Origin of the sequence: Pantoea eucrina, from assembly GCF_001691555.1 — a bacterium.
GTDB classification, from domain to species: Bacteria; Pseudomonadota; Gammaproteobacteria; order Enterobacterales; family Enterobacteriaceae; genus Pantoea; species Pantoea borealis.
In genome coordinates this window covers 1-56,886 of the sequence record NZ_MAYN01000004.1, presented here as the reverse complement: position 1 = coordinate 56,886, position 56,886 = coordinate 1, and the positions used below count along the sequence as shown (strand labels likewise).

General features: G+C 57.3%; 52 protein-coding genes and 4 tRNA genes (1 of these 56 only partly in view). 42 read left to right on the top strand and 14 right to left on the bottom strand.

Features of this window, described 5'->3' with window-relative positions:
- From rfbA to BBA90_RS02685, 11 genes are all read left to right on the top strand, one after another.
- Nucleotides 1–407, top strand: the 3' portion of a protein-coding gene (gene rfbA / locus BBA90_RS02735) for a glucose-1-phosphate thymidylyltransferase RfbA (RefSeq protein WP_065647815.1). It extends 475 nt beyond the left edge of the window; only the last 407 of its 882 coding nucleotides appear in the window; its start codon lies off the left edge, out of view; the stop codon is at nt 405–407.
- Nucleotides 385–1,083: a dTDP-4-amino-4,6-dideoxy-D-galactose acyltransferase gene (gene rffC, locus BBA90_RS02730; RefSeq protein WP_065647814.1), complete on the top strand. Its 699-nt coding sequence runs from the start codon at nt 385–387 to the stop codon at nt 1,081–1,083. Before rfbA ends, rffC begins: the two co-directional genes overlap by 23 nt.
- The gene (gene rffA / locus BBA90_RS02725; RefSeq protein WP_065647813.1) at nt 1,080–2,210 is read left to right on the top strand and encodes a dTDP-4-amino-4,6-dideoxygalactose transaminase; all 1,131 of its coding nucleotides are present in this window, start codon (nt 1,080–1,082) and stop codon (nt 2,208–2,210) included. Before rffC ends, rffA begins: the two co-directional genes overlap by 4 nt.
- Entirely contained in the window at nt 2,210–3,463 is a 1,254-nt protein-coding gene (gene wzxE / locus BBA90_RS02720) for a lipid III flippase WzxE (protein ID WP_065647812.1), read from the top strand. Before rffA ends, wzxE begins: the two co-directional genes overlap by 1 nt.
- Nucleotides 3,460–4,530, top strand: a complete 1,071-nt coding sequence (locus BBA90_RS02715) for a TDP-N-acetylfucosamine:lipid II N-acetylfucosaminyltransferase (RefSeq protein WP_065647811.1) — start codon at nt 3,460–3,462, stop codon at nt 4,528–4,530. Before wzxE ends, BBA90_RS02715 begins: the two co-directional genes overlap by 4 nt.
- Nucleotides 4,527–5,870: an ECA oligosaccharide polymerase gene (wzyE, locus tag BBA90_RS02710; RefSeq protein ID WP_065647810.1), complete on the top strand. Its 1,344-nt coding sequence runs from the start codon at nt 4,527–4,529 to the stop codon at nt 5,868–5,870. The genes BBA90_RS02715 and wzyE overlap by 4 nt, the downstream gene beginning before the upstream one ends.
- Nucleotides 5,871–5,889: 19 nt before the next feature.
- Nucleotides 5,890–6,633 (top strand): lipopolysaccharide N-acetylmannosaminouronosyltransferase, encoded by a 744-nt coding sequence (wecG, locus tag BBA90_RS02705; protein ID WP_206099885.1) that lies wholly within the window; start codon nt 5,890–5,892, stop codon nt 6,631–6,633.
- 158 nt (nt 6,634–6,791) lie between these two features.
- Nucleotides 6,792–6,868 (top strand) — tRNA-Arg (locus BBA90_RS02700).
- 90 nt (nt 6,869–6,958) lie between these two features.
- A tRNA-His gene (locus tag BBA90_RS02695) sits at nt 6,959–7,034 on the top strand.
- 16 nt (nt 7,035–7,050) lie between these two features.
- Nucleotides 7,051–7,137, top strand: a tRNA-Leu gene (locus BBA90_RS02690).
- A gap of 38 nt (nt 7,138–7,175) precedes the next feature.
- Nucleotides 7,176–7,252: transfer RNA gene (locus tag BBA90_RS02685), tRNA-Pro, on the top strand.
- 1,063 nt (nt 7,253–8,315) lie between these two features.
- Here the strand turns inward: BBA90_RS02685 and hemY are convergent.
- From hemY to hemC, 4 genes are read right to left on the bottom strand one after another with little or no spacing between them, the layout of a single operon-like run.
- Nucleotides 8,316–9,512, bottom strand: a complete 1,197-nt coding sequence (gene hemY / locus BBA90_RS02680; RefSeq protein WP_065647809.1) for a protoheme IX biogenesis protein HemY — start codon at nt 9,510–9,512, stop codon at nt 8,316–8,318.
- 2 nt (nt 9,513–9,514) lie between these two features.
- A complete protein-coding gene (gene hemX, locus BBA90_RS02675; RefSeq protein ID WP_065647808.1) occupies nt 9,515–10,645 on the bottom strand; it encodes a uroporphyrinogen-III C-methyltransferase in 1,131 nt (376 codons plus the stop codon).
- Between the two features lie 23 nt (nt 10,646–10,668).
- Complete coding sequence (hemD, locus tag BBA90_RS02670; protein WP_065647807.1) at nt 10,669–11,409, bottom strand: uroporphyrinogen-III synthase; 741 nt, start codon at nt 11,407–11,409, stop codon at nt 10,669–10,671.
- Entirely contained in the window at nt 11,406–12,347 is a 942-nt protein-coding gene (hemC, locus tag BBA90_RS02665) for a hydroxymethylbilane synthase (RefSeq protein ID WP_065647919.1), read from the bottom strand. Before hemC ends, hemD begins: the two co-directional genes overlap by 4 nt.
- Nucleotides 12,348–12,655: 308 nt before the next feature.
- On the opposite strand from hemC, the gene BBA90_RS02660 reads away from it, so the two are divergent.
- From BBA90_RS02660 to BBA90_RS02620, 9 genes are all read left to right on the top strand, one after another.
- On the top strand, nt 12,656–15,214 hold the full coding sequence (locus tag BBA90_RS02660) for a class I adenylate cyclase (protein ID WP_065647806.1): 2,559 nt from the start codon (nt 12,656–12,658) through the stop codon (nt 15,212–15,214).
- A 112-nt stretch (nt 15,215–15,326) separates the two neighbouring features.
- Nucleotides 15,327–15,530 carry an LPS translocon maturation chaperone LptM gene (gene lptM, locus BBA90_RS02655; RefSeq protein WP_065647805.1) on the top strand — a complete coding sequence of 68 codons (204 nt, stop codon included), beginning with the start codon at nt 15,327–15,329 and terminating at the stop codon, nt 15,528–15,530.
- A gap of 29 nt (nt 15,531–15,559) precedes the next feature.
- Entirely contained in the window at nt 15,560–16,384 is an 825-nt protein-coding gene (dapF, locus tag BBA90_RS02650) for a diaminopimelate epimerase (protein ID WP_065647918.1), read from the top strand.
- The gene (locus BBA90_RS02645; protein WP_065647804.1) at nt 16,381–17,085 is read left to right on the top strand and encodes a DUF484 domain-containing protein; all 705 of its coding nucleotides are present in this window, start codon (nt 16,381–16,383) and stop codon (nt 17,083–17,085) included. Before dapF ends, BBA90_RS02645 begins: the two co-directional genes overlap by 4 nt.
- Nucleotides 17,082–17,984 (top strand): tyrosine recombinase XerC, encoded by a 903-nt coding sequence (gene xerC, locus BBA90_RS02640; protein WP_065647803.1) that lies wholly within the window; start codon nt 17,082–17,084, stop codon nt 17,982–17,984. Before BBA90_RS02645 ends, xerC begins: the two co-directional genes overlap by 4 nt.
- Nucleotides 17,981–18,697 (top strand): 5-amino-6-(5-phospho-D-ribitylamino)uracil phosphatase YigB, encoded by a 717-nt coding sequence (yigB, locus tag BBA90_RS02635; RefSeq protein ID WP_065647802.1) that lies wholly within the window; start codon nt 17,981–17,983, stop codon nt 18,695–18,697. Before xerC ends, yigB begins: the two co-directional genes overlap by 4 nt.
- 167 nt (nt 18,698–18,864) lie before the next feature.
- Nucleotides 18,865–21,027 carry a DNA helicase II gene (gene uvrD / locus BBA90_RS02630; RefSeq protein ID WP_065647917.1) on the top strand — a complete coding sequence of 721 codons (2,163 nt, stop codon included), beginning with the start codon at nt 18,865–18,867 and terminating at the stop codon, nt 21,025–21,027.
- Nucleotides 21,028–21,342: 315 nt separating this feature from the next.
- Nucleotides 21,343–22,296 carry a magnesium/cobalt transporter CorA gene (gene corA, locus BBA90_RS02625; protein ID WP_039381760.1) on the top strand — a complete coding sequence of 318 codons (954 nt, stop codon included), beginning with the start codon at nt 21,343–21,345 and terminating at the stop codon, nt 22,294–22,296.
- Between the two features lie 415 nt (nt 22,297–22,711).
- Nucleotides 22,712–23,764 carry an AbrB family transcriptional regulator gene (locus BBA90_RS02620; RefSeq protein WP_065647916.1) on the top strand — a complete coding sequence of 351 codons (1,053 nt, stop codon included), beginning with the start codon at nt 22,712–22,714 and terminating at the stop codon, nt 23,762–23,764.
- On the opposite strand, the gene rarD is transcribed toward BBA90_RS02620, so the two are convergent.
- Together rarD and BBA90_RS02610 are read right to left on the bottom strand one after the other, a co-directional pair.
- Entirely contained in the window at nt 23,735–24,634 is a 900-nt protein-coding gene (rarD, locus tag BBA90_RS02615) for an EamA family transporter RarD (protein WP_065647801.1), read from the bottom strand. The genes BBA90_RS02620 and rarD overlap by 30 nt on opposite strands.
- Nucleotides 24,635–24,670: 36 nt before the next feature.
- Entirely contained in the window at nt 24,671–25,141 is a 471-nt protein-coding gene (locus BBA90_RS02610) for a thioesterase family protein (protein ID WP_065647800.1), read from the bottom strand.
- Nucleotides 25,142–25,307: 166 nt separating this feature from the next.
- Here BBA90_RS02610 and pldA point away from each other — a divergent pair, with 166 nt between their 5' ends.
- From pldA to rhtC, 3 genes are read left to right on the top strand one after another with little or no spacing between them, the layout of a single operon-like run.
- A complete protein-coding gene (gene pldA, locus BBA90_RS02605; protein ID WP_065647799.1) occupies nt 25,308–26,186 on the top strand; it encodes a phospholipase A in 879 nt (292 codons plus the stop codon).
- Between the two features lie 19 nt (nt 26,187–26,205).
- On the top strand, nt 26,206–28,032 hold the full coding sequence (gene recQ / locus BBA90_RS02600) for an ATP-dependent DNA helicase RecQ (RefSeq protein ID WP_065647798.1): 1,827 nt from the start codon (nt 26,206–26,208) through the stop codon (nt 28,030–28,032).
- Nucleotides 28,033–28,044: 12 nt separating this feature from the next.
- On the top strand, nt 28,045–28,668 hold the full coding sequence (gene rhtC / locus BBA90_RS02595) for a threonine export protein RhtC (RefSeq protein ID WP_065647797.1): 624 nt from the start codon (nt 28,045–28,047) through the stop codon (nt 28,666–28,668).
- A 62-nt stretch (nt 28,669–28,730) separates the two neighbouring features.
- Here the strand turns inward: rhtC and rhtB are convergent, their stop codons facing one another.
- Entirely contained in the window at nt 28,731–29,354 is a 624-nt protein-coding gene (gene rhtB / locus BBA90_RS02590) for a homoserine/homoserine lactone efflux protein (RefSeq protein WP_065647796.1), read from the bottom strand.
- A 104-nt stretch (nt 29,355–29,458) separates the two neighbouring features.
- Between rhtB and pldB the strand changes: the two genes are divergently transcribed.
- Both pldB and yigL read left to right on the top strand, forming a co-directional pair.
- On the top strand, nt 29,459–30,454 hold the full coding sequence (pldB, locus tag BBA90_RS02585; RefSeq protein ID WP_065647795.1) for a lysophospholipase L2: 996 nt from the start codon (nt 29,459–29,461) through the stop codon (nt 30,452–30,454).
- A gap of 32 nt (nt 30,455–30,486) precedes the next feature.
- Nucleotides 30,487–31,287: a sugar/pyridoxal phosphate phosphatase YigL gene (gene yigL / locus BBA90_RS02580; protein ID WP_065647794.1), complete on the top strand. Its 801-nt coding sequence runs from the start codon at nt 30,487–30,489 to the stop codon at nt 31,285–31,287.
- Between the two features lie 36 nt (nt 31,288–31,323).
- Here yigL and glpT read toward each other — a convergent pair whose 3' ends face one another.
- The gene (gene glpT / locus BBA90_RS02575) at nt 31,324–32,664 is read right to left on the bottom strand and encodes a glycerol-3-phosphate transporter (RefSeq protein ID WP_065647793.1); all 1,341 of its coding nucleotides are present in this window, start codon (nt 32,662–32,664) and stop codon (nt 31,324–31,326) included.
- Nucleotides 32,665–33,067: 403 nt separating this feature from the next.
- Here glpT and BBA90_RS02570 point away from each other — a divergent pair, with 403 nt between their 5' ends.
- On the top strand, nt 33,068–33,928 hold the full coding sequence (locus tag BBA90_RS02570; protein ID WP_065647792.1) for a carboxylate/amino acid/amine transporter: 861 nt from the start codon (nt 33,068–33,070) through the stop codon (nt 33,926–33,928).
- A 37-nt stretch (nt 33,929–33,965) separates the two neighbouring features.
- On the opposite strand, the gene BBA90_RS02565 is transcribed toward BBA90_RS02570, so the two are convergent.
- From BBA90_RS02565 to BBA90_RS02555, 3 genes are all read right to left on the bottom strand, one after another.
- A complete protein-coding gene (locus tag BBA90_RS02565) occupies nt 33,966–34,448 on the bottom strand; it encodes a DUF1456 family protein (RefSeq protein WP_065647791.1) in 483 nt (160 codons plus the stop codon).
- 94 nt (nt 34,449–34,542) lie between these two features.
- The gene (gene metR / locus BBA90_RS02560) at nt 34,543–35,478 is read right to left on the bottom strand and encodes an HTH-type transcriptional regulator MetR (RefSeq protein WP_065647790.1); all 936 of its coding nucleotides are present in this window, start codon (nt 35,476–35,478) and stop codon (nt 34,543–34,545) included.
- Between the two features lie 179 nt (nt 35,479–35,657).
- Nucleotides 35,658–36,494, bottom strand: a complete 837-nt coding sequence (locus tag BBA90_RS02555; RefSeq protein WP_065647789.1) for a dienelactone hydrolase family protein — start codon at nt 36,492–36,494, stop codon at nt 35,658–35,660.
- 301 nt (nt 36,495–36,795) lie between these two features.
- On the opposite strand from BBA90_RS02555, the gene udp reads away from it, so the two are divergent.
- From udp to tatD, 10 genes are all read left to right on the top strand, one after another.
- Complete coding sequence (gene udp, locus BBA90_RS02550; RefSeq protein ID WP_065647788.1) at nt 36,796–37,557, top strand: uridine phosphorylase; 762 nt, start codon at nt 36,796–36,798, stop codon at nt 37,555–37,557.
- Nucleotides 37,558–37,656: 99 nt separating this feature from the next.
- Nucleotides 37,657–38,928 (top strand): tetratricopeptide repeat protein, encoded by a 1,272-nt coding sequence (locus BBA90_RS02545; protein WP_065647915.1) that lies wholly within the window; start codon nt 37,657–37,659, stop codon nt 38,926–38,928.
- A 91-nt stretch (nt 38,929–39,019) separates the two neighbouring features.
- Nucleotides 39,020–40,507, top strand: coding sequence for a DNA recombination protein RmuC (gene rmuC / locus BBA90_RS02540; protein ID WP_065647787.1), 1,488 nt, complete (start codon nt 39,020–39,022; stop codon nt 40,505–40,507).
- Nucleotides 40,508–40,581: 74 nt separating this feature from the next.
- Nucleotides 40,582–41,340, top strand: a complete 759-nt coding sequence (ubiE, locus tag BBA90_RS02535) for a bifunctional demethylmenaquinone methyltransferase/2-methoxy-6-polyprenyl-1,4-benzoquinol methylase UbiE (RefSeq protein ID WP_039381797.1) — start codon at nt 40,582–40,584, stop codon at nt 41,338–41,340.
- Between the two features lie 6 nt (nt 41,341–41,346).
- Nucleotides 41,347–41,952, top strand: a complete 606-nt coding sequence (ubiJ, locus tag BBA90_RS02530) for a ubiquinone biosynthesis protein UbiJ (protein WP_065647786.1) — start codon at nt 41,347–41,349, stop codon at nt 41,950–41,952.
- On the top strand, nt 41,949–43,586 hold the full coding sequence (ubiB, locus tag BBA90_RS02525) for a ubiquinone biosynthesis regulatory protein kinase UbiB (RefSeq protein WP_065647785.1): 1,638 nt from the start codon (nt 41,949–41,951) through the stop codon (nt 43,584–43,586). Before ubiJ ends, ubiB begins: the two co-directional genes overlap by 4 nt.
- A 104-nt stretch (nt 43,587–43,690) precedes the next feature.
- Nucleotides 43,691–43,936, top strand: a complete 246-nt coding sequence (gene tatA / locus BBA90_RS02520; RefSeq protein WP_065647784.1) for a twin-arginine translocase TatA/TatE family subunit — start codon at nt 43,691–43,693, stop codon at nt 43,934–43,936.
- 9 nt (nt 43,937–43,945) lie between these two features.
- Entirely contained in the window at nt 43,946–44,458 is a 513-nt protein-coding gene (tatB, locus tag BBA90_RS02515; protein ID WP_065647783.1) for a Sec-independent protein translocase protein TatB, read from the top strand.
- Between the two features lie 2 nt (nt 44,459–44,460).
- Nucleotides 44,461–45,207: a Sec-independent protein translocase subunit TatC gene (tatC, locus tag BBA90_RS02510; protein ID WP_065647782.1), complete on the top strand. Its 747-nt coding sequence runs from the start codon at nt 44,461–44,463 to the stop codon at nt 45,205–45,207.
- Nucleotides 45,208–45,297: 90 nt separating this feature from the next.
- Complete coding sequence (tatD, locus tag BBA90_RS02505) at nt 45,298–46,080, top strand: 3'-5' ssDNA/RNA exonuclease TatD (RefSeq protein WP_065647781.1); 783 nt, start codon at nt 45,298–45,300, stop codon at nt 46,078–46,080.
- Here tatD and rfaH read toward each other — a convergent pair.
- Entirely contained in the window at nt 46,077–46,565 is a 489-nt protein-coding gene (gene rfaH, locus BBA90_RS02500; RefSeq protein ID WP_039381813.1) for a transcription/translation regulatory transformer protein RfaH, read from the bottom strand. The genes tatD and rfaH overlap by 4 nt on opposite strands.
- Nucleotides 46,566–46,801: 236 nt before the next feature.
- Between rfaH and ubiD the strand changes: the two genes are divergently transcribed.
- Nucleotides 46,802–48,286, top strand: a complete 1,485-nt coding sequence (gene ubiD / locus BBA90_RS02495) for a 4-hydroxy-3-polyprenylbenzoate decarboxylase (RefSeq protein ID WP_039381814.1) — start codon at nt 46,802–46,804, stop codon at nt 48,284–48,286.
- A 31-nt stretch (nt 48,287–48,317) separates the two neighbouring features.
- Nucleotides 48,318–49,019, top strand: coding sequence for an NAD(P)H-flavin reductase (gene fre / locus BBA90_RS02490; RefSeq protein WP_039381815.1), 702 nt, complete (start codon nt 48,318–48,320; stop codon nt 49,017–49,019).
- Nucleotides 49,020–49,082: 63 nt separating this feature from the next.
- Here the strand turns inward: fre and fadA are convergent, their stop codons facing one another.
- The gene (fadA, locus tag BBA90_RS02485; RefSeq protein ID WP_065647780.1) at nt 49,083–50,246 is read right to left on the bottom strand and encodes an acetyl-CoA C-acyltransferase FadA; all 1,164 of its coding nucleotides are present in this window, start codon (nt 50,244–50,246) and stop codon (nt 49,083–49,085) included.
- A 9-nt stretch (nt 50,247–50,255) separates the two neighbouring features.
- Nucleotides 50,256–52,439, bottom strand: a complete 2,184-nt coding sequence (gene fadB / locus BBA90_RS02480; RefSeq protein WP_065647779.1) for a fatty acid oxidation complex subunit alpha FadB — start codon at nt 52,437–52,439, stop codon at nt 50,256–50,258.
- Between the two features lie 186 nt (nt 52,440–52,625).
- Between fadB and pepQ the strand changes: the two genes are divergently transcribed.
- The 4 genes from pepQ to hemG are packed head-to-tail and all read left to right on the top strand — an operon-like array spanning nt 52,626 to nt 56,598.
- Nucleotides 52,626–53,957 (top strand): Xaa-Pro dipeptidase, encoded by a 1,332-nt coding sequence (pepQ, locus tag BBA90_RS02475; RefSeq protein ID WP_065647914.1) that lies wholly within the window; start codon nt 52,626–52,628, stop codon nt 53,955–53,957.
- On the top strand, nt 53,957–54,574 hold the full coding sequence (locus BBA90_RS02470) for an IMPACT family protein (RefSeq protein WP_065647778.1): 618 nt from the start codon (nt 53,957–53,959) through the stop codon (nt 54,572–54,574). The genes pepQ and BBA90_RS02470 overlap by 1 nt, the downstream gene beginning before the upstream one ends.
- A 17-nt stretch (nt 54,575–54,591) precedes the next feature.
- Nucleotides 54,592–56,043, top strand: coding sequence for a Trk system potassium transporter TrkH (gene trkH / locus BBA90_RS02465; protein ID WP_065647777.1), 1,452 nt, complete (start codon nt 54,592–54,594; stop codon nt 56,041–56,043).
- Nucleotides 56,044–56,061: 18 nt separating this feature from the next.
- Entirely contained in the window at nt 56,062–56,598 is a 537-nt protein-coding gene (gene hemG / locus BBA90_RS02460) for a menaquinone-dependent protoporphyrinogen IX dehydrogenase (RefSeq protein ID WP_065647776.1), read from the top strand.
- The last annotated feature ends 288 nt before the right edge of the window (nt 56,599–56,886 follow it).

Below are 56,886 nucleotides of genomic sequence, written 5' to 3'. Positions count from 1 at the left end.
AAAAGCCGGCGCAGCCAAAATCACGCTGGGCCGTCACCGGCCTCTATTTCTACGATCGTCGCGTGGTGGAGTTTGCAAAGCGCGTCCAGCCTTCGGCGCGCGGTGAGCTGGAAATTACGGCGATTAATCAGATGTACATGGAGGCAGGCGCACTCTCTGTTGAGCTGCTGGGCCGTGGGTTTGCCTGGCTGGATACCGGCACACACGACAGCCTGGTGGAAGCCAGCGTCTTCGTGCAGACGGTGGAAAAGCGGCAGGGTTTCAAGATAGCCTGTCTGGAAGAGATTGCCTGGCGCAACGGCTGGCTGAGCGATGCGCAGCTGCAGGCGGCAGGCGAGGCGTTAACCAAAACCGGCTACGGCCAGTATCTGCTGGATATCTTACATGCCCGTCCGCGTCAGTATTGATCCCCTTGAGTGGGAGAGCGCCTTCTTTCATCAGCCCACGGCGCGCCTGACGCTGCCGGGAGAGCTGACGCTGCCGCAGGCGCTGCAGCAGGCGACGGGCCTGCTGCAGATAAAAATTCCGGCAGAGCAGACCGCGGCGATTGATGCGGTTTGCCAGCACGGCTTTCAGCTGGTTGAGGGCGAAGCCGATCTGACGCTGGCGCTGACGCAGACAGCGCGTCAGTCCGGCGTGCGGATTGCGCGTGAGGCGCAGATCCCGGCGCTGCGTGCCGCTGCCGCAGAGGCATTCAGCCAGAGCCGGTTTCGCGCGCCGTGGTTTGACGCGGCCGACAGCGGCCGGTTTTATGCGCAGTGGATTGAAAACGCGGTGCGCGGCACCTTTGATCACCAGTGTCTGATCGCCTGCGATGAGCGGGGAAGCCTGCAGGGCTTTGTCTCCATCCGTGAAGTGAACGGCGACGCACGTATCGGACTGCTGGCCGTGCTGCCGGACGCCCGATCGCAGGGAATCGGCCAGCGTCTGCTGCTGGCCGCCGCTGACTGGGGCCGGGTGCGTCAGCTGTCACAACTGCGCGTTGCCACGCAGCTCAGCAATCTTGCGGCGCTGCGCCTCTATTTACGCTGCGGTGCCCGGCTGGAAAGCACCGCCTACTGGTTCTACAGGAAAGCACCATGATCCCTTTTAACGCGCCCCCTGTGGTGGGCACTGAAACAGACTATATGCAGTCGGCAATGGCCAGCGGCAAACTGTGCGGTGACGGCGGCTTCACCCGTCGCTGCCAGCAGTGGATGGAACAGCATTTTGGCAGTAAAAAAGTGCTGCTGACCCCCTCCTGCACTGCCTCGCTGGAGATGGCAGCGCTGCTGATCAACATTGCGCCTGGCGACGAAGTGATTATGCCGAGCTATACCTTTGTCTCTACTGCCAACGCGTTTGTGCTGCGCGGTGCCACCATTGTCTTTGTTGACGTGCGTCCGGATACGATGAACATCGACGAAACACAGATTGAGGCAGCGATCACGCCGAAAACACGCGCTATCGTACCGGTGCACTATGCGGGCGTGGCGTGTGAAATGGACACCATTATGGCGCTGGCGGCAAAGCATCAGCTTTATGTGATTGAAGATGCCGCGCAGGGCGTGATGTCACAGTATAAAGGTCGTGCGCTCGGCACCATCGGACACATTGGCTGCTTTAGCTTTCATGAAACGAAAAACTACACCGCCGGAGGCGAGGGCGGCGCAACGCTGATAAATGATGCGGCGCTCACCGAGCGTGCTGAAATCATTCGGGAAAAAGGCACCAACCGGAGTCAGTTTTTCCGCGGTCAGGTGGATAAATATACCTGGCGCGATATCGGCTCAAGCTACCTGATGGCCGATTTGCAGGCGGCCTATCTCTGGGCGCAGCTGGAAGCGGCGCAGACCATTAACCAGCAGCGGCTGCGACTGTGGCAGCGCTACTACGACGCGCTACAGCCGCTGGCAGCTCAGGGACGGATTGCGCTGCCGGCAGTGCCGGATAGCTGCTGTCATAACGCGCATATGTTTTATCTGAAACTGCGCGACAGTGACGATCGCGACGCGCTGATACGCTGGATGAAAGAAGCGGAGATCCTCACGGTGTTTCACTATATTCCGCTGCATACGTCGCCGGCCGGTGAGCGGTTTGGCCGCTTCCACGGTGAGGATCGTGTGACCACGCGCGACAGCGAGCGCCTGCTGCGCCTGCCGCTGTTCTATAACCTGTCAGATAACAATCAGCGTACCGTGATTAGCTCTCTGCTGAGCTACTTTGCCTGATGTCGCTGGCAAAAGCATCGGTCTGGACCGCGGCCTCCACGCTGGTCAAAATTGCGGCCGGTCTGCTGGTGGTAAAGCTGCTGGCGCTGAGTTTTGGTCCGGAAGGCGTCGGGCAGGCGGGTAACTTCCGGCAGCTGATCACCGTGCTCGGCGTCCTGGCCGGCGCGGGCATTTTCAATGGCGTCACCGCCAGCGTGGCGCAGCTGCAGCATGAGCCCGCGCAGCTGCGGGCGCTGACCGGCACAGCCTCTGCAATGGTGCTGGGCTTTTCAGTATTGCTGGCCGCGGGTCTGCTGCTGGGCGCTGCGCCGGTCAGCCGGTTACTGTTTGGACACGATCATTATCAGAGTGTGGTGCGCATCGTGGCGTTTCTGCAGTTTGGCATCGCCTGGGCGAACCTGGCCCTGGCGCTGCTGAAAGGCTTTCGCGATGCGCGCGGCAATGCGCTGGCGCTGATAACCGGCAGCCTGACAGGGGTGGCCGGTTATATTGTGTGCTGGCGGCTGGGCGGTTATCAGGGGGCGCTGGCGGGCCTGGCGCTGGTACCGGCGCTGCTGGTGGTGCCGGCGCTGATTATGCTGCGGCGCCACCGTGCGGTGCTGCCGCTGCGCTGGCTCAGACCGGCATGGCAGCCGGCACTGGCACGCAATCTGGCAAAATATACGCTGATGGCGCTGATGACCTCGGTCACGCTGCCGGTGGCGTGGGTGATGATGCGTAATCTGCTGGCGGAACAGCAGGGCTGGGCTCAGGTAGGATTATGGCAGGGCGTCACCACGATTTCTGACGCCTATCTGCAGTTTATTACCGCCACCTTCAGCGTCTGGCTGCTGCCAACGCTGGCACGCCTTGAGCACAAGCCGCAAATTGCGCAGGAGATTGGACGCGCGCTGCGTTTTGTATTGCCGGCGGTGGCGGCAGCCAGTTTCTGCGTCTGGCTGCTGCGCGACATGGCGATCTGGCTGCTGTTTTCCCCGCAGTTTAGCGGCATGCGCGATCTTTTTATCTGGCAGTTATGTGGCGATCTCTTTAAAGTCGGCGCCTATGTTTTCGGATATCTGGTGATCGCCAAAGCGTCACTGCGCTTCTATATTCTCACCGAAATTAGCCAGTTCGCTCTGCTGACGCTGTTTTCGCGCTGGCTGATCCCGCTTCACGGCGCGGCTGGTGCAGCGCAGGCGTATATGGCGACCTATATACTCTATTTTGCCCTTTGCTGTGGCGCTTTCCTGATTTATTGCCGGACAAAATGACGTTATTTCATGTGCTGGGATCTGATATCCCGCATCACAATCAGACGGTGCTGCGTTTCTTTAATGACGTGATCAGCACTGAATTGCCTGCCGCCGCGCCGCGCCACTTTATGGTGGTTGCTGCGCCTGGCTCGCTGCCCGCCTGTAGCCAGTTGCAGATCGAAACCTTCACCAGTAAAGCCGCGCTGGCACAGGCGGTGATAGCACGCGCAGCCGATCGCTCCCGGCGTTTTTTCTTCCACGGACAGTTTAACCCGCGTCTCTGGCTGGCGCTGCTCAGCGGAAAGATCCGCCGCCATCAGGCGTTCTGGCACGTCTGGGGGGCTGATCTGTATGAAGAGGGAGCCGGGCTGAAATATCGCCTGTTCTATCTGCTGCGACGCATGGCGCAGGGGCGAGTGGCGCAGGTGTTTGCCACCCGTGGCGATCTCTGTTTTTATCAGCAGCGGCATCCGCAGGTGCCGGCATCGCTGCTCTATTTTCCGACGCGCATGCCTGATATTGCGCTGCCTGCAGCCGCGACATCGGACGGTACACTGACGATTCTGCTGGGCAACTCCGGTGACCGCAGCAACCGGCATATTGAAGGTCTGCAGGCGATACGCCGGCAGTTCGGCGAGGAGGTCAGCGTACTGGTTCCGCTTGGTTATCCGACAAACAATTATGCCTATATTGATGAGATCGATGCGGCGGCACAGCGTCTGTTTCCGGCCGGACAGGTTACGCTGATTCGCGACAGGCTCGATTTCCCGGCCTACCTGCAGTTGCTCAGACGCTGTCAGCTTGGCTATTTTATGTTTGAGCGGCAGCAGGGGATTGGCACACTCTGTTTGCTGATTCAGGCTAACATTCCCTTTGTGCTGAACCGTAAGAATCCATTCTGGCGCGATCTCAGCGAGCAGGGCATTCCGGTGCTGTTCAGCTGCGACGAACTGGATGCCGGCCGCATCGGAGAAGCACAGCGCCAGCTGACGGCATGTGATAAACCAGGCATCGCCTTTTTTGCGCCGGGCTATCTTGCCGGCTGGCGCCATGCGCTCAGCCTGAGTGAAGGACGTGCATCATGAGCCTGCTGCAGTTTAGTGGTCTGCTGGTGGTTTATCTCTGCTCGCTGGGCTTTATCCTGACGCTGACCTGGCGTGAGTTCAGGCGCGTACGCTTTAACTTTCATCTCTTTTTTACGCTGCTGTTTCTGCTGACCTTCTACTTTGGTTTCCCTCTGACCAGCGTGCTGGTATTTCGCTTTGATGTGGCCGTGGTGCCGGCAACGTTTCTGCTGCAGGCGCTGCTGGCAGCAACCAGCTTCTACGCTATTTACTATGTGAGTTATAAAGTGCGGCTGCGACCAGCCAGCGCCGCGCCGCGCAAGCCGTGGCTGGTGATGGATCGGGTCGAGACCCATCTCACCTGCCTGCTGCTGGCGCTGGTCGCTATTGGCACGGTGACCGTGTTTTTCATGCACAACGGGCTGCTGCTGTTCCGGCTCTCCGCCTATAACCAGATTTTCTCGAGTGAGGTTTCTGGCGTGGCGCTAAAACGCTTCTTCTACTTCTTTATCCCGGCGATGCTGATTCGCTATTTTCTGCATCCGACACAGCGGCAGTGGCTGCTGTTTCTGCTGGTAACAGTGGCCTTTGGCTTGCTGACCTATGCGCTGGTGGGCGGCACGCGTGCGAATATCATCATCGCCTTTGCGCTGTTTCTGTTTATTGGTATTACGCGCGGCTGGATCACGCTCTGGATGCTGGCAGGCGCAGGGGCGATGGCAATCTGCGGTATGTTCTGGCTGGCGCTGCGGCGCTACAACCTGGATGTGGCCGGGGCAGAAGCCTTTTACACGTTTCTTTACCTGACGCGTGATACGTTTTCGCCGTGGGAAAACCTGGCGCTGCTGCTGCAGAACTATGACAAGATTGATTTTCAGGGACTGGCTCCGCTCTGGCGCGACTTTTATGTCTTTATTCCGGGATGGCTGTGGCCCGATCGCCCTGCGGCAATACTGAACAGCGCTAACTATTTTACCTGGGAGGTTCTGAACAACCACTCCGGCCTGGCTATTTCGCCGACGCTGCTTGGTTCGCTGCTGATCATGGGCGGCGTACTGTTTATTCCGCTGGGAGCGGTGGCGGTGGGTCTCCTGATGAAAGGTTTTGATGCGCTTTATACGCAGGGACGCGATAGCGATAACCGCTATACCGGCGCGGTTCTGCAGAGTTTCTGCTTTGGTGCTGTCTTTAATATGATCGTTCTGGCTCGCGAGGGGCTGGACGCATTCGGCTCGCGCGTGGTGTTTTTCTGCATCATTTTTGCCGCCTGTACAGGCCTGGCAAAGCTGCTCTGCTGGCTGCTGGCGCGTGCAGGGCTTATTCGCCCGCGTCATATTCAGTCGCTGCGCGGTTCCTCCTGATCACGGTGCAAAACGGAAGATGAAAACCATGACTACCACTGAGCCGCACTACGTTATACGCGGCGTTGAGCTGCATGCTTTTAATGATATGGAGAGCTTTGTCAGCTTTCTGCTGCCTGACAATACGCCCCGCCGCGGTACGCTGATTGCAATCAATGCTGAAAAGATGCTGACGCTGGAAGAAGATGCGCAGCTGCGCGCGCTGATTGGCGAAGCAGAATTCAAATATCCGGATGGCATCAGCATTGTCCGCTCGCTGCGCAAAAAGTATCCGCAACTGCAGGTCAGCCGCATTGCCGGTGCCGATCTGTGGGAGGCGCTGATGGAGCGCGCCGGACGCGCCGGGATCCCGGTGTTTTTAATTGGCGGCCGCGAGCAGGTGCTGCAGGAGACCTGTGACAAACTGCAGCGTCAGTGGAACGTGAACATTGTCGGTAGCCAGAACGGCTACTTCGCCCCGGCTGAACGCGAGGCGCTGTTTGCGCGTATCGCCGCAAGCGGTGCCAAAATAGTTACCGTAGCGCAGGGATCGCCACGGCAGGAACTTCTGATGCGCGACTGCCGTCAGCACTGGCCTGATGCGCTCTATATGGGGGTAGGCGGCACGTATGATGTTTTCACCGGCAACGTTACCCGCGCGCCGCATCTCTGGCAGCGTCTGGGGCTGGAGTGGCTCTATCGACTGATCCGTCAGCCTTCGCGCTGGCGCCGGCAACTCAAGCTGCTGAAATATTTGCGCTACCACTGGCGCGGCGATCTCTGAGGCTGCTGATTAATCCAGCAATTTTTTAGCGTATAAGCGTGAAATTGCGCTATTTATCGACGGAATGCACAAACCATAACCAAACGCGTTTTTTTCTTTAAAAAGCACTGGACAGGGTGAAGCCAAATACGTAGTATGCCCATCCGCAACGGCGCTACGCGCCCGTAGCTCAGCTGGATAGAGCGCTGCCCTCCGGAGGCAGAGGTCTCAGGTTCGAATCCTGTCGGGCGCGCCATTTTCTTTTGGGCGCAAGAGCTTCGGTGGTTGGTTTTAACCGCGTTATGCAGTGAATAGTAAGCGTAACAGCTTACGCACCAGAATTATGGTGGCTATAGCTCAGTTGGTAGAGCCCTGGATTGTGATTCCAGTTGTCGTGGGTTCGAGTCCCATTAGCCACCCCAGATTTTGCTGGGACATGCGAAGGTGGCGGAATTGGTAGACGCGCTAGCTTCAGGTGTTAGTGTTCTTACGGACGTGAGGGTTCAAGTCCCTCTCTTCGCACCAGGCAGAATTTTAGTAACAGAAGTAAAGAAGTAAAAAATCGGCGAGTAGCGCAGCTTGGTAGCGCAACTGGTTTGGGACCAGTGGGTCGGAGGTTCGAATCCTCTCTCGCCGACCATATTCGAAAAGCCTGCTTGAAAAAGCAGGCTTTTTTCGTTTGTGCGCAATTCAGAACACCTCACAACGCGCGTCGCATAAATGCGAACCCTGCAGAAAATACGCGATACGGTTTGCGGCCAGGGTCGCATAAATGCGACCCCTACAGAAAACGCGCGATACGATTTCGTAGGGGCGCCATTCATGGCGCCCTGGTTTAAAACGGGTGCGGTACGTAATGACGCCATTCATGGTGCCCTGGTTTAAAACGGGTGCGATACATAATGACGCCGTGGTTTAAACACGCGATACGGTTTGCGGCCAGGGTCGCATGAATGCGACCCCTACAGAAAACATGCGATACGGTTTCGCAGGGGCGCCATTCATGGCGCCCTGGTTTAAAACGGGTGCGGTACGTAATGACGCCGTGGTTTAAACACGCAATACGGTTTGCGGCCAGGGTCGCATGAATGCGACCCCTGCAGAAAACACGCGATACGGTTTCGCAGGGGCGCCATTCATGGCGCCCTGGTTAAAAATACGTGCGATACGATCTTGTACTAAAGACTGTATGAATGGGTCCTGTGCGCTTTTGTCACCTTTTTGCGACGTATAATCTTTTGATAAAATGGAGTTTTTCTAAAAAAGGGTTTGGCTGTCGTTATTTTGCGACGAAAGTAACGCCAATCGGGGTCTTATAGCAGGATTTATTCTTCGTGTGCCATTTGAGAACTGGGTTAACACGCTGACGGATAACCTCTTTTTAAGAAAAATGCCAATCTGGCACATCTTGTGCAATACTTCCTGTCGTAGATGCTCATTCCACCTCTTATGTCCGCGTATGCGACATAAACCTGGGAATGATGCAGAGCCCCTTACGGTATCCGTTGTCCAGCCTGGCAGTAACGCTCTGCGCTACTGTAGTTAGACGGACATTACGTTGAGTCGGATACCATCAGTTGTCTTATGACCTGATCTTACACCTGCTTCTGGCAGGTGTTTTTTTATCTGTTTTCGGGGCAGCGGGCAGGGTTCAGGCAAAAAAAAAGCCGGGACAAGCCCGGCAGACAAACAACAAGCATAAATCAGGTGGCCGGATTATTCTTCAGCGTCAGCAGCAGGCCCTCGCGACGCATGCTGGCCGCATCCTCCGGACGCTGCAGGCGATCGTAGACATCCGCCAGCCAGGCATAATCAAACGCATCAGGACGCTGCGCCAGCGCCTGCTCAAACGCATCAGCGGCCTGTTGCCACTCACCGTGGCGCATCAGCAACTGCCCGAGCGTACTGTGCAGCAGCGGCGTGGCGCCATGCTGTTTGATCTGCTGACGCAGCGCTTTCTCCAGCGCATCAGGATTGCCGCTTTTGATGCGCGGCATCAGCAGCACCAGCCGATCGTCATACTGCTTTTTCAGACCATCCAGCACAATATCCTGAGCCGTATCGGGATCGTTGCACTCGATCAGATGCTCGCTCATGGCCACCTGCAGCGCAGTTTCCTGTCGCGTCTTGCGACTCTGACTCTGCCACCAGCGCTTCAGGCCCTCGCTACCCTGATCGGCCATCGCCTGGTTCATTAATCCCAGCCACGCCTGCTGCTGCAGCGCATGACGCTGTGCATCATCGTTAATCCGGGCTTTTTGCATCACCGGCAGAATATCCAGCAGGGCGCCCCAGGCACCGGTACGAATATAGGCCTGCTCTGCCAGACGCAGCACTTCCGGATGACGCGGCGCGACCTCCAGCAAACGGTCGACACCGTGACGCGCCGCATGATCTTCATTGCGTGCCAGCTGCAACCGTACCCGGGTGATCTCTACCGGAATAGTATTGTTATCTGCCAGTTCGGAGGCGCGCTCCAGATGCTGATTAGCCCGGCTTTCATCGCCGCGCTGCTGTGCCGCTTCGGCCGCAAGCAGATAGTTTGCTACCGGCTGATCGGCGTGATCGGCATTTTTCGCCAGCAGCTTCTCTGCCTGCTGATAGTCACCTTCAGCCAGCTTCATCAGCGCATGCTGCGTATGACGCTGTGCGCTGCGACGTTTACGGCCGGTGAACCAGCCGCGCGTGCGGACGCCGGTGCGGAACAGACGGCGCAGGATCCACTCTGCCAGCAGAATCACCAGCAGGCTCAGGATCAGGATAATCCCCAGCCCCGTCACGCTGGTCTCAATATTCCAGTTATCAGTCTGGATCAGCACATAACCCTGATGCCCGGCTACCATCGGGCCCAGCACGACGCCGGCCAGCAACAGCAGGAAAAGTACCAGTACTTTTAGCATGGTCAGCCTCCCTGTTGTTCAGCCGCAACCGATGGCTGCGCCAGCAGATTGCGCACGCGCGTTTGCATCAGTTTTTCCAGCAGCGGCTGACTCTCCAGCGAATCCGGCACGTCCATAGAGATGGTCTGCTGGCTCAGCTCATCCAGCTGTGCAAGAAACGCCCGGGTCGCTGCATCGTTGGTGTCATACCAGGCGCGTACCCAGCTTGATACCGCATCCAGCGACTGTTTATAGATCTCTTCCTGGTGACGCGGTACTGCCTGCGCGGCGATCAGCAGACGCGAACGAATATTCTCACGCAGATAGACGTCCTGGTTAGGAGCCAGAAGCGGCTGAGCAGTATTATCGCGGCGGCGGATAGTAATGAAATCATCCATAAAGTTATGCCAGCTCTTCACCAGGTTCTGCCGCCATTCACGCAACGAGCCAGAGAGTTCACCGCCATCGCTGTCCATGGGCGCATCGTCGTTGTCATCGTCCGCCAGGCGCAGATTGTCTACACCGTTAGAGAGCTGATTCAGTTTCAGGATAATGCCGTCGTAGTCGACCTGGCTGACGGTTGAAAGCGAGCTGATATCCTGCGTCAGCGCCCGGCGGACAGTGGTCATGCTGGGATCGTTCATCTCAGCCAGGCTGGTATCAGCGCTTTTCAGCAGAGCAGCGGCCGTGGTGACATCCTGATCGCTCCAGAGCTTGCGACCCGCCAGTTTCACGAGATAGTCGGCTTGCGCCAGCAGCCAGGTGCGGGTGTCGTTACCTGAGATAGTGGCGACTTTTTCACGCAGCGTCTCCAGCTCTTTTGCGCTGTTATCCTGCTTGGTGCGCGCTTCCTGCAGGGCGGTGCCGGCGTCAGTGAGCTGCTGCGTCAGCTGGCGCTTGTCGCTGCCAAGCTGCTGCTGCAGCGCGCTGAGCTGCTCACTGAGCTGCTGGTTAGTCTGAGCCTGTACATCGGCCTGGTGTTTCCCGTTCAGGTAAAGGCCTGCGCCAATCGCCAGCGCAATTACAATTGCCACCGCGCTCAATACCCGGCCATCGCGCTGTTTTTCGCGTGGCGGCTGGTTTTCTGGCGTCGGGGAAGTGTCCGCTGGGGTAGTTTCTTCAACCATGGCGGAGGAAGCTTTGTGTTCCGTCATTGTGGCTCATCCCATTGTTAAGTTCAGCGTAACGCACGCAGCAGCGCGTCGTTATCGGCACCATCGGCTACGTCTATCTCCTGCCAGCCCGCTTCAGCGGCCTGGGTAGCCAAACGTTCACTGACGACCACCAGTCGACAGTGCAGTAACCACTCCCGCCGGTCGATTGGCGGAAACAGTGCATGGAGTTGTTTTAACATTTCACCGCTGGTCACTACCAGCGTGGTAATCCCGCGGTCGCGCCAGCGCCGGCCCTCGATAGCGCCGTCATAGTGCTTCTCATTGCGCTGATAGCACTCACAGTATTGCACTTCTGCGCCACGTGCGATGAGAGTTTCAGCTAATAATTCCCGACCGGGACTGCCGCGCAGGATCAGCGCGCGCTTGCCGCTGACCTGCTGCAGACGCTGCAGGCGAACCAGCTCTTCGCTGGTCTCCCGCGCATGAGGATAGTCTACTTTGAGATTTGTGACGGTGTGCAGCGCCAGCGCAGTTGAGCGGCCAATCGCATAGTAATCAGCGGCCGCGGGCCAGACTGTCTGGCTGTGCTGCAGCGCCGGTTGTGCAAAATGCACCACCTGCTGTGATAGCAGAAAAACCAAATCGCCCGGCCGCAGCGCCGTCAGCTGTTGCGGTAACTGTGCTAAATCGCGACCCGGCGTAAATTCAATCAGCGGGAACGCCCACGCCAGCTTGCCCAGGCTGCGCAGGCGCGCAACCAGTTCGCTGGCAGCCGGTTCCGGACGGGTCACGAGAATAGTCATACCGGCGGCTGTCCCTGATAGACCTCATGCAGAATTTCACGGGCACCCTTATTCAGCAGCTCTTCAGCCAGTGAAATGCCCATCTGCTCCGCCTGCTCACGCGGACCGCGGCGCTCACCGGTAACCATCTGGCTGCCGTCGGGCGCGCCCACCAGACCACGCAGCCAGAGCTGGTCATCTTCCAGTACGGCAAAACTGCCGATCGGCACCTGACATCCGCCCTCAAGCCGGGTGTTCATGGCGCGTTCAGCACGCACGCATACTGCGGTCTCACTGTGATTCAGCGCTTCCAGCAGCGTAATTAACGCGCTGTCATCAAGCCGGCACTCAATGCCTACTGCGCCCTGTCCCACGGCGGGCAGCGACAGCTCTGCAGGCAGCGCCTGACGAATGCGATCTTCCAGTCCAAGGCGTTTCAGGCCGGCAGCGGCCAGAATGATGGCATCATATTCACCCGCATCCAGTTTGCCGAGGCGGGTGCCGACATTGCCCCGCAGCGAACGGATAACCAGGTCGGGCCGGCGTGCGCTCAGCTGACACTGGCGACGCAGGCTGGAGGTGCCTACCACCGCGCCCTGCGGCAGTTCATCGATCGCGTTATACCGATTAGAGACAAAGGCGTCGCGTGGATCTTCACGCTCGCAGATGGTCACCAGCCCAAGGCCTTCCGGAAAGTTAACCGGCACATCTTTCATGGAATGCACCGCCAGATCGGCGCGATTCTCCAGCATGGCCTGTTCCAGCTCTTTAACGAACAAACCCTTGCCGCCCACTTTTGCCAGCGGGGTATCGAGAATAACATCGCCTTTGGTCACCATCGGCACCAGCTCTACCTGCAGGCCGGGATGAGCTGCCATCAGGCGTTGCTGAACATATTGTGCCTGCCAGAGTGCGAGAGGACTTTGACGGGTAGCAATTCTGAAAATTTTGTTTAACATACCGTTAACCATTTTGATCGTTCATCGATTATCCTATCATCGATAGGGGAATGCTGTCAGTTTCAACGGATTGAAAAGGCCGCACTATTCATCTGTGGCTCGCCACTCCTCATCAGGCGCGGCGCAAAAAAAGCGGGTTGCCCCGTGGCAGATGCTAAACTATCAGGTAGCGCAACTTTCTTTACGGTCAATCCTTCTGGTGTTAGATTGATCACGTTTCCAGCAATGATTTGCCTGCACACCTTATTATTAAAATGGCAAACGCTGGAAGCAGGGTGCTTAACACTGGGACAATCAGGCGAAACGTCTTGTACCTCTACATTGAGACACTTAAACAGAGACTGGATGCAATTAACCAGCTGCGCGTTGACCGCGCGCTGGCTGCTATGGGGCCTGCCTTCCAGCACGTCTACAGTCTGCTGCCAACATTACTGCACTATCATCATCCTCTGATGCCGGGTTACGTTGAAGGTAACGTTCCACACGGCGTCTGCTTTTTCACGCCTGATGAACAGCAACAGCAGCTGTTGCATACCGTCACCGGTAAGCCTGCGACAGATCTGACGCCTGCGGCTGAGGGTGAACGGCCAATTACCGCTATCTACTCTATGGGCAGCACCTCGTCAGTCGGACAGAACAGCGTGTCCGATCTGGATATCTGGGTATGCCACCACTCCTGGCTTGATAATGAAGAGCGTCTGGCCCTGCAGCGTAAGTGTACGCTGTTACAGAAATGGTGTGTGTCAATGGGTGTGGAAGTCAGCTTTTTCCTCATTGATGAAAACCGCTTTCGACATAATGAGAGCGGCAGCCTCGGGGGCGAAGATTGCGGATCGACCCAGCATATTCTGTTGCTTGATGAGTTCTATCGCACGGCGGTGCGCATGGCAGGCAAGCGCATTCTGTGGAATATGGTGCCGAATGAGGAAGAGCATCATTATGACGACTATGTCATGTCACTCTATTCCCAGGGCGTACTGACTCCTAACGAATGGCTCGATTTAGGCGGCCTCGGTACGCTGTCGGCAGAAGAGTATTTTGGCGCCAGCCTGTGGCAGCTCTATAAAAGTATCGACTCGCCCTATAAAGCTGTCCTGAAAACGCTGCTACTGGAGGCGTACAGCTGGGAGTATCCGAATACGCAGCTGCTGGCGATGGATATCAGACAGCGCCTGCATGAAGGCGAAATCGTTAGTTTCGGGCTGGATCCCTACTGCATGATGCTGGAGCGGGTTACGCGCTATCTGACCAGCGTGGAAGATCACGCCCGCCTGGACCTGGTGCGGCGCTGCTTCTATCTGAAAGTGTGCGAGAAGCTTTCCGGAGACGATCAGCACGCCCGCAACGGCTGGCGGCGCGAAATCCTGCTGCAGCTGGTAAAATCCTGGGGCTGGGACGAAGAGAAACTCGCCGTACTGGACAACCGTGCCGGGTGGAAGATCGAGCGCGTGCGCGAAGCGCATAATGAGCTGCTGGATGCGATGATGCAGAGCTATCGTAACCTGATCCGCTTTGCGCGCCGGAACAATTTAAGCGTCAGTGCCAGCCCGCAGGATATCGGCGTGCTGACGCGTAAACTGTATGCCGCTTTTGAAGCGCTGCCGGGTAAGGTCACGCTGGTCAACCCGCAAATATCCCCTGATTTGTCAGAAGAAAATCTGACCTTTATCCACGTGCCCGCCGGGCGTGCTAACCGGTCAGGCTGGTATCTCTATAACCAGTCGCCGGATATGAGTTCAATTATCAGCCATCAGCCGCTGGAATATAACCGTTATCTGAACAAGCTGGTGGCGTGGGCATGGTTCAACGGCTTACTGACGCAGAAAACGCGGCTGCATATTAAAGGGAATGAGCTGTGCGATCTGGCACGTCTGCAGGAGCTGGTCAGCGATGTCTCTGGCCACTTTCCGCTGCGCCTGCCGGCACCAACGCCAAAAGCACTTTACAGCCCGTGTGAAATTCGTCATCTGGCGATCATTGTCAATCTTGAGCACGATCCCACTGCCGCATTCCGCAATCAGGTCGTGCACTTTGATTTCCGCAAGCTGGACGTCTTCAGCTTTGGTCAGCAGCAGCAGTGCCTGATTGGCAGTGTCGATCTGCTCTACCGTAACTCGTGGAATGAAGTACGCACCCTGCATTTCAGCGGTGAACAGGCGATGATTGACGCGCTGAAAACCATTCTGGGTAAGATGCATCAGGATGCCGCCCCGCCCGATACGGTTGAGGTATTTTGCTACAGTCAGCATCTGCGTGGCCTGATCCGCACGCGGGTACAGCAGCTGGTGTCAGAGTGCATCGAGCTGCGCCTGTCGAGTACGCGGCAGGAGCCGGGTCGCTTCAAAGCGATTCGCGTCGCGGGACAAACCTGGGGGCTCTTCTTTGAGCGCATGAGCGTCTCGGTACAGAAGCTGGAGAACGCGGTAGAGTTTTACGGTGCGATTTCCAATAACAAGCTGCATGGATTATCAATCAAAGTGGAATCGAATCAGACCCCGCTGCCGCCGGTGGTAAACGGCTACGCCAGCGAAGGCATCATTCAGTTTTTCTTTGAAGACACCAGCGACGATCGCGGATTCAACATCTATATTCTCGACGAGAGCAATCGCGTGGAGATTTACCACCACTGTGAGGGCAGTAAAGAGGAGCTGGTGCGCGACGTCAGCCGCTTCTACTCTTCATCACACGATCGCTTTACCTACGGCTCAAGCTTTATCAATTTCAATCTGCCGCAGTTTTATCAAATCGTGAACACCGGCGACCGTTTTCAGGTGATCCCGTTCCGCAGCCAGACGCTGACGCAGCTCTGTGCGACCCCGCCGGACAACGATAACGGCGATTTTATGCCGCGTTATCAGGTGCACTGAGCATCTCTTTTCTGACGGCCTGCGCGGCCACTCTGTCCGATATTTCCTGTTGCTTTTACACCATCAGCTGCGATGATAAGCAGCTGAGAATTGGACAATACGAGCAGAGAAAATGAGACGAGTCATAAGCCAGTTGGGCATGGCGCTGATGCTGGTCAGCCTGGCAGGCTGCGGCCTGAAAGGCCCGTTATACTTCCCGCCCGCGGACAAGCCGCAGCAGAACGACAAGCCGACAGAACAGCAGCAGCAGGCCGCTCAGCAGGCGGATACCGGGAGCCTGGTCACCGGCAGCTCATCAGGCGTACAGTCAAACTAAATTCAATGAGTAATCCGGCGGAGCAGAAAATGCAGTTCTCGAAAATGCACGGTCTCGGCAATGACTTTATGGTCGTGGATGCCGTGACACAAAACGTCTTTTTTTCGCCGGAATTGATTCGCCGCCTGGCGGATCGGCATCTGGGGATCGGCTTTGATCAGCTGCTGATCGTAGAGCCACCCTACGATCCGGATCTCGACTTTCACTATCGCATATTTAACGCTGACGGCAGTGAAGTGGCACAGTGTGGCAACGGCGCGCGCTGTTTTGTCCGCTTTGTGCGCCTGAAAGGGCTGACCAATAAAAGTGACATTCGCGTCAGCACGCAAACCGGACGTATGGTATTGAGCGTGACCAGTGATGAACTGGTACGCGTCAATATGGGCGAGCCTGACTTTGATCCGCAGCGTGTGCCGCTGCGCGCGAATAAAGCGGAAAATCTCTATCTGCAGCGCGTCGCTGAGCAGACCGTGATGTTTGGTGCGGTCTCAATGGGTAATCCGCACTGCGTGATCCAGGTGGAGAGCGTGATAACTGCAGCCGTTGAGACGCTGGGACCGGCGCTGGAAAGCCACGAGCGTTTCCCGGAACGCGTTAACGTCGGCTTTATGGAAGTGGTCAGCCGCGAGCATGTGCGCCTGCGCGTGTATGAGCGCGGCGCTGGCGAAACGCAGGCGTGCGGCAGCGGCGCCTGTGCAGCAGTGGCCTGTGGTATTCAGCAGGGGCTGCTGGCAGAAAAAGTACGCGTCGATCTGCCGGGCGGGACGCTGCATATCGCCTGGAAGGGGGCCGGACAGCCGCTGTATATGACCGGACCCGCCACCCACGTTTATGACGGATTTATTCATTTATGAAATACCCGGAAGAGCAGACTGACAGCGCGGTACAGCCCGACGATCGCGCGGTCAGCGCTTATCTGCAGCAGAACCCCGACTTTTTTATCCGTAACGCCCGTCAGGTTGAACAGATGGCGGTGCCGCACGCGGTGCGCGGCAGCGTCTCGCTGGTAGAGTGGCACATGGCGCGCCAGCGCAACCACATCCGTCAGCTGGAAGAGGAGATCACGCTGCTGATGGAGCAGGCCAACGCCAACCATCAGCTGTTTGATCGCCTGCTGGCGCTGCAGGGGCATCTTGCTGCCGCTGACAGCCTGCAGGAGATGCTGAACCGCCTGCAGCGCTGGGCGCGCGAGCTGGGTCTGGCAGGCGCCAATGTGCGGCTGTTCAGCGATCAATGGCGTCTCGGCGCACCCTCCGATTTTATCCAGCTGGGTCTGGCACGACAGGCGTTTGAGCCGCTGCGTATTCAGCGCTTCGGTCAGCAGCAGCACTATCTTGGCAGCCTGAACGGACCGGAGCTGCTGCTGCTGCTGCCGCAGGCGAAAGCGGTCGGCTCGGTTGCCATGTCGCTGCTGGGCGAGCGGGGTGAAGCGGGCATTGTGATCTTCAGCAGCCGCGATAATCAGCACTATCAGGCCGGTATGGGGACACTCTTACTGCAGCATCTGGCCCAGATGCTGCCGGCGCTGCTGGCGCGCTGGATCGAACGCGTATGAGCACGCTACTGCCCGCTGTCGATGCCTTTCTGCGTTACCTGCAGGTAGAACGTCAGCTCAGTCCGCTGACGCAGAAAAACTATCGTCGCCAGCTGCTGGCAATCGTCTCCCTGGCAGAGGGGATGCAGCTGACAGAGTGGTCGACGCTGGAGCCGGCGCAGGTACGCAGCCTGGCTGCGCGCAGCCGGCGCGATGGTCTGCAGGCGAGCAGTCTGGCGCTGCGTATGTCCGCTCTGCGCAGTTTTCTTGACTGGCAGGTCAGTCAGGGCATGCTGAGTGCAAATCCGGCGAAAGGTATCGCCACGCCGCGTAACGCCCGCCATCTGCCAAAAAATATGGACGTGGATGAAGTCACGCAGCTGCTGGAGATTGACCTTAATGATCCGCTGGCGGTGCGCGATCGCGCGATGCTTGAAACCATGTACGGCGGCGGCCTGCGACTCAGCGAGCTGGTAGGGATCAACTGCCGCGATCTCGATGCGGAGTCCGGTGAAGTTCAGGTGCTGGGTAAAGGCAGTAAAGAGCGGCGCGTGCCGGTTGGCGCAACGGCGGTGACCTGGCTGCAGCACTGGCTGGCGCTGCGCGACAGCTTTGCTCCGCAGGATGATGCGCTGTTTGTCTCTTCACGCGGCAGCCGGATTTCTGCGCGCAACGTGCAGAAACGGTTTGCCGAATGGGGCATTAAACAGGGTGTGGCGAGCCATATTCATCCGCATAAGCTGCGCCACTCATTTGCCACGCACCTGCTGGAGTCAAGCGGCGATCTGCGCGCGGTACAGGAGCTGCTGGGGCATGCCAACCTCTCGACCACACAAATTTATACCCATCTCGATTTCCAGCATCTGGCCTCGGTCTATGATGCCGCGCACCCGCGTGCCAAACGAGGAAAATCAGAATGAAGTTTTACCGCTCCCTGCATCCGGTTAAGGCGCTGACCTTCGATCTGGATGATACGCTGTATGACAACCGTCCGGTGATCCGGAAAACCGCGCAGGAAACGCACGCGGCGCTGCAGGCATTTCATCCGGCGCTGCGCGAATTCACACCTGCAGACTATCAGCAGCTGCGTGATGAGCTGCTGGCGCGCGAGCCCGATATTTATCACGACGTCTCAGAGTGGCGCCGCCGTTCGGTGGAACTGGCGTTGCTGAATGCTGGCCTGCCGGCCGCCGATGCTGCCACGGGCGCAGGAGAGGTCATGCGCACTTTTCATCACTGGCGCAGTCAGGTTGCGATGCCGGAAGAGACGCATCAGACGCTGCGCTGGCTCGGCGAGCGCGTGCCGCTGGTGGCGATCACCAACGGCAACGCCGATCCGGAAAAGCTCGGTATTCAGCACTACTTTCAGTTTACGCTGCGCGCCGGTCCGCACGGACGCGCGAAGCCGTGGCAGGATATGTATCATCTCGCAGCGGAGCGTCTTGCTATTGCGCCAGAGGCGATCCTGCACGTTGGTGATGACCTGACGACCGATGTGGCAGGCGCGCTGCGTGCCGGCCTGCAGGCGTGCTGGATCAACCTGAACAGCGGCAATCTGATGCAGATGGATGACGCCCGTCTGCTGCCGCACGTTGAAATTCATCGGTTGGCATCCCTGACCTCACTGCTATAATGGCTGTAAATTTATCCAGTCGTATCCTCCGGCGCACGGCTTTACGGGCTGTGCCGGTTCACTCTGGTGACTTACCTGCGTAAGCGCGCGACCATTCAGAGACCTGCAGCATCGCTGCAGGGCGAATGACTCAGGGTACGCAACTCTATTCTTTAAAAACGGTGCTTATGGACGTTTCTGATCTGCTCGACGGCTTGAATGACAAACAGCGTGAGGCGGTTGCCGCACCGCGCAGCAATCTGCTGGTGCTGGCCGGAGCAGGCAGCGGCAAAACCCGTGTGCTGGTGCACCGCATCGCCTGGCTGCTGTCGGTGGAGAACTGCTCACCTTACTCCATCATGGCGGTCACCTTCACCAATAAAGCAGCGGCCGAGATGCGTCATCGCATCGATCAGCTGATTGGCAGCGGGCAGGGCGGCATGTGGATTGGCACTTTCCATGGCCTGGCGCATCGCCTGCTGCGGGCGCATCATCTTGACGCCGGGCTGCCGCAGGATTTTCAGATCCTCGACAGCGAAGATCAGCTGCGGCTGCTGAAGCGCCTGATCAAGTCAATGAACCTGGATGATAAGCAGTGGCCGGCGCGCCAGGGCATGTGGTACATCAACGGCAAGAAAGATGAAGGTCTGCGGCCAAAACATATCGAAAGCTACAACAACCCGGTTGAGCAGACGTGGCTGCGTATTTACCAGGCTTACCAGGAAGCGTGCGATCGCGCCGGCCTGGTCGATTTTGCCGAGCTGCTGCTGCGGGCGCATGAGCTGTGGCTGCATAAGCCCCAGATCCTCAATCACTACCGCGAGCGCTTTAGCAATATTCTGGTTGATGAGTTTCAGGATACCAACAACATTCAGTATGCGTGGATCCGCATGCTGGCCGGCGACAGCAGCCGGGTAATTATTGTCGGCGATGACGATCAGTCCATCTACGGCTGGCGCGGTGCGCAGGTCGAAAATATCCAGCGCTTCCTGCAGGACTTTCCCGGGGCGGAAACTATCCGCCTGGAGCAGAACTACCGCTCCACCAACCATATCCTGAAATCCGCCAACGCCCTGATCGCCAACAACAGCGGGCGGCTTGGAAAAGAGCTCTGGACCGACGGCAGCGACGGCGAAAAGATTTCAATCTACTGCGCGTTTAACGAGCTGGATGAAGCGCGCTTTGTGGTTAACCGCATTAAAACCTGGCATGAGAACGGCAATGCGCTGCAGGATTGCGCGATTCTCTATCGCAGTAACGCCCAGTCGCGCGTGCTGGAAGAAGCGCTGCTGCAGGCCAGCATGCCCTACCGTATTTATGGCGGTATGCGCTTCTTTGAACGTCAGGAGATCAAAGACGCGCTCGCCTATCTGCGCCTGATCGCCAACCGCAACGACGACGCCGCGTTTGAACGCGTGGTCAATACGCCGACGCGCGGCGTGGGCGACAGAACGCTGGATGTGGTACGGCAGACGGCGCGCGAAAAACAGCTGACGCTGTGGCAGGCCACGCGGGAACTGCTGCAGAACCGGGCCCTGGCGGGCCGGGCGGCGTCGGCACTGCAGCGCTTCTGCGAACTGGTTGATGCGCTGGCGCATGAAACCGCAGAGATGCCGCTGCATGTGCAGACCGATCGCGTGATCAAAGACTCCGGCCTGTGGCTGATGTATGAGCAGGAAAAAGGCGAAAAGGGCCAGGCGCGTATTGAGAACTTAGAGGAGCTGGTCACGGCCACCCGACAGTTCAGCTATCAGGATGAAGATGAAGATTTGATGCCGCTGCAGGCGTTTTTATCGCATGCGGCGCTGGAAGCGGGCGAAGGCCAGGCGGACAAATGGCAGGATGCCGTACAGCTGATGACGCTGCACTCGGCAAAAGGGCTGGAGTTTACGCAGGTCTTTATCGTTGGCATGGAAGAGGGCATGTTCCCGAGTCAGATGTCGCTGGATGAGGGCGGGCGTCTGGAGGAGGAGCGACGGCTGGCCTATGTTGGCGTTACCCGGGCAATGGTTAAACTGACGCTTACCTATGCCGAGACGCGGCGGCTTTACGGTAAGGAAGTGTATCATCGCCCGTCGCGCTTTATTGGCGAACTGCCGGAAGAGTGCGTCGAGGAAGTACGCCTGCGCGCCAGCGTCAGTCGCCCGGTCAGCCATCAGCGCATGGGCACGCCCACCAGCAAAAGCGACAGCGGTTTTACGCTGGGTCAGCGGGTACGCCACGCGAAGTTTGGCGAGGGCACTATTGTTAATCTGGAAGGCAGCGGCGAACACAGCCGTCTGCAGGTCGCCTTTCAGGGGCAGGGCATTAAGTGGCTGGTCGCCGCCTATGCGCGACTGGAGGCGATGTAGCGCGGCTGCGCTACCTTGACGACTTTTTCGTCTCAGCGTAACATGCGCGCACTATTATCATGAGAGGACAATGCCTTGGACGCGCCCAGTCGATGCTGGCTCAACATCCTGTTTACCAGGAATATCTAAGGCTACCTCTTTACGCAGGTAGCCTGAAAGGTTATCCGCGACCTCCTTTGCTTATCCGTCGCATGAGTCAGCACTGATCACATCCTGAAGCGAAAGTTTCCGCGTTAAGGCTTTGCCGTGTCCGTTACGTTTCGGACGTGACGGGCACCGCCCTGTCCCATTTGGTCTGCAATGGGGAGTATTGCTATGCTGAGCGCATTTAAACTTGAGCGCGATCGCCTGACGCGTATCGAGCTGGAAGACAACAACGATAAACTCAACACGTCGGTATGGGTCGATCTCATCGAACCGGATGACAGCGAGCGCGAGCGCGTGCAGTCGGAGCTGGGACAGAGTCTGGCAACGCGTCCGGAACTGGAAGATATTGAAGCCTCGGCGCGCTTCTTTGAAGATGAAGATGGCCTGCATATCCACTCGTTCTTTTTCTTTGAGGATGCTGAAGATCACGCCGGTAACTCAACCGTGGCCTTTACCATTCGCGAAGATCGCCTCTATACGCTGCGAGAGCGCGAGCTGCCGGCGTTTCGCCTTTACCGTATGCGGGCACGTAATCAGCAGCTGACTGACGGCAACGCCTATGAGCTGCTGCTGGATCTGTTCGAAACGAAAATTGAGCAGCTGGCGGATGAGATCGAAAACATCTATAGCGCGCTGGAGAAGTTAAGCCGCGTGATTATGGAAGGTCAGCAGGGCGAAGAGTATGACGAGGCGCTGTCGCGCCTCGCCGAACTGGAGGATATCGGCTGGAAGGTTCGCCTCTGCCTGATGGATACCCAGCGCGCGCTGAACTTTCTGGTACGTAAGGCGCGCCTGCCGGGCAACCAGCTGGAACAGGCGCGTGAGATCCTGCGCGATATCGAATCGCTGCTGCCGCACAATGAGTCTCTGTTTCAGAAGGTCAACTTTCTGATGCAGGCGGCGATGGGCTTTATCAATATTGAGCAGAACCGCATCATTAAGATCTTCTCGGTGGTATCGGTGGTATTCCTGCCGCCAACGCTGGTGGCTTCCAGCTATGGTATGAACTTTGAGTTTATGCCTGAGCTAAAATGGAGCTTCGGTTATCCCGGGGCCATCTGCCTGATGATGCTGGCGGGCCTGGCACCTTATCTCTATTTCAAACGCAAAAACTGGCTGTGATCGCGGGGCGCATAAATGCGCCCCCTACGTTCTGTAGGGGCGCCATTCATGGCGCCCTGGCCAAATAACCGCACCCGTTTGATGACGCCATTCATGGCGCCCTGGTTGAATACCGCACCCGTCTGCTGCCAGGGGCGCATAAATGCGCCCCCTAAGTTCTGTAGGGGCGCCATTCATGGCGCCCTGGTTGAATACCGCATCCGTCTGCTGCCAGGGGCGCATTAATGCGCCCCCTACGTTCTGTAGGGGCGCCATTCATGGCGCCCTGGTTGAATAACCGCACCCGTTTGATGATGCCATTCATGGCGCCCTGGCCAAATACCGCACCCGTCTGCTGATTAACACCGATTTGCGCTGGCTCCGGGGGCGCAACCTGCGTAACCTGTGGACCTCTTATCTTTGTCTGATTCTGGTCATGTCACACTACTCTCTGCGCTTACAATGGATGCTGCTGCTGATTGCGTCTCTGACGCTGGGCGTTGCTCTCCAGCTGTTTCACCTGCCTGCTGCGCTGCTGCTGGGCCCGATGATCACCGGAACCGTAATGGGGCTGTGCGGCGCAACGCTGCGTATCGATAAACGGCTGTTTATTCTGGCGCAGGCGGTGCTGGGCTGCATGATTGCTCAGAGCCTGTCGCCCGCCATTCTGACTCCCTTATTGAATGACTGGCCGGTGGTGCTGGCGGTACTGATCCTCACGCTGGCCGCCAGCGGCCTCTCCGGCTTTCTGCTGGTGCGCTTCAGTAACCTGCCGGGGCCTACCGGTGCCTGGGGATCATCGCCCGGCGGCGCTTCGGCGATGGTGGCGATGGCGGGAGATTTCGGGGCTGACGTGCGTCTGGTCGCGTTTATGCAGTATCTGCGCGTGCTGTTCGTCGCCACGGCGGCGGCGGTGGTCGCGCGCATCGGTCTGGATACCAGCGGCGGCGCGGCAGAGCCGATCTGGTTTCCGGCGCTGAATCGCGGTTTTTTGCTGACGCTGGGAGTAATGGCGGCCGGGGCCTGGCTGGGGCAGCGTCTGCGGATCCCCTCCGGTGCGCTGCTGCTGCCAGCGCTGACTGGAGCCATGCTGCAGGGAAGCCAGATCGCAACCTTGCAGGTGCCCGAGTGGCTGCTGGCGCTGGCCTATGCGCTGATTGGCTGGAGCGTCGGGCTGCGCTTTACGCGCCCGATTTTCCTGCTGGCGCTGCGAACGCTGCCGCAGATGCTCGCCTCAATCCTCGGACTGATGGTGCTGTGTGCGGCGCTGGCGTGGATGCTGACGCGGGTATTGCATATCGACCTGATGACTGCCTATCTGGCTACCAGCCCGGGCGGGCTGGATACCGTTGCCATCATTGCAGCCGGCAGCCGGGTCGATATGACTTTTGTGATGGCGCTGCAGACGCTGCGTCTGTTTACCATTCTGCTCACTGGCCCGGCACTGGCGCGCTTTATCTCACGCTTTGCGCATCCGCGTGCGGGCTGAGTAGAGTACGGCGTCAAAAATAAACAGGGCCAGCGCCAGCCAGATAAAGCCAAAGGTGACCAGCTTATCGGGAGTCAGGCGCTCGCCATAAAACAGTACCGCCAGCAGAAACATCAGCGTCGGGCCAAGATACTGGAAAAACCCCACGGTTGAGAGACGCAGGCGCGTGCAGGCGGCGGCAAACAGCATCAGCGGAATAGTGGTCAGCACCCCGGCGGCCACCAGCATCAGATTAAGGCTGAGGGGATTGGCGCTGAGATGACTGGTCGCACTGTCGGCAACACCGAAAAGATAGATCGCTGCCAGCGGGAACAGCCACAGCGTCTCGATCAGCATGCCGCTCTGTGCATCTACCTGAATCTTTTTTCGCACCAGGCCATACAGCGCAAAGCTCAGCCCCAGCCCCAGCGCAATCACCGGCAGTGAGCCAAACTGCCATAGCTGCACCAGCACACCTGCCGCGGCCAGCGCGACTGCCAGCCACTGCAGACGGCGAAAGCGTTCACGCAGGAACAGCATGCCGAATACCACATTAATCAGCGGGTTGATAAAGTAGCCGAGGCTCGCCTCCAGCATATGCTGATTATTGACTGCCCAGATAAACAGCAGCCAGTTGCCGCCGATGGTAATGGCGGTCAGCGCCAGCAGCAGAACTTTTTTTGGCTGGGCGGCCACGCGGCGCACCTGTTTCCAGCTGCGGCTTAGCGTAATCAGTATCAGCATAAACAGTACTGACCAGATCACCCGGTGGGTCATGATCTCGGCGGGCGGCACCTCTCTGACCAGTTTGAAGTAGGCCGGAGCGATGCCCCAGATAAAGTAAGCGCCCAGCGCATAAAAAATGCCCTGTCGCGTTTGCTGACTGTCCATTGTATTGTCCATAAGGCGGCGCACCGGTTGCGCTGATTAACCAATCAGGTAAGTGGCGGTGACCGTAGCGATATAATCGTGCTGCTGATTATGCAGTTCAACGCGCGCCACGGCGACTTTATTACCGGCACGCAGCAGATGACCGGTAGCGACAAAGTGTTCGCCGCGACCCGGACGCAGATAATCAACCCGCAGATCGATAGTACCCATTCGCGCCAGGCGCTGGCGCAGATCTTCTTCGCTGATGCTCTCCTGCCGCGTCAGCGCATGGCTGACGCAGACCAGACCGGCGGTAACATCCAGCACTGAAGCAATCACGCCGCCATGCAGGATCTGCTGCGCGGCATTGCCCACCAGCATGGTTTTATTGGCAAATGCGAGCCGGGTAGTATCAGCATCAAGGTGTTCCAGCTCCAGGCCCAGCGCCTGATTAAACGGCATATGATAAACAAAAATTTCACCAATCAGCTGGCGCGCGTCCTGCTGAGTCAGCATCGGAGATGACATAGTTACGGCCTTAAGATGTTAAGAAGTTGTGTATATTATGCTGCTCCCGCGCCGCTTTCCAGTTTCAGAAATCGGCACTGATCAACGTCCCGCTTTGCGTGTAGAATGGCCTGCTTTTTGTACCACCGCCCTGAAAACCTTCCCACGCAGCGCACTGGAGAACACTATGCGTAAGCAATACGTCATGCTGGCCGCGGCATTAACCGTTCCTGCACTGGCGCAGGCAGATGAAGCCACGATTAAAAATATTCACGACGCACCTGCGGTGAAGGGGAGCGTGATCGCAAATCTGCTGGAAAAGCACGACAACCCCTTTGTGCTTTACCCCTATGAAAACAACTACCTGCTTTACACCTACACCAGCGACATGAATAAAGAGGCGATTTCCTCTTACAACTGGGCAGACAAAGCGAAAAAAGATGAAGTAAAATTCCAGCTCAGCCTGGCGTTTCCGCTGTGGCGCGGCATTTTAGGTGAGAACTCCGTGCTGGCCGCCTCGTATACTCAGCGTTCATGGTGGCAGCTGTCGAATCGTGGCGCATCGTCACCTTTCCGCGAAACAAACTATGAGCCGCAGCTGTTTCTTGGCTGGGCAACGGATTATTCGCTGGCAGGCTGGACGCTGCGTGATGTGGAGCTGGGCGTTAATCATCAGTCTAATGGTCGCAGCGATCCCACTTCCCGCAGCTGGAACCGCCTTTACGCCCGTCTGATGGCAGAGAACGGCAACTTCCTTGCGGAGATCAAACCCTGGTATCGTCTGCCGGAAAGCGCCGGCGAAGATGATAACCCGGACATTACCAAATACATGGGTTATTACCGCGCGAAACTCGGCTATATGATGGGCGACAGCATATTTAGCGTGGAAGGCAACTATAACTGGAACAGCGGCTACGGCGGCGCGACCTTCGCCTGGAGCTATCCTCTCACTGAACATGTCCGCTTTTATACGCAGCTTTTCAGCGGCTATGGTGAATCGCTTATCGACTATAACCACCGTCAGACCCGTTTAGGCGTGGGCGTAACGCTTAACGATCTGTTCTAATCAGTAAAACAGGATTACCGTGGCAATTTCGGCAGTGCACAATCAGGAAACGCTGGCGCAACAGGTGTTACATGACACCTTCGGCTATCAGCAGTTTCGTCCGGGTCAGCAATCCATTATCGAGTCAGCGCTCTCAGGACGTGACTGTCTGGTCGTGATGCCGACCGGCGGCGGTAAATCGATCTGCTACCAGATCCCGGCGCTGGTTCAGGAGGGACTGACGCTGGTGGTCTCCCCGCTGATTTCACTGATGAAAGATCAGGTTGACCAGCTGCTGGCCAACGGCGTGGCGGCGGCGTGTCTCAACTCAACGCAGACGCGCGAACAGCAGCAGCAGGTTTTTGCCGATTGCCGCACCGGTAAGCTGAAACTGCTGTACATCGCCCCGGAACGGCTGATGATGGACAACTTCCTGGAGGGTCTGCAGCACTGGAATCCGGTGATGCTGGCCGTCGATGAAGCGCACTGCATCTCACAGTGGGGACATGATTTCCGGCCGGAGTATGGCGCACTCGGGCAGCTGAGGCAGCGTTTTCCGCAGCTCCCGGTGATGGCGCTGACTGCCACGGCCGATGAAACCACGCGTAACGACATCGTACATCTGCTGCAGATGCGCGATCCGCTGATTCAGGTCAGCAGCTTTGATCGTCCCAATATCCGCTATACCTTGGTGGAGAAGTTTAAACCCACCGACCAGCTGCTGCGCTATGTGCAGGAGCAGCGCGGCAAAAGCGGCATCATTTACTGTAACAGCCGGGCGAAAGTGGAAGATACCGCCGCACGTCTGCAAAGCCGTGGCCTGAGCGTGGGTGCCTATCACGCCGGCATCGACAGCGCACAGCGCGCGCATGTTCAGGAAGCGTTTCAGCGCGACGATCTGCAGATTGTGGTCGCTACCGTGGCGTTTGGCATGGGTATCAACAAACCCAATGTCCGCTTTGTGGTGCATTTTGATATTCCGCGTAACATTGAATCCTACTATCAGGAGACCGGCCGCGCCGGACGCGATGGCCTGCCTGCTGAAGCGATGATGCTTTACGATCCGGCGGATATGGTCTGGCTGCGCAAATGCCTGGAGGAGAAAGTCCCGGGGCCGCTGCAGGATATCGAGCGGCACAAGCTCAATGCGATGGGCGCGTTTGCGGAAGCGCAAACCTGCCGGCGTCTGGTGCTGCTGAACTACTTTGGCGAAGGGCGTCAGCAGCCCTGCGGTAACTGCGATATCTGCCTCGATCCTCCCCGCCGTTATGACGGTCTGGTCGACGGACAGAAAGCGCTATCGTGCATCTATCGTACCGGCCAGCGTTTTGGCATGAGCTACATCGTGGAGGTATTGCGCGGCTCAGCCAGTCAGCGTATCCGCGATAACGGCCACGACAAACTGCCGGTCTATGGTCTGGGACGCGAGCAGAGTCTGGAGCACTGGATCAGCGTGCTGCGTCAGCTCATTCATCTCGGCATGGTGACACAAAACATCGCCCTGCACTCTGCGCTGCAGCTCACTGAAGCTGCGCGTCCGGTCCTGCGCGCTGAAATACCGCTGATGCTTGCCGTACCGCGTACCGTGACGGCGAAAAGTCGCAGCAGTGCGCCAAAAGTGTACGGTGGCAACTACGATCGCAAGCTGTTTGCCAAGCTGCGTAAGCTGCGTAAAGCGATTGCTGATGAAGAGAATATTCCGCCTTACGTGGTGTTTAACGACGCCACGCTGATTGAAATGGCAGAACAGTTACCGGTCAGCGCTTCAGATATGCTGAGCGTAAACGGCGTGGGTCATCGCAAACTGGAACGCTTTGGTAAGCCGTTTCTGCTGATGATCAGAGAACATCTTGATAATGACGAGTAAAGGACTAAACGTATGCTGATATTGTTTGCCACCGTTGCGCTGGTGCACCTGGTTGCGCTGATGAGCCCCGGACCTGACTTCTTTTTTGTGTCGCAAACTGCGGCCAGCCGCTCGCGTAAAGAGGCGATGATGGGCGTGCTGGGCATTACGCTGGGCATTGTTGTCTGGGCGGGCGTAGCGCTGATGGGTCTGCATCTGCTGCTGGCAAAAATGGCGTGGCTGCATGAAATTATCATGGTGGGTGGCGGGCTCTATCTGCTGTGGATGGGCTGGCAGCTGCTGCGCTCGGCGCGTCAGCGTCATAAGCAGTCGCAGAGTGACGCACCCGTGGTGGAGCTGCCGAAGCGCGGCATGAGCTTTCTTAAAGGCTTGCTGACAAACCTGTCCAATCCCAAAGCGATTATCTATTTTGGCAGCGTCTTCTCGCTGTTTGTCGGCAATGATATTGGTGCCGCTACGCGCTGGGGGCTGTTCCTGCTGATTATTGCGGAAACCTTTGCATGGTTTGCGCTGGTGGCCACTATCTTTGCGCTGCCGTGGATGCGTGAGAAATATCAGCGCATGGCAAAGTGGGTAGATGGCATGGCGGGCGTGCTGTTTGCCGGTTTTGGCCTTCACCTGATTATTTCGCGCTAGGCCCGGTCGCCTGAAACGGCGACGCTGCGCCGGGTGTGGCTGACTGCACACCCGGCCGCTTTTTACGCTATTCTGCGCGCGCTGGCTAACAGCGCGCCGACCGCCATAAACAATCCGCCAAAAATACGGTTCAGCAGCTTCATCTGCCGGGGGCCTTTGATCCAGACCGCAATGCGCGTCGCCAGCGTGGCGTAGCCAATCATCACGATGATATCGACCACAATCGTTGTCACGCCGAGGATGAAATACTGCATCAGCTGCGGCTGATGGGGCAGGATAAACTGCGGAAACAGCGCAGCAAGAAATACGATGCTTTTGGGGTTGGTCAGGTTAACCAGCAGCGCGCGCTGAAACAGGTGACGACGCGGCATCGCTTTGGCAACGGCGTTCAGATCGAGACTGCCTGCGGACCGCCACTGCTGAATGCCCAGCCAGATCAGATAGGCTGCGCCGGCCCATTTCAGGATTTCAAACGCCAGCAGTGACTGCGAAAACAGCGCGCCGAGTCCGGCCCCTACCAGCACAATATGTACCGCCAGTCCGAGCTGTAAGCCGGTAATCGACACGGCCGCGCCACGGTAGCCGTGGCTGATACCGGTGCTCATGGTATTGATAGCGCCTGAGCCTGGCGAAAGGCTGAGGATGGTTGTGGTAAGCAGGTAGGTTAACCACCATTCTGTAGTCATGCGTGACATTCCCTGAAGCGAGCGAAGTATGACACAATACGCCAGAAAATTGCGCTGCGCTACGGCATACCAGCAGGGCGGATTGAACTCTCCGGGAGGGGCAGATGCAGCATCATAAAGAGAGCTGGCTCAGACGCGAACGCGCTTTTGCGGCGTTTGCTACCGGCCCGCTGCTCGACTTCTGGCGGCAGCGGGAAGAGTGTGAGTTCACCGGCACCGGTAATCTTACCCTGCGCTATGTGCGCTTTACCTCTCCGCAGCACACGCGCGTGATCCTGATTGTGCCGGGGCGTATTGAAAGTTATATCAAGTATCCCGAGCTGGCCTACGACCTGTTTCACTGTGGCTATGACGTGGTGATTATTGACCATCGCGGGCAGGGACGATCTGAGCGGCTGCTGGCCGATTCCCACCGTGGCCATGTGGTGGAGTTCAGTGACTACGTCGACGATCTGGAAACCCTCTATCTGAAAGAGATTGTCAGTCAGCATTATCAGCAGCGCTATGTACTGGCACACTCAATGGGCGGCGCGATTGTCGCGCTTTTTCTGGCCCGGCAGCCGCGGGCATTTCATGCGGCGGTGCTGTGCGCACCGATGTTTGGTATTGTGCTGCCGCTGCCGCCCTTTCTGGCACACCGTATTCTTGACTGGGCAGAGAAGCGACCGGCGCTGCGCGACGGATACGCGCTTGGCACCGGACGCTGGCGCGCGCATCCGTTTGGCATTAACCGCCTGACGCACAGCCGCGAGCGTTACCGGCGCAATCTGCGCTTTTATGCTGACGATCCGGCTATTCGCGTCGGCGGCCCGACCTATCACTGGGTACGCGAAGGCGTGCAGGCCGGACGCAATATTATGCGTCAGGCGGCAAATATCACCACGCCGCTGCTGCTGCTGCAGGCGAGCGAAGATGATGTGGTGGACAACCGTTCACAGGATCTCTTCTGCCAGGCACTGGCCGCTGCCGGGCATCCCTGTGAAGGTAATGCGCCGCGCGTCATTAAAGGCGCGCGACATGAAATTCTGTTTGAGTCAGATGCAATGCGCGCTGAAGCGCTCAATGCCACCGTGGATTTTTTTGCCCGTCATCTCAGCTGACGTTATTTCCGCTATTACAACCCGAGGTTTCCATGTTTCACATCGTTGCATCCGATCTGGATGGCACGCTGCTCTCTCCGCAACATCGTCTGACGCCGTTTGCCCGTACCACGCTGCAGGCGCTGGTGGCGCGTGATATCCATTTTGTTTTTGCCACCGGCCGTCATCATATCGACGTGGGACAAATGCGCGACAAACTCGGCATTCCGGCGTATATGATCACCTCCAACGGCGCGCGCGTGCATAACGCCGCAGGCGAGCTGATCTTCAGCCACAATCTCGACAGCGATATCGCCAGCGAGCTCTACGCCCTGAAATATCAGGATGAAAATATCCTGACCCATGTTTATCGCGATGATGAGTGGTTTATGAGCCGTCACCATCCCGATGAGCAGGACTATTTTCAGGAGTCGGAGTTTATGTATCAGCTCTATGAACCGGGAATGTTGCCCACCGACGGCATCAGTAAGGTCTTCTTCACCAGCAGCGATCCGGCCAGTCTGCTGCCGCTTGAGCAGGCGATTGAAGCACGCTGGGGCGATCGCGTTAACGTCAGTTTTTCGCTGCCAACCTGTCTGGAAGTCATGGCGGGCGGCGTGTCGAAAGGACATGCGCTGGAGGCCGTCGCGAAACAGCTGGGCCATTCGCTGAAGGCGTGCATCGCATTCGGGGATGGCATGAATGATGTGGAGATGCTGAGTATGGCCGGTAAAGGCTGCATTATGCATAACGGACAGCAGCGCCTGAAGGATACGCTGCCGTCGCTGGAGGTCATTGGCAGCAACGCGGACGATGCGGTGCCGCACACGCTGCGTAAACTCTTTCTGGAGTAAAAAAACGGGCCGGTAGTGCATCCCGGCCCGCCTCGCTTATCCCAGCTGTTTTTTATGCTTATGTTCGTTGATCATGGTCAGCAGCAGCAGCACCACTGCCAGTACCGAGCCGGCGATCATCACCATAAATCCGCCATCCCAGCCAAAGAAATCAACGGTATAACCAACAATAGCGCTGGCTGCTACAGAGCCGCCCAGATAACCAAACAGGCCGGTAAAGCCCGCTGCGGTGCCGGCAGCTTTCTTCGGTGCCAGCTCCAGCGCGTGCAGGCCAATCAGCATCACCGGACCGTAGATCAGAAAGCCAATCACAATCATACAGAGCATATCGATACCCGGATTGCCCGGCGGGTTAAGCCAGTAGACCACGGTAGCGATAGTCACCAGCGTCATAAAGAACACGCCGGTCGCGCCGCGATTGCCTCTGAACACTTTGTCTGACATCCAGCCGCACAGCAGCGTTCCCGGAATGCCCGCATATTCATACAGGAAGTAGGCCCAGGAGGATTTATCCAGCGTAAAGTGTTTGACCTCTTTCAGATAGGTTGGCGACCAGTCGAGAATGCCGTAGCGCAGCAGGTAGACAAAGACGTTTGCCAGCGCGATATACCACAGCAGCTTGTTGGGCAGAATGTACTGCATAAAGATCTGCTTTGCGGTCAGCTCCTGTTCATGGTTCTCACTGTAATCAGGCGGATAGTCATTTTTCCACGCTTCAATCGGCGGCAGGCCACAGGATTGCGGCGTATCGCGCATCATGGCAAACGCAAACAGCGCGATCAGAATCGCCCCAAAGGCGGGCATATAGAGCGCGGCTTTCCAGTCGTTAAACCACGCCATACCGAGCAGAAACAGCAGCGGCGGGATACCGCCCCCGACGTTATGCGCGCAGTTCCACACGGAGACGATACCGCCGCGCTCTTTCTGTGACCACCAGTGCACCATGGTGCGGCCACACGGCGGCCAGCCCATTCCCTGGAACCAGCCACACAGGAACAGCAGCACAAACATCACCATAATGCTGGAGGTCGCCCAGGGTACAAAACCCATAAACAGCATGACCGAGGCAGCGAGGATCAGGCCCGCCGGCAGAAAAACGCGCGGATTTGAGCGATCGGAAACGGAACCCATGATGAATTTGGAAAAGCCGTACGCAATAGAGATACCGGAGAGGGCAAACCCTAAATCCCCCCGTGAAAATCCCTGTTCCACCAGATAGGGCATCGCCAGCGCGAAGTTTTTGCGTACCAGATAGTAAGCAGCATAGCCAAAAAAGATCCCGAGAAAGATCTGCCAGCGCAGCCGACGATAAAGCGGATCAACACGATCGTCAGCCACCTGAGGCTGATGCGGTGCAGGTTTAAAGATACTCAGCATGAGTGTGGCCCTCCGGGGCGCAGAATAGTTATGAATTTCCCAGCAGGTTGGGACAGAAATACGCATAAGCGCAAAGGAAACCTGGTGTTTCCATATCGCGCAAAGAATAGAGATGGTTGCTGCCCGTTACTGTGACGTGTGACACATATGTTACAGTTTTATGACAATCAGGAGCGAAAAAAACCAGGAAATGTTGGATTTCGCGCATTTTGCTGCGTTTGCACCCGCGGTTAATGCGCATCCTGACCGGAAAATGTGTCTGAGCGTAAACCGCTGACCAGGGCATATCTGCAGCCGCCTGCCGCGAGTGAGTTAAATATAATCAGTTGTAAACCAGATTATTCAGCTGGTTCACGCGGGTTTGATTACACTAGCGCGTCTGTTTATCGGGGAGTGGTGTACCGTGCTGTTACTTATTGTGACCACTGTTTTGTGGGCTTTTTCTTTCAGTCTGATTGGCGAATACCTGGCAGGTCAGGTTGATAGCTGGTTTTCCGTGCTGATGCGCCTGGGTCTGGCCGCACTGATTTTTCTGCCGTTTTTGCGCTGGCGTGGCTACCGGGCATCAACGCTGCTGCTTTATATGCTGGTGGGAATGCTGCAGCTCGGCATTATGTATCTGCTCAGTTTTGAAGCCTATCTCTACCTGAGCGTGTCTGAGTTTCTGTTGTTTACGGTGATGACGCCGCTCTATATCACGCTGATTTATGATCTGCTGAGCAGGCGTCCGCTGCGTATTGGTTACGCGTTCAGCGCGCTGCTGGCGGTAGCGGGTGCAGCCATTATTCGCTATGACAAAGTCAGCGAGCATTTCTGGCTGGGTCTGCTGCTGGTGCAGGCGGCGAACCTCTGCTTTGCTGTCGGCATGGTGGGGTACAAGCGGCTGCAGGAGACGCGGCCCATGCCGCAGCATACCGCATTCTCCTGGTTTTATCTGGGTGCGGTGCTGATTGCCGCGCTCGCCTGGTCGCTGTGGGGCAATCCGCAGAAACTGCCCACTACCACGCTGCAGTGGAGCGTGCTGATATGGCTGGGCGTTGCCGCATCCGGGCTGGGCTATTTTATGTGGAACTACGGGGCCACGCAGGTGGATGCCGGCACGCTGGGCATTATGAACAATATGCACGTCCCGGCGGGGCTGCTGGTCAATCTGGCGATCTGGCAGGAGAAGCCGCACTGGCCGAGCTTTATTGCGGGCGCGGCGGTGATCTTTGCTTCACTCTATGTGCATAAACGCTGGGTGATCGGCAGGCGTCACACCTGAGAACGTGCGGGCGCAGCCTTCAGGCTGCGCCATGCGATCAGCTTTTCTTCGCCGGCGTTCCCGGACGCTGGATAAGCGTTAACCCTTTCAGGAAATTACGCAGGATTTGATCGCCACATTCGCGATAGTTTTTGTGATCCGGATTGCGGAAGATAGCGCCGATTTCGCCCTGTGAAACCTTGAAATTGGCTTTCAGCAGGATGTCAGGAATATCCGTGGTTTTCAGCGCAAATGCGATACGCAGCTTTTTCAGAAAGACGTTATTGCTCATGCGACGCTCAATGGACGGCGCCGGCGCATCGTCACTTTTGCCGCGACGATGGTAGATCAGGCCGTTGAGGAAATAGCCCATCAGTACATCAGGCAGTTTGCGAAACGCGGCATCATCCTCTTTTTTCAGCCAGGCCTGCACATCCTCCAGCGGCACATCGCTTCCCGCAAGGGCAAAAATCTCCACCACTTTGCTATCGCTCAGATCAAGCATATAGCGCACGCTGCGCAGAACATCGTTATTGGTCATGGTGAAACTCTCCGGGGTAAGCAGTAAAGGCGGCGCATTATAGTGCAGGCGGGGCGGGGATAACAGCGCGGAGCGTGCCCGCCGCGCCCGACCATCAGGATGCGCCAGGTAATACCGCGCCCGGCTGTGAAGCGTCGCGCACAAACGGCAGATGATCGCAGGCGTGCTGACGGGCAAAGCGCACAAACGCTTCCAGCACGGGCTGACGCTGTTCACCTTCACGTACGGCAGCATAGAGCCGGCTCCAGAGACCGTCGCCCAGCGTTTTGGTTACCACCAGTCCCTGCTTTTCAAAATTCTCAACGACCCAGTGAGGCAGAGCGGCGATCCCCATCTGCGCCGAAACCATCTGAATCAGCAGCAGCGTATTGTCCACGCTTTTCAGCGCCGGACTGACGCCGGCGGGCTGCAGAAAGTGACGCCAGACATCCAGACGCTGGCGCTGCACCGGGTAGATCATCAGCACTTCATCAGCGAAATCCTGCGGCGTAATATGCGTACGCTGCGCCAGCGGATGATCGGGCGCCAGCACCAGCCGCATCTCAAAATCAAACATCGGCGTATAAAACAGTCCGCTGCGCGGCAGAATATCCGAGGTCAGCACCACATCAAGCTCACCCTGCTGCAGCGCCGGCTGCGGATCAAAGGTGACGCCGGATTTAAAATCCATCATGACCTGCGGCCAGCTCTTGCGGAAGTTGTTCAGCGCAGGCGTCAGCCACTGAATGCAGCTGTGGCACTCAATGGCGATGCGCAGCGTGGCCTGCTGCTGCGGCTCATGACACGCCTGCAGCGCCTGCTGGATCTGCGGCAGCACCTGTTCTGCCAGCTGCAGCAAGATCTCACCCTGCGGCGTAAAGCGCAGCGGCTGGCTTTTACGCACAAACAGCCGGAATCCAAGGCGCTGCTCCAGATCGCTGAACTGATGCGATAAGGCAGACTGCGTCTGGTGCAGCTGCGCCGCCGCCGCGGCAAGCGAGCCGGTGTTGTGTAACGCCTGCAGCGTTCGCAGGTGTTTGAGTTCGATCATGAGAATCCTTTGCAGCGGGACAAAACGGATGACGCGGTAAGCTATACACTACCCGCAGATTGTGGCGGTGTAAACATCTGGATGGCTAAATGAAGTGAACCGCTGCCTGTTGCCGGCAACGAACGCGGGCGTTGAAGCCGGTCGCGCAGGAAAAAGGGCGCCTGAGCGCCCGGATAACGTTATGCGTCAGGGGCCACCCCATACTGTTTAAACCAGGCCAGCATACGCTGCCAGCCATCCCGGGCGGATTCCGCATGATAGCCCGGACGATAATCGGCGTTGAACGCGTGTCCGGCGTCCGGATAGACCACAATTTCCGCTTTCGCATTCGCGGCATGCAGCGCCTGACGCATTTTGTCGATGCTTTCCAGCGGAATGCCCTCATCCTGGCCGCCATACAGGCCGAGCACCGGCGCGTTCAGATCGACGGCGATATCAATCGGATGTTTCTGCTGCTTCAGCGTTTTTTCTCCTTCGAGACGGCCATACCATGCGGCTGCGGCACGCACCTGAGGATTGTGCGCGGCGAACAGCCAGCTGATCCGACCGCCCCAGCAGAAGCCGGTGATCGCCAGGCGACGAATATCGCCATCGTGCCGTGCCGCCCAGTTTGCTGCGTGATCGAGATCGGCAAGTACCTGGCTGTCAGGCACTTTGCTTACCAGCTCGCTGAGCAGCGTCGGGATATCGTGATACTCCTGCGGATCGCCTTCGCGAAAATAGAGCTCCGGCGCCACGGCAAGATAGCCCTCCAGCGCCAGGCGGCGGCACAGATCACGGATATGTTCATGTACGCCAAAAATTTCCTGGACCACCAGTACTACTGGCAGCGTACCGCTGAATGACTTAGGACGTGCATACCAGGCAGGCAGATTTTCACCCTGGCTGGGAATAGAGGTTTCGCCGCACTGAATCGTATCGCTTTGGGTAATTATTGTGCTGCTGGCAGCGGGCTGCGCCGCCGAGGCGAAGCCACCCGGGGCCGACTCTTGTGCCATATTGTCTGTGGTTTTCATGGTTCTCTCCGTGCTGGCAGGTGCGCAATCAGGTAACTATAGCCTGGTCATGATGGCCGGACGTTTACAGGGTAAAAAGGAACAGATTTTCAGATGCGGTTTCTGTATTAACATTGCTACTCAAGCTTACGCAGCACGGTAGCTGACAAATAGGCGAAATGGCGCGTCATATTGTGATTAAAATCACAAATGAAGCGGTTGCTAATGTAACTTTCATTATTTGAAGTGAGTGGCATCACATATTTGTCGCGCTGCCTCACGTAGAGTGCGCGTCACACTACTTAATTAGCAGGAGTCTGATATGACCCAGTCTGACGTTTTCCACCTTGGTATCACTAAAGCTGACCTGAAAGGCGCTACGCTGGCGATCGTCCCGGGCGACCCGGAGCGGGTGAAAAAAATTGCTGCGCTGATGGATAACCCGCAGCATCTGGCGTCACATCGCGAATTCACCACCTGGCTGGCGGAGATCGACGGCAAGCCGGTGGTCGTCTGCTCAACCGGTATCGGTGGTCCTTCAACCTCAATTGCAGTAGAGGAGCTGGCGCAGCTTGGCGTCCGGACATTCCTGCGCGTGGGTACCACCGGTGCCATTCAGCCGCACATCAACGTGGGCGATGTGCTGGTCACCACCGCCTCAGTACGCCTTGATGGTGCCAGCCTGCATTTTGCGCCGATGGAGTTTCCGGCCGTGGCTGATTTTACCTGTACCACGGCGCTGGTCGCGGCAGCAGAAAACTGCGGCGCGCGTACCCATATCGGCATCACCGCCTCTTCTGACACCTTCTACCCGGGGCAGGAGCGTTACGACACCTTTTCCGGGCGCGTGGTGAATCGCTTCCAGGGCTCCATGCAGGAGTGGCAGGCGATGGGCGTGCTTAACTATGAGATGGAATCCGCTACACTGTTAACCATGTGCGCCAGTCAGGGACTGCGTGCCGGCATGGTGGCTGGCGTCATTGTGAACCGTACGCAAAAAGAGATCCCGGACGCGGCGACCATGAAGCAGACCGAGAGCGACGCCGTGAAAATCGTGGTTGAAGCCGCGCGTCGCTTGTTGTAGCGCGCCAGTCGGTAATGGATGCGGGACCAGCCTCACAGGGAACTCAGCCGCTGACGAATCAGGATGCGCACCTATTCAGCGAACTTTGGGATCCCTTATATGCGCAAAACCTTCTCCGCTCCCCGTTCCGCCTCTGTCAATAACTCTGCTGCTGCGCAGGCGCGCGTTGAACACGCCGCCGCGCAGTTTCGCCAGGCCATGGCCGACGGCGACTACCCGCGGGCACGCCAGTGCTGTGAAGCGGTACTGCGGGTGATGCCACATAATATGCAGGTGCTCAGCGACTATGCCCTGACGCTGATGCGCACCGGTGACTATAAAAAGTCGTACAACGTTTATCAGAAGATCTGCCAGGCCCCTGACGCGCAGCGTGCGCAGGCATCAGAGACCTGGCTGGATGGCCTGACTGAAGTCTGCGGCTGGCTGCAGAAGCCGGATGAGGTGGCGCGCTACGGCCAGGCTTCGCTGATGCATTCTGACGCCCGCTTTTCTGCCGGACAAAAGCACCCGTTTCCGGCTGATGCGCCGCCCGCGTTTAACCCGCACAATCCGGCTGAAAACAGTATTGCGTTCAGCCTGTATGGCAATCAGCCGCGCTACTGCGAAACGCTGATTAAAAACGTTGAGGTCGCGCGCGAGCTCTATCCGGCCTGGCACTGCCGCGTGTATCTCGATGCGAGCGTGCCGCAGCACGTCTGGCAGCGCCTGCAGCACGCCGGGGCGCAGCTGGTTGATATGTCTGATGAAAAAGAGATCCAGCCTACGCTCTGGCGCTTTCTGGTCATGGATGATCCTGCGGTCAGACGCTTTATCATCCGCGACGCCGACTCGCTGCTGTCGGAGCGTGAAGCCGCGGCGGTACAGGCCTGGCTCGACTCGCCGTTCTGGTTTCATCATATGCGCGACTACTTTACCCACACCGAGCTGCTGCTGGCCGGTATGTGGGGCGGCTGTCACGGCGTATTCCGCAACCTTGCGCAGCAGATGCGCGACTTTATGGCACACTACACCGGCAGTCAGCGCTTTACCGATCAATATTTCCTCAAAGTGGCGCTATGGCCCACCGTTCGCGCCAGCCTGCTCAGTCACGATGACCTTTTTCATTTTCATCAGGCGCAGCCGTGGCCGGCACATGCGCCCGTTCGCTGGCAGACAGAACATTTTCACGTCGGCAGTAACGCCGGTTATGCCAGCATGACCGGTAAGGTGACAGCCCCCCATAACGGTACGCAGCAGGTTGAAATCGCCTGGGGCGGCCAGAGCTGCTGTTATCCGGCACGCGTGGTGAATGAGAGCGAATGGGTGCTGCCGATGCCATTTTTCCTGATCGACGCCTGGAAAGCGGGCGAACTCACGGTCAGAGCCTGCTGACGTCCTGCGGCCTGGCTGCCAGAGATTTCAGTAGACATTCCGCCAGGCCAACCTTACCTTTCCCCTGAGCATCGCGAGGCGCGGGGGGATCATGGATCAGCAACTTATTATCACGCTTGTACTGGCACTGGCCGGTCTGGGTATCGGCTGGCTGCTGGCGCAGCTGCGTGCCAGTCAGCAGCACGCCAGCATAACCGCGGAGCATCGCCTGCTGGAAGCGGCACAGCGGCGTCAGCAGCAGGAACAGGAGCAGCTGCAGCAACAGCTCCGGCAGCGTGAACAGGAGCTGCGGCAGCTGCATGGCACCCTGAGCGGGGCGCAGGAGCGATTGCAGCAGCTGGATTACTGGCGTGCTGAAAGTGAACAGCTCAGTCGTGAGCTGCGTAATCAGCTTGAGGTCAATAGCGCGCAGGAAGCGGAACTGCGCGAGGTGACCATCCGGCTGGAAGAGACGCGTTTTGCTGCAGAAGAGAAGCAGCGGCTGCTGACCAACAGTGAACAGCGCCTGAGCGCCCAGTTTGAAAATCTCGCGAACCGCATTTTTGAAAACAGCGGTCGCCGTGTCGATGAGCAAAACCGTCAGAGTCTGAACAGCCTGATTGCGCCGCTGCGCGATCAGCTGGATGGCTTCCGCCGTCAGGTTAATGAAAGTTTCGGTCAGGAGGCGCGTGAGCGTCATACGCTGACGTATGAGATCCGCCAGCTGCAGCAGCTCAACGCACAGATGGCGCAGGAGGCGCTGAACCTCACTAAAGCGCTGAAAGGCGACAATAAAATTCAGGGTAACTGGGGCGAAGTGGTGCTGAGCCGGGTGCTGGAGGCGTCCGGCCTGCGCGAAGGGTATGAGTATGAAACCCAGGTTAACATCGCGCTGGAGCAGGGGCGCATGCAGCCGGACGTGATTGTGCGGCTGCCGCAGGGCAAAGACGTGGTGGTTGATGCCAAAATGACGCTGGTCGCGTATGAGCGCTACTTTAACGCTGAGGATGATGCCGCGCGGGAGCTGGCTATTCAGGATCATGTTGCGGCGATGCGCGGTCATATTCGTCTGCTGGGACGAAAAGATTATCAACAATTGCCCGGTTTACGCTCGCTGGATTATGTGCTGATGTTTATACCGGTAGAGCCTGCATTTTTGCTGGCCATTGATCGTCAGCCGGAGCTGATTAGCGAGGCGCTGCAGCAGAATATCATGCTGGTCAGTCCGACCACGCTACTGGTGGCGCTGCGTACTATTAATAATCTGTGGCGCTACGAACACCAGAGCCGCAATGCCCAGCGGATTGCCGATCGCGCCGCCCGGCTTTATGACAAAATGCGGCTGTTTGTCGATGATATGAGCGGCATCGGTCATAATCTGGAAAAGGCGCAGCAGAGCTATCAGCAGGCGATGAAAAAGCTGGCAGAAGGGCGCGGCAATCTTATCGCTCAGAGCGAGGCATTTAAGTCGCTGGGCGTAGAAGTTAAGCGGCCCATTAATCCGCAGCTGGTGCAGCAGGCACTGCCGGATGACGCGGATGAGCGCTGGGCAGAGGATGACGCAGAAACGGCGGCAGAAGTGCGCCGTATCAATGAATAACCGGCGGCAACGTGCTCGGATCGCGCGACTCTGATACACTTCGGAGAGAATTATTTGTGGAACAGGTAAAACCGATGGCAGATGAATCACAGCAGGAAACTACTCACTTTGGCTTTCAGACTGTAGCAAAAAGTGAAAAGGCCGACAAAGTCGCGGACGTGTTTCATTCCGTTGCGGCAAAATATGACCTGATGAACGATTTGATGTCGTTCGGCGTCCATCGCGTATGGAAACGTTTTACCATTGACAGCAGCGGCGTGCGTCGCGGTCAGCGCGTGCTCGACCTTGCTGGTGGCACCGGCGATCTCACGGCGAAATTTTCCCGCCTGGTAGGGGAAACCGGGCAGGTGGTACTGGCTGATATCAACAGCTCAATGCTGAAAATGGGCCGTGAAAAACTGCGTAATCTCGGAGTCACCGGCAACGTCAGCTATGTGCAGGCGAATGCAGAAGCCCTGCCGTTCCCGGATAACTATTTTGATTGCATTACCATCTCGTTTGGCCTGCGCAACGTCACGGAAAAAGAGAAAGCGCTGGCTTCCATGTTTCGCGTGCTGAAGCCGGGCGGTCGTCTGCTGGTACTGGAGTTTTCTAAACCGGTGCTGGATCCGCTGAGCAAGGCGTATGATGCCTATTCTTTCCATATTCTGCCGCGTATCGGGCAGCTGGTAGCGAATGATGCTGAGAGCTATCGCTATCTGGCTGAGTCTATTCGTATGCATCCCGATCAGGAAACCCTGAAAGCGATGATGAACGACGCCGGTTTTGAAAACAGTACGTATCACAACATGACTGGCGGCATTGTCGCGCTGCATCGTGGCTTTAAGTTCTGAGTGATCATGACGCTAACCCCTCTTATTACCGGCGCGCTTGAAACCGCGCTGAATCGTGTACTTTATCGCGATCGGAGTCTGAAAGCCGCCCGGCAGCGCCTGGCAGGCAAAGTGCTGCTGCTGCGCCTGCAGGAGCTCGATTTTCCTCTCGTGCTGGTATTCAGCGAAACGCGACTGGACGTGCTGGGCGACTGGCAGGACAGCAGCGACTGCAGCGTCAGCCTGCGCCTGAGCACCTTGCCTAAACTGCGCGATCGCCAGCAGTTGACCGGACTGATCCGCAGCGGCGAGCTGAACGTTGAGGGCGATCTGCAGGTGGTGCAGCAGTTCTCCGCGTTAATGGATCTGGCTGAACTCGATCCGGCAGAGTATCTCGCGCCCTGGACCGGTGATATTGCAGCACAGGGTATCAGTCAGGCCGGCAGACGGGCGCTGGCTTTCGCGCAGCAGCAGGTTACGCGCCGTCAGGACTATCTCAGTCAGGTGCTGACCGAAGAGTGGCGGCTGGCGCCGGGTGCGCTGGAGCTGGCCTGGTTTGCAGAAGAGGTTGAAGCAATGGAGCGTTCACTAAACGCCTTTGAGGCACGTCTGGCACAGCGGGAGGCGAAATGACGCTCGGAGAACTTCGGCGCTTATATTTTATTATCAAAATTTTTCTGACCTACGGGCTGGATGAGCTCATACCCCACATGCGCATCACCCTGCCGCTGCGGCTGTGGCGGCGCTGCGTATTCTGGATCCCTAACCAGCATAAAGAGGCGGAGCTGGGCCTGCGTTTGCGTCTGGCAATGGAGCAGCTTGGCCCGGTCTGGATCAAGTTTGGTCAGATGCTCTCAACCCGTCGCGATCTGTTTCCGCCAAAAATTGCCGACGAACTGGCAATCCTGCAGGACCGCGTCGCGCCCTTTGACGGGGTGAAAGCCAAAGCGCAGATTGAGCGCTCAATTGGCGGTCCGGTTGAGACCTGGTTTGACGATTTTGATATCAAACCGCTCGCCTCCGCTTCTATTGCCCAGGTCCATACCGCCACGCTGAAATCCAACGGCCGCAAAGTAGTCATCAAAGTGATCCGCCCTGATATCCTGCCGGTAATCAAAGCGGATATGAAGCTGATCTACCGGCTGGCACGCTGGGTGCCGCGCCTGTTGCCGGATGGCCGCCGGCTGCGTCCGATGGAAGTGGTGCGCGATTATGAAAAAACGCTGATTGATGAACTCAATCTGCTGCGGGAAGCGGCCAATGCGATTCAGCTGCGCCGTAATTTTGATCAGAGCCGCATGCTCTATGTACCGGAGGTCTACTCCGATTACTGCAGCGAAACCATGCTGGTGATGGAGCGGATTTACGGGATCCCGATCTCCGATGTCGCTACGCTGGAGCAGCACGGCGTCAATATGAAGCTGCTGGCGGAACGCGGCGTACAGGTTTTCTTTACCCAGGTATTCCGCGACAGCTTCTTTCACGCCGACATGCATCCGGGCAACATTTTTGTCAGTTACGATCGTCCGGAAGATCCGCAATATATCGGCATCGATTGCGGGATTGTGGGATCGCTTAACAAAGAAGATAAGCGCTATCTGGCGGAAAACTTTATTGCCTTCTTTAACCGCGACTACCGCAAGGTAGCGGAACTGCACGTGGATTCCGGCTGGGTGCCGCCTGATACCAACGTTGAAGATTTTGAGTTTGCTATCCGCACCGTCTGTGAACCGATTTTTGAGAAGCCGCTGGCGGAGATCTCATTTGGTCACGTGCTGCTGAATCTGTTCAACACGGCGCGTCGCTTTAATATGGAAGTACAGCCGCAGCTGGTGCTGCTGCAAAAAACGCTACTCTATATTGAAGGGATCGGACGTCAGCTCTATCCGCAGCTCGATTTATGGAAAACCGCGAAGCCGTTCCTGGAAGAGTGGATTAAAGATCAGATCGGTCTTCCGGCGCTGGTGCGTAAGGTGAAAGAGAAAGCGCCTTTCTGGGCTGAGAAACTGCCGGAGCTGCCGGAACTGTTTTACGACAGTATGCGCCAGCATAAGTTATTGCAGCACAGCGTCGATAAACTGGTGAATGAAATGAACGCGCAGCGTACCCGGCATCACCAGTCGCGCTACCTGTTTGGCGTGGGAGCCACGCTGCTGTTAAGCGGGACGGCAGTACTGCTGAGCCGGCCTGACTGGGACTTTTTCCCGGCGCTGTTGATGGCGGCGGGCATCGTGACCTGGCTGGTGGGCTGGCGCAAGACAAACTAATTGTTTGCCTGGGGCAAATCGCGTAATGTCGCAGGCCGGAGCCGGTTTCCCGGCCCGCCACATTACAGTTTTTCGTTTTATTAAGTATTTCAGAGGCATATCTCATGGGCGGTATCAGTATCTGGCAATTAATCATTATTGCCGTCATCGTTGTACTTCTGTTCGGCACCAATAAACTGCGCAACCTCGGTTCAGATCTGGGCTCATCCATTCGCGGCTTTAAAAAGGCGATGAGTGATGACGATGAGAAAAAAGATCTGCCTAAAGAGCAGGATGCTGACTTCAATGCCAAAACGCTGGCGGATAAACAGCATGACCCGGTGAATAAAGATCAGCCGCGGGATAAGTAAGGTGTAACTGTGTTCGATATTGGCTTTAGTGAACTGGTTCTGGTGTTCGTGATCGGCCTGATTGTACTCGGGCCGCAGCGTTTACCGGTGGCGGTAAAAACGGTAGTGGGCTGGATCCGGGCAATTCGCTCGCTGGCGGCGAATGTGCAGCATGAGCTGGCGCAGGAGCTAAAGCTGCAGGAGCTGCAGGACAGCCTGACAAAAGTGGAAGAAGCGGGAAAGGGAACGCTCTCTCCGGAGCTGAAGCAGTCAATGGAAGAGCTGCGCAAAACCGCTGATTCCATGAAGCGATCTGTTCAGCAGAGTATTGATATCGAAAAAGCGGAAGATGAAGCCAATACGATTCATCAGCCCGCCGCGGTTAAGCCTGATGTGCCTCCGGCTGCTGCTGCTGTCACGCCGGCGCAGGCAGAACATCACGCCAGCGCACCGGCGCAGGCACCTGCTGCCGCAGAAACCGTCAGCGATCGGACTGATGCGGCGCACTCATCCACTCCCCTTTCTGCAAAAGATGAACGATAACCATGGCTGTTGAAGATACCCAGCCGCTCATCAGCCATCTGATCGAGCTGCGTAAGCGTCTGCTGAACTGCATCATCGCCGTGTTTGCGATCTTTCTCTGTCTGGTCTATTTCGCTAATGATATCTATCACGCGATCGCCGCGCCGCTGATCAGCCAGATGCCAGTTGGCGCCAGTATGATTGCCACGGATGTTGCTTCGCCCTTTTTTACACCGATCAAGCTGACCCTTATCGTCTCGGTGTTTCTGGCCGTTCCGGTGATCCTCTATCAGGTGTGGGCGTTTATCGCCCCGGCGCTCTACCGGCACGAACGCCGGCTGGTGATGCCGCTGCTGTTCTCCAGCACGCTGCTGTTCTACGTTGGTGTGGCTTTTGCCTACTTTATTGTCTTTCCGCTGGCGTTTGGCTTTTTTGCCAAAACCGCGCCGCAGGGCGTCACCATTGCGACTGACATCACTAACTATCTCGACTTTGTCATGACGCTGTTTATGGCGTTTGGCGTCGCGTTTGAAGTGCCGATAGCCATCGTGCTGCTTTGCTGGACCGGGATCACCACGCCAGACGACCTGCGAAAAAAACGGCCTTATATCCTGGTCGGCGCTTTCGTTGTTGGGATGCTGCTCACACCACCAGACGTTTTTTCCCAAACTTTGCTCGCTATTCCGATGTACTGCCTGTTTGAAGTCGGCGTATTCTTTTCCCGCTACTACGTGGGTAAAGGGCGTAGCGCGGCAGAGGAAGACTCCTGATCGCGTTTACGCAGGACACCCCGTTGCGCACGGGGTGAAGCGTTTTACAGACCGCCCGCCTGCCGGGCGGTTTTTATTTGGGGGAAAGAGATGTTTGATATCGGTGTAAACCTGACCAGCACGCAATTCGCAAAAGATCGCGTTCAGGTGGTAAAGCGCGCGCGTGAAGCAGGTGTCACCGGCATGCTGCTTACCGGCACGAACGCGCTGGAGAGCCAGCAGGCACGACAGCTGGCAGCACAGCATCCCGGCTACTGCTGGTCTACGGCCGGCGTTCATCCGCATCACGCCAGTGAATGGTCAGCAGAAACAGCCAGTACGCTGCGCCGTCTGGCAGAGAGCGAACAGGTGGTTGCCATCGGAGAGTGCGGCCTCGACTTCAACCGTAATCTGGCTGCACATCAGCAGCAGGAATATGCATTTGATGCCCAGCTGGCGCTGGCAGCCGAGCTGCAGCTGCCGGTGTTTTTACACTGCCGGGAAGCGCACGATCGCTTTGTTGCGGTGCTGGAGCCGTGGCTGCCGAAGCTGGCAGGAGCAGTGGTGCACTGCTTTACCGGCACGCGCGCAGAGCTGGAAAGCTGTCTGGCGCTGGGCCTCTCCGTGGGCATTACCGGCTGGGTGTGTGATGAACGCCGCGGGATGGCACTGCGTGAGATGCTGCCGCTGATCCCGGCTGAGCGTTTATTACTGGAGACGGACGCGCCTTATCTGCTGCCACGCGACATGCGGCCCCGTCCGGCCTCACGGCGCAATGAACCCTGCTTTTTGCCTCATCTGGTGCAGCAGGTGGCGGGCTGGCGCGGAGAGACGCCGGAGGCGCTGAGTGCGCAGGCTGACGCAAACGCACGTCAGCTGTTCAGGCTGGCTTAAACCTTACGGAACAGTTTGTTATCCACGCTGCGCATCACCTGCTTATTCAGCAGATTCAGCAGCAGGATCGAGCGGGTTTCACCGTCGGGCTCGGCAAAAATAGCCCGTAACCCTTCAAATGTACCGTCGGTAATGAGCACTTCATCGCCCGACTGCGGCGTTTCAGGGTCCAGAACAATCTGCGGTGTATCGGTCTGCAGCGCTTCAATCACTTCATAGGGCACCGTGGCGGGCATAGCGCCAAAGCGTACAAAATGGCTGACGCCGCGCGTGCTGCTGATGGTGGTGGTATGGATCGCTTCCGGATCGAATTCGATAAACAGATAGTTAGGGAACAGCGGCTCACTGACGGTGGTGCGTTTACCGCGCACCAGTTTCTCCATCGCTATCGTTGGACTGAGGCATGTCACCGCCTGACGCTCAAGATGTTCTTTAGCGCGCAGCAGCTGTCCACGTTTGCAATAGAGTAAGTACCAGGATTCCATAACTGCTCCCAAATAATGGATGCCAAGAATAACAAACCTGCAGTCAGAGTTATAGCGTATCGGCTGGCGTATACCGTGCCGGCCAGAGAAATTCTCTGCGAATTTTCTGATTAGTGCGTTATCTGCGCGCTTTGCGGCAAGAGAATTGACGACCAGGGCGCATCTGTATCAGACTGCCAGACCATTACGGATCTGCACGATTTCCCGATTCACTCTGGCCGGAAAAATGAAGCCACATGAAATACCAGGACTTACGAGATTTTCTTTCGCTGCTGGAACAGCGTGGCGAGCTCAAGCGCATCACTCAGGAGATCGATCCTGAACTTGAGATGACCGAAATCGCCGACCGCACGCTGCGTGCCGGCGGCCCGGCGCTGCTGTTTGAAAACCCTAAAGGGTATGACATGCCGGTGCTGTGTAACCTGTTTGGCACCCCAAAGCGCGTGGCCATGGGTATGGGGCAGGAGGAGGTCAGCGCACTGCGCGACGTCGGTAAACTGCTGGCGTTTCTGAAAGAACCAGAGCCACCCAAAGGCTTCCGCGATCTCTTTGATAAGATGCCGCAGTTTAAACAGGTGCTGAATATGCCGACAAAGCGCCTGCGTAATGCACCCTGTCAGGAAGAGATTTTCAGCGGCGATGAGGTCGATTTGTCGCGTATTCCGGTGATGAAGTGCTGGCCGGGCGATGCGGCACCGCTGATTACCTGGGGGCTGACCGTGTCGCGCGGGCCGCATAAAGAGCGCCAGAACCTCGGGATCTACCGCCAGCAGGTCATCGGCAAAAACCGCCTGATTATGCGCTGGCTGTCACACCGCGGCGGCGCGCTCGATTTTCAGGAGTGGTGCAAAGCCCATCCCGGTGAACGTTTTCCGGTCGCGGTGGCGCTGGGTGCCGATCCCGCCACCATACTGGGCGCAGTCACACCGGTGCCGGATACGCTCTCGGAATATGCCTTTGCCGGGCTGCTGCGCGGCAACAAAACCGAAGTGGTAAAATGTGTCTCCTGCGATCTGGAAGTGCCTGCCAGCGCGGAGATCGTGCTGGAAGGCTACATTGAACCGGGCGACATGGCGCCGGAAGGCCCTTATGGCGATCATACCGGTTACTATAATGAAGTAGACAGCTTTCCGGTCTTTACCGTTACGCACGTTACGCAGCGGCGTAAACCGATCTATCATTCCACCTATACCGGCCGTCCACCCGATGAGCCTGCGGTACTGGGGGTGGCACTGAATGAAGTGCTGGTGCCAATTTTAATCAAGCAATTTCCGGAAATTGTCGATTTTTATCTGCCGCCTGAAGGCTGCTCCTATCGTCTGGCGGTAGTGACGATTAAAAAACAGTACGCGGGGCATGCCAAGCGCGTGATGTTTGGCGTCTGGTCATTTCTGCGTCAGTTTATGTATACCAAATTTGTTATTGTGTGTGACGATGACGTAAACGCGCGTGACTGGAATGATGTGATTTGGGCGATTACCACCCGTATGGATCCGGCGCGCGATACCGTACTGGTAGAGAATACGCCGATCGATTACCTCGACTTTGCTTCACCGGTCTCGGGGCTGGGCTCAAAGATGGGGCTGGATGCCACCAATAAATGGCCCGGTGAAACGCAGCGCGAATGGGGCACGCCGATTGTCAAAGATCCGGCGGTTACCGCGCGCATTGATGCAATCTGGGATGAGTTAGCAATCTTTGCCGAACCGCCGCAGCGCTGACGGCAGCAGAGAACCATAAGAAAGGGCAATTATGACGACGTTAAGCTGCAAAGTGACTTCGGTTGAGGCCATTACCGACACGGTATATCGCGTTCGCCTGATCCCGGAAGCGGAATTTAGCTTTCGCGCCGGTCAGTATCTGATGGTGGTCATGGATGAACGCGACAAGCGTCCTTTCTCCATTGCCTCAACGCCAATGGAAAAAGAGATTATTGAGCTGCACATTGGGGCATCCGATCTCAATCTTTACGCCATGGCCGTGATGGATCGTATCAGAAGCGATCGGCAGGTAACGATTGATATGCCGCACGGCGATGCGTGGCTGCGGGAAGAGAGCGAGCGGCCGGTGATTCTGATCGCCGGCGGCACCGGTTTCTCCTACGCGCGTTCACTGCTGCTGACCGCGCTGGCGCAGCAGCCCGATCGCGATATCGCCATTTACTGGGGCGGACGTGAGCTGCAGCACCTCTACGATATGGACGAACTGGAAGCGCTGGCGGTGAAACACCCGAATCTCAAGGTGATCCCGGTGGTTGAGCAGCCTGCGGATGGCTGGCAGGGGCGCAGCGGTACGGTACTGACCGCCGTTATGCAGGATCATGCGGATCTGAGCGGACATGATATCTATATCGCCGGACGCTTTGAGATGGCAAAAATTGCCCGTGAACGTTTCTGCAGCGAGCGCGGCGCACTGGAAGCGCAGATGTATGGCGACGCCTTTGCGTTTATTTGAGACGCAGCCGTAAAAAAACCCGCCCGGCAGGGCGGGAACACGTGCGATTCACAGGTCTCAGTTTTATATACGTTCGAATACCGTAGCGATGCCCTGACCCAGCCCGATACACATCGTTGCCAGGCCAAACTGTACGTCATGCTGAGTCATCTGGTTGAGCAGGGTGGTGCTGATACGCGCCCCGGAACAGCCCAGCGGATGCCCCAGTGCAATGGCACCCCCGTTCAGGTTGACTTTCTCATCCAGTTTCTCCAGCAGCCCCAGATCTTTAATACAGGGCAGGGTTTGCGCCGCAAAAGCCTCATTGAGTTCAAACAGCCCGATATCCGCTACGCTGAGTCCGGCGCGTTTCAGCGCCAGTTTGCTGGCGGGCACAGGGCCGTATCCCATAATTGAAGGATCGCAGCCGGTTACCGCCATACTGCGGATACGTGCGCGCGGCGTCACGCCCAGCTCACGGGCGCGGCTTTCACTCATGATCAGCATCGCGGCAGCGCCGTCGGAGAGCGCGGATGAACTGCCGGCGGTAACCGTACCGCTGACCGGATCAAACGCCGGGCGCAGTGCGGCTAAGCCCTCGAGGCTGGTCTCAGGACGAATAACCTCATCACTCTCATAGCGCTTCAGCACGCCATCAGCGTCATGTCCCCAGGTGGGAATGATCTCCCGGGCAAAATCGCCGCGCTGCGTTGCCGCCCAGGCGCGCTGATGCGAACGGAAAGCAAACGCATCCTGCTGCTCGCGGCTGATATGGTGCATGCGCGCCAGCATTTCTGCCGTCAGACCCATCATGCCGGCAGCTTTTGCCACTGTCCGGCTCAGGCCGGGATGAAAATCAACGCCGTGGCTCATCGGGACATGGCCCATATGCTCAACGCCGCCAATCAGGCAGGTCTGCGCATCGCCGGTCATGATGGCGCGGGCAGCATCATGCAGCGCCTGCATGGATGAACCACAGAGACGGTTTACCGTGCTGGCGGGCACGCGGTGCGGAATTTCCGCCAGCAGTGCGGCATTGCGCGCAATATTAAACCCCTGCTCCAGCGTCTGCTGCACGCAGCCCCAGATAATATCATCCAGCGAAGCGGGGTCGATCACCGGGTTGCGGCTCAGCAGCTCCCGCATCAGATGCGCTGAGAGATCCTCTGCCCGCACCTGACGAAAGGCACCGCCTTTAGAGCGACCCATCGGCGTGCGTGCGGCATCAATAATGACGACATTTTCCATCTCTGTTCCTCAGGCGCGCTGCAGCGACGCTTCATCAATAGGTTGAACGGCGGGATACCAGCTCTGATGCGCGTGTGCACGCTGCAGCAGCGCCTCCGGCAGCGTATAAAGCGTGCCGAGATGTGCGTAGCGTCTGGCCTGGTCGACCACATTGCTGTTACCGAGCGTATCAAGATAGCGGAAAGCGCCGCCGCGGAATGGCGGAAAGCCGAGGCCATAGACCAGCGCCATATCTGCTTCTGCCGGTGAGGCGATAATCTTCTCTTCCAGACAGCGCACCACTTCATGCAGCATCGGCAGCATCATACGGTTGATAATCTCTTCATTGCTGAATGCGCGTGCTGGTTCACTGACGCTGCTCAGCAGCGTATCGGCGTCCGGATCGTGTATCTTCTGCGGTTTGCCTTTTTTATCCTGTTCCCAGCGGTAAAAGCCCAGCCCGTTTTTCTGGCCGTACCGGCCCGCATCAAACAGCACATCAATGGCGTCGCGATACGTTTTCTGCATGCGCGTCGGGAAGCCCTGTGCCATGACCTGCTGCGCATGATGCGCGGTGTCGATACCTACCACATCCAGCAGCCACGCCGGGCCCATCGGCCAGCCAAACTGCTGCTCCATAACCTTATCGACCTGGCGATAATCAGCACCGTCGCGCAGCAGCAGGCTAAAAGCAGCAAAATAGGGGAACAGCACCCGGTTAACAAAGAAACCGGGGCAGTCGTTAACCACTACGGACGTTTTTCCCATTTTGCTGGCCCACGCGACCACTTTGCTGATGGTTGCCTCTGAGGTCTGTTCGCCGCGGATCACTTCCACCAGCGGCATACGCGGAACCGGATTGAAAAAATGCATACCGCAGAAGTTTTGCGGGCGCTGCAGCGCTTTTGCCAGTTCGCTAATCGGGATCGTCGAGGTATTGGAGGCGAGGATGGCATCCTCCCGCAGCTGCTGTTCAGTCTCGGCCAGCACTTTCGCTTTGACCGCCGGGTTTTCCACCACCGCTTCCACCACCACATCAGCGCGTCTGAAACCGCTATACTCCAGCACCGGCTGGATAGTGGTCAGCACGGCGGCGAGTTTGGTTCCGTCAATTTTGCCGCGCGCCAGCTGTTTATTCAGCAGCTTGCTGGCTTCATTCATACCCAGCGTCAGCGCTTTCTCGCTGATATCTTTCAGGATAACCGGTACGCCTTTCCACGCCGACTGCCAGGCAATCCCGCCCCCCATGATACCGGCACCCAGCACGGCGGCCTGCTGCGGCACCTCTGCGCGGGCGCTATGTTTTTTCGCCAGGCTTTTAACATACTGATCGTTGAGGAAAATCCCGACCAGGGCGCGGGCGACATCGCTCTGCGCCAGCGGCACAAAGGCAGCCGTTTCAAGCTTAAGCGCATCATCGCGCGTCAGCCCGGCGGCGGCTTCAATCGTTTTCACCGCTGTCAGCGGGGCAGGGTAATGTTTACCTGCCGTCTGCAGCACCATGCTTTTCGCCAGCGTAAAGCTCATCGCGGCTTCAACCGGACTCAGCTTCAGCGGCGCCAGCTTCGGCGCCCGGCGTGCCTGCCAGCTCTGCTGGGTAATGGCGTCGTGCAGCATCGTCAGCGCAGCGCTGCGCAATTTATCGCGGCTGACCACGGCATCTACCAGACCCAGCTTCAGCGCGCTTAGCCCATCCACATCTTTACCGGCGGCAATAATCTCCAGCGCACTGTCGGCACCCAGCAGGCGCGGCAGACGTACGCTACCGCCAAAGCCAGGCATGATACCGAGCCGGGTTTCCGGCAGGCCAATACGTGACTCCGGCGTCGCGACGCGCAGGTCGGTTGCCAGAACACATTCACAGCCACCGCCCAGCGCATAGCCATCAATGGCGGCAATGGTCGGCACCGGCAGATCTTCCAGCCGGTTAAAAATGCTGTTAGCAAAAGTCAGCCATGCGCTTAATTTCTCTTCGGGGGCATCAAACAGCGAGAGAAATTCGGTGATATCCGCGCCGACGATAAAAGCGGGTTTAGCGGAGCTTAACAGCAGACCGCGCAGGCCGGGCTGCTGCTGCAGTACATCCAGAGCCTCTCCCAGGCTGGCGACGGTTTTGATATCAAGTTTATTGACCGAGCCGGGAGCATCGAAAACCAGCTCGGCGATGCCATCGTCAAGCCAGTGTAATGAAAGGGTATCGCCTTGGTAGAGCATGTCCGTCTCCTGAAACCGCGAAAAGTGATCTGGTCATACCAGATGAACAGGAGTGTGGGCGGCCTGCTCATGTTTTGCAAACGGCAGTGTGCTTATTTGATACCGCGATCACAGGCTGGCTGGCGCGCCAATAGCGCCGCGGCTATGCTACACTGCGGCCACTTTCGCGACATCGGAGACTCGTTCATGGATTCACTGAAAACACTGTATCAGGCGCATATCAAAACGCTGCAGCAGCGGGCGCAACAGATTCTGGCGCGTGGCAAACTGGATGCGCTGTTGATCCACTCCGGCGAGCTACAGACCGTTTTTCTGGATGATCACACCTATCCGTTTAAAGTGAATCCGCAGTTCAAAGCCTGGGTGCCGGTCACGCAGGTGCCAAACTGCTGGCTGTGGGTCGATGGCCTCAATAAACCCAAGCTGTGGTTCTATTCTCCCGTCGACTACTGGCATAACGTCGAGCCGCTACCGGAAAGCTTCTGGACGGGAGACGTTGAGGTCATTGGGCTGAAAAATGCAGATGAGATTGCACCGCTGCTGCCTGCATCGCGTGAAAACGTGGCCTATATTGGCCCGGTACCGGCACGTGCTGCGCAGCTGGGCTTCGGCAGCGCGCAGATTAACCCGCAGGCGGTGATCGATTTCCTGCATTACCATCGCAGTATCAAAACTGATTATGAACTGGCCTGTCTGCGTCAGGCGCAGAAGCTCGCGGTTGCTGGTCATCGCGCGGCCAAAGAGGCGTTTTTCTCCGGCATGAGCGAGTTCGATATCAACCTTGCCTACCTCACCGCTACCGGCCACCGGGATACCGATGTGCCTTACGGCAATATTGTGGCGCTGAACGAACATGCAGCCGTGCTGCACTACACCCGGCTCGATCACCAGCCGCCAGCCAAACGTCACAGCTTTCTGATTGACGCTGGCGCAGAGTATTCAGGGTACGCAGCAGATTTAACGCGCAGCTATGCGGCGCAAAGCAAAACGCGCTATGCCGAACTGGTTGAGGCGATGAATAAAGAGGAGCTGGCGCTGATAGCCACGCTGAAAGCGGGCGTACGCTATACCGATTATCATCTGCAGATGCATCAGCGCATTGCGCGTTTGCTGCTGAAATTTGGTCTGGTAAAAGGCCTGACAGAAGAGGCGCTGGTGGCTGAAAATCTGACCGGGCCTTTCATGCCGCATGGCCTGGGTCATCCACTCGGGCTGCAGGTGCATGATGTGGCCGGTTTTATGCAGGATGACCACGGCACGCATCTGGCTGCGCCGGCGCAATATCCCTATCTGCGCTGCACCCGGGTTCTGGAGCCCGGCATGGTACTGACTATCGAACCCGGTTTCTATATTATCGATTCGCTGCTGGCGCCACTGCGCGGCGGCAAGTACAGCCAGCATTTTGACTGGCAGGCGATTGATGCGCTGAAGCCGTATGGCGGAATTCGCATTGAGGATAATGTGGTGATCCATCCTAATCGCATTGAGAACATGACGCGCGATCTGCATCTGGCCTGATGGACGCTTATGATATTCCGGCTGACGCGGTAAGCAGCAGCGAAGAGACGATCAAAAAAAGCCGCTTTATTACCCTGCTGGCCCATACGCCGGGCGCTGAAGCGGCACGGGCTTTTGTGCAGCAGGTTAAAAGCGCGCATCCCGCTGCGCGGCATCACTGCTGGGCCTGGGTTGCCGGCGCACCGGACGATTCGCAACAGCTGGGCTTCTCCGATGATGGTGAACCTTCCGGCACGGCAGGCAAGCCGATGCTGGCGCAGCTGATGGGAAGCGGTTTGGGTGAGATCACCGCCGTCGTCGTACGCTATTATGGCGGCGTTATGCTGGGGACCGGCGGGCTGGTCAAAGCTTACGGTGGCGGGGTGCAGCAGGGGCTGAAACAGCTGCCGCGTCAGCGCAAAGTGCCGATGCAATCTTTTATGCTGCGTTGTGATTATGCGCAGATGAGCGATATAGAACGTCTGCTGCAGCGTTTTAACGGCATCACTGAAGAGAGCCGCTATGAAGATTGCATTACGCTGCGCATTGCGCTGCCTCATGCGCAGATAGCGGCCTTTAAGCAAAACCTCTCTGATTACAGCCGGGGGGCGCTATCGCTGCTCCCGCTGGATAACTGAACAAAGGACACGGCTCCATGCACTTTCGCGCCATTACCCGCATAGTGGGTCTGCTGGTTATTTTATTCTCGGTGACCATGATTGTACCGGGTTTAGTGGCGCTGATTTATCGCGACGGTGCCGGCCGTGCCTTCAGTCAGACGTTCCTGATGGCGATTGTCATTGGTTCGCTGCTCTGGTGGCCCAACCGTAAACAGAAGACCGAGCTCAAACCGCGCGAAGGCTTTCTGATTGTGGTGCTGTTCTGGACTGTACTGGGCAGCGTCGGTGCGATGCCGTTCATCTTTGCGGAACAGCCCCACCTCTCCGCTACGGATGCTTTCTTTGAATCCTTTTCCGGTCTGACAACCACAGGCGCAACAACGCTGGTAGGGCTCGACTCTCTGCCGAAAGCGATTCTGTTTTACCGGCAGATGCTGCAGTGGCTGGGCGGCATGGGGATCATTGTTCTGGCCGTCGCCATTCTGCCGATTCTGGGCGTCGGCGGTATGCAGCTTTATCGCGCTGAAATGCCGGGACCGCTGAAAGACAATAAAATGCGGCCGCGCATTGCAGAAACAGCAAAAACGCTGTGGCTGATCTATGTGGTGCTGACCATCGCCTGCGCGCTGGCCCTGTGGCTGGCCGGTATGCCGATGTTTGATGCTATCGGACACAGCTTTTCTACCATCGCGATTGGCGGTTTTTCCACGCACGATGCCAGCATTGGCTATTTCAACAGCCCGACGATCAATACGATTGTTGCGGTTTTTTTGCTGATTTCCGGCTGTAACTATGGTCTGCACTTTTCACTGCTGAGCGGTCGTAATCTGAAGGTTTACTGGCGTGACCCTGAATTCCGGATGTTTATTGGCGTGCAGTTTACGCTGGTGGTGATCTGCACGCTGGTCCTCTGGCTGCATAATGTTTATGACAGCGGCTGGCAAACGCTGAATCAGGCTTTCTTTCAGGTCGTGTCATGGGCCACAACGGCGGGCTTCACCACCGACAGCATTGCGCGCTGGCCCCTGTTCCTGCCGGTGCTGCTGCTCTGTTCCGCTTTCATCGGCGGTATGGCAGGCTCAACCGGGGGCGGCCTGAAGGTTATTCGTATTCTGCTATTGTTCAAGCAGGGCTCGCGCGAGCTGAAACGTCTGGTACATCCTAATGCGGTTTACACCATCAAGCTGGGTAACCGGGCACTGCCGGAGCGTATCCTGGAGGCGGTATGGGGTTTCTTCTCTGCCTATGCGCTGGTGTTTCTGCTCAGCATGCTGGCCATTATCGCAACCGGCGTTGATGACTTCTCCGCGTTTGCTGCCGTTGCAGCCACACTGAATAACCTCGGGCCGGGACTGGGCGTAGTCGCAGACAATTTCACAACCATGAATGATGTGGCGAAATGGATATTGATCCTGACGATGCTGTTCGGGCGTCTTGAGGTCTTTACGCTGCTGGTACTGTTCACGCCAACGTTCTGGCGCGAATAAAAGAAACAGGAACCCGTGATGAAAGCATTGATACTTTATTCTACCCGCGACGGACAAACCCGCGAAATTGCAGCGCGTATTGCCCAGACGCTGGTACCCCAACAGCTGTGTGATGTGCAGGACCTTGCAGAGACGAGACAGATTGACTGGTCACAGTACGATCGCGTGCTGATAGGTGCCTCTATCCGCTATGGGCATTTTGATGCGGCACTGATGAAATTTATCGCGCAGCACCTGCAGGCGCTGCAGCAGCGGGCAAGCGGGTTTTTTAGCGTGAACCTGACGGCACGCAAAGCGGACAAGCGTACTCCGCAGACTAATGCTTATACCCGCAAATTTCTTGAGCAGTCGCCATGGCAGCCCGACTGCTGCGCAGTGTTTGCCGGCGCGTTACGTTATCCACGCTATCGCTGGTTTGACCGGGTCATGATTCAGTTAATCATGCGGATGACCGGGGGTGAAACCGATACTTCTAAAGAAGTGGAGTACACCGACTGGTCTGCAGTAAGCGCATTTGCGCATGAATTTGCGCAGTTACCAGGCAAATCGTTGTGAAATAGAGCGTTGTGGCGAAAAATAGCGCGAACGATACTTTTTTTGCATTTAACGCTTGTCAGCCCGGAAGAACTCCCTATAATGCGCCTCCATCGACACGGCACACCGGCTTACGGGAAACGGCGTTGACAGGAAGATTCGGTAAGAACTTCCGCCGGAGAAAAACGCTGAAAAAAGTGTTTGACTCTGAAGGAGGAAAGCGTAATATACGCCACCTCGCGACAGACGCTTAAGGCGCTGGACGCACCGCTCTTTAACAATTTATCAGACAATCTGTGTGGGCACTCG

Bases quoted from the DNA above. Each gene is read 5' to 3' on its own strand.
- tatD (WP_065647781.1), top strand. From the start codon at position 45,298: ATGTTTGATATCGGTGTAAACCTGACCAGCACGCAATTCGCAAAAGAT.
- xerC (WP_065647803.1), top strand. From the start codon at position 17,082: ATGAGCACGCTACTGCCCGCTGTCGATGCCTTTCTGCGTTACCTGCAG.
- trkH (WP_065647777.1), top strand. From the start codon at position 54,592: ATGCACTTTCGCGCCATTACCCGCATAGTGGGTCTGCTGGTTATTTTA.
- udp (WP_065647788.1), top strand. From the start codon at position 36,796: ATGACCCAGTCTGACGTTTTCCACCTTGGTATCACTAAAGCTGACCTG.
- fadB (WP_065647779.1), bottom strand. From the start codon at position 52,439: ATGCTCTACCAAGGCGATACCCTTTCATTACACTGGCTTGACGATGGC.
- rhtC (WP_065647797.1), top strand. From the start codon at position 28,045: ATGCTGATATTGTTTGCCACCGTTGCGCTGGTGCACCTGGTTGCGCTG.
- rhtB (WP_065647796.1), bottom strand. From the start codon at position 29,354: ATGACTACAGAATGGTGGTTAACCTACCTGCTTACCACAACCATCCTC.
- BBA90_RS02545 (WP_065647915.1), top strand. From the start codon at position 37,657: ATGCGCAAAACCTTCTCCGCTCCCCGTTCCGCCTCTGTCAATAACTCT.
- lptM (WP_065647805.1), top strand. From the start codon at position 15,327: ATGAGACGAGTCATAAGCCAGTTGGGCATGGCGCTGATGCTGGTCAGC.
- ubiJ (WP_065647786.1), top strand. From the start codon at position 41,347: ATGACGCTAACCCCTCTTATTACCGGCGCGCTTGAAACCGCGCTGAAT.
- yigB (WP_065647802.1), top strand. From the start codon at position 17,981: ATGAAGTTTTACCGCTCCCTGCATCCGGTTAAGGCGCTGACCTTCGAT.
- ubiE (WP_039381797.1), top strand. From the start codon at position 40,582: ATGGCAGATGAATCACAGCAGGAAACTACTCACTTTGGCTTTCAGACT.
- BBA90_RS02470 (WP_065647778.1), top strand. From the start codon at position 53,957: ATGGACGCTTATGATATTCCGGCTGACGCGGTAAGCAGCAGCGAAGAG.
- ubiB (WP_065647785.1), top strand. From the start codon at position 41,949: ATGACGCTCGGAGAACTTCGGCGCTTATATTTTATTATCAAAATTTTT.
- rfaH (WP_039381813.1), bottom strand. From the start codon at position 46,565: ATGGAATCCTGGTACTTACTCTATTGCAAACGTGGACAGCTGCTGCGC.
- BBA90_RS02645 (WP_065647804.1), top strand. From the start codon at position 16,381: ATGAAATACCCGGAAGAGCAGACTGACAGCGCGGTACAGCCCGACGAT.
- rffC (WP_065647814.1), top strand. From the start codon at position 385: ATGCCCGTCCGCGTCAGTATTGATCCCCTTGAGTGGGAGAGCGCCTTC.
- metR (WP_065647790.1), bottom strand. From the start codon at position 35,478: ATGATCGAACTCAAACACCTGCGAACGCTGCAGGCGTTACACAACACC.
- wecG (WP_206099885.1), top strand. From the start codon at position 5,890: ATGAAAACCATGACTACCACTGAGCCGCACTACGTTATACGCGGCGTT.
- fadA (WP_065647780.1), bottom strand. From the start codon at position 50,246: ATGGAAAATGTCGTCATTATTGATGCCGCACGCACGCCGATGGGTCGC.
- BBA90_RS02620 (WP_065647916.1), top strand. From the start codon at position 22,712: ATGTCACACTACTCTCTGCGCTTACAATGGATGCTGCTGCTGATTGCG.
- fre (WP_039381815.1), top strand. From the start codon at position 48,318: ATGACGACGTTAAGCTGCAAAGTGACTTCGGTTGAGGCCATTACCGAC.
- rarD (WP_065647801.1), bottom strand. From the start codon at position 24,634: ATGGACAGTCAGCAAACGCGACAGGGCATTTTTTATGCGCTGGGCGCT.
- BBA90_RS02555 (WP_065647789.1), bottom strand. From the start codon at position 36,494: ATGAAAACCACAGACAATATGGCACAAGAGTCGGCCCCGGGTGGCTTC.
- dapF (WP_065647918.1), top strand. From the start codon at position 15,560: ATGCAGTTCTCGAAAATGCACGGTCTCGGCAATGACTTTATGGTCGTG.
- hemY (WP_065647809.1), bottom strand. From the start codon at position 9,512: ATGCTAAAAGTACTGGTACTTTTCCTGCTGTTGCTGGCCGGCGTCGTG.
- hemC (WP_065647919.1), bottom strand. From the start codon at position 12,347: ATGTTAAACAAAATTTTCAGAATTGCTACCCGTCAAAGTCCTCTCGCA.
- wzxE (WP_065647812.1), top strand. From the start codon at position 2,210: ATGTCGCTGGCAAAAGCATCGGTCTGGACCGCGGCCTCCACGCTGGTC.
- tatC (WP_065647782.1), top strand. From the start codon at position 44,461: ATGGCTGTTGAAGATACCCAGCCGCTCATCAGCCATCTGATCGAGCTG.
- BBA90_RS02565 (WP_065647791.1), bottom strand. From the start codon at position 34,448: ATGACCAATAACGATGTTCTGCGCAGCGTGCGCTATATGCTTGATCTG.
- pldB (WP_065647795.1), top strand. From the start codon at position 29,459: ATGCAGCATCATAAAGAGAGCTGGCTCAGACGCGAACGCGCTTTTGCG.
- wzyE (WP_065647810.1), top strand. From the start codon at position 4,527: ATGAGCCTGCTGCAGTTTAGTGGTCTGCTGGTGGTTTATCTCTGCTCG.
- tatA (WP_065647784.1), top strand. From the start codon at position 43,691: ATGGGCGGTATCAGTATCTGGCAATTAATCATTATTGCCGTCATCGTT.
- corA (WP_039381760.1), top strand. From the start codon at position 21,343: ATGCTGAGCGCATTTAAACTTGAGCGCGATCGCCTGACGCGTATCGAG.
- BBA90_RS02610 (WP_065647800.1), bottom strand. From the start codon at position 25,141: ATGTCATCTCCGATGCTGACTCAGCAGGACGCGCGCCAGCTGATTGGT.
- glpT (WP_065647793.1), bottom strand. From the start codon at position 32,664: ATGCTGAGTATCTTTAAACCTGCACCGCATCAGCCTCAGGTGGCTGAC.
- pepQ (WP_065647914.1), top strand. From the start codon at position 52,626: ATGGATTCACTGAAAACACTGTATCAGGCGCATATCAAAACGCTGCAG.
- hemX (WP_065647808.1), bottom strand. From the start codon at position 10,645: ATGACGGAACACAAAGCTTCCTCCGCCATGGTTGAAGAAACTACCCCA.
- pldA (WP_065647799.1), top strand. From the start codon at position 25,308: ATGCGTAAGCAATACGTCATGCTGGCCGCGGCATTAACCGTTCCTGCA.
- BBA90_RS02715 (WP_065647811.1), top strand. From the start codon at position 3,460: ATGACGTTATTTCATGTGCTGGGATCTGATATCCCGCATCACAATCAG.
- hemD (WP_065647807.1), bottom strand. From the start codon at position 11,409: ATGACTATTCTCGTGACCCGTCCGGAACCGGCTGCCAGCGAACTGGTT.
- uvrD (WP_065647917.1), top strand. From the start codon at position 18,865: ATGGACGTTTCTGATCTGCTCGACGGCTTGAATGACAAACAGCGTGAG.
- hemG (WP_065647776.1), top strand. From the start codon at position 56,062: ATGAAAGCATTGATACTTTATTCTACCCGCGACGGACAAACCCGCGAA.
- rmuC (WP_065647787.1), top strand. From the start codon at position 39,020: ATGGATCAGCAACTTATTATCACGCTTGTACTGGCACTGGCCGGTCTG.
- yigL (WP_065647794.1), top strand. From the start codon at position 30,487: ATGTTTCACATCGTTGCATCCGATCTGGATGGCACGCTGCTCTCTCCG.
- rffA (WP_065647813.1), top strand. From the start codon at position 1,080: ATGATCCCTTTTAACGCGCCCCCTGTGGTGGGCACTGAAACAGACTAT.
- ubiD (WP_039381814.1), top strand. From the start codon at position 46,802: ATGAAATACCAGGACTTACGAGATTTTCTTTCGCTGCTGGAACAGCGT.